Annotated in this window: 49 protein-coding genes and 2 pseudogenes (1 of these 51 only partly in view); 23 read left to right on the forward strand and 28 right to left on the reverse strand. The window is 39.8% G+C overall.

Features of this window, described 5'->3' with window-relative positions; genetic code table 11:
- On the forward strand, positions 1–1,389 hold the 3' portion of the coding sequence (locus I6F10_RS03925) for a TonB-dependent receptor (protein ID WP_165743775.1). 1,002 nt of this gene lie to the left of the window's left edge; the window shows 1,389 of its 2,391 coding nt (coding positions 1,003–2,391); the start codon falls outside the window, past its left edge; its stop codon occupies positions 1,387–1,389.
- Between the two features lie 113 nt (positions 1,390–1,502).
- Entirely contained in the window at positions 1,503–2,450 is a 948-nt protein-coding gene (locus I6F10_RS03930; protein ID WP_010553611.1) for a carbohydrate kinase family protein, read from the forward strand.
- Positions 2,451–2,710: 260 nt separating this feature from the next.
- Here I6F10_RS03930 and I6F10_RS20125 read toward each other — a convergent pair whose 3' ends face one another.
- The 4 genes from I6F10_RS20125 to I6F10_RS03950 all read right to left on the reverse strand — a co-directional run bounded on the left by I6F10_RS20125 (position 2,711) and on the right by I6F10_RS03950 (position 4,945).
- The gene (locus tag I6F10_RS20125) at positions 2,711–2,947 is read right to left on the reverse strand and encodes a hypothetical protein (RefSeq protein WP_231619874.1); all 237 of its coding nucleotides are present in this window, start codon (positions 2,945–2,947) and stop codon (positions 2,711–2,713) included.
- A 156-nt stretch (positions 2,948–3,103) separates the two neighbouring features.
- Positions 3,104–3,484, reverse strand: coding sequence for an STAS/SEC14 domain-containing protein (locus I6F10_RS03940; protein WP_002960091.1), 381 nt, complete (start codon positions 3,482–3,484; stop codon positions 3,104–3,106).
- A gap of 98 nt (positions 3,485–3,582) precedes the next feature.
- Positions 3,583–4,275, reverse strand: a complete 693-nt coding sequence (locus I6F10_RS03945; RefSeq protein WP_165743776.1) for a cupin domain-containing protein — start codon at positions 4,273–4,275, stop codon at positions 3,583–3,585.
- A gap of 49 nt (positions 4,276–4,324) precedes the next feature.
- Positions 4,325–4,945: a glutathione S-transferase family protein gene (locus I6F10_RS03950; protein WP_165743777.1), complete on the reverse strand. Its 621-nt coding sequence runs from the start codon at positions 4,943–4,945 to the stop codon at positions 4,325–4,327.
- Between the two features lie 390 nt (positions 4,946–5,335).
- Here I6F10_RS03950 and I6F10_RS03955 point away from each other — a divergent pair, with 390 nt between their 5' ends.
- Complete coding sequence (locus I6F10_RS03955) at positions 5,336–5,854, forward strand: TetR/AcrR family transcriptional regulator (RefSeq protein WP_165743778.1); 519 nt, start codon at positions 5,336–5,338, stop codon at positions 5,852–5,854.
- A gap of 84 nt (positions 5,855–5,938) precedes the next feature.
- Here I6F10_RS03955 and I6F10_RS03960 read toward each other — a convergent pair whose 3' ends face one another.
- The 5 genes from I6F10_RS03960 to I6F10_RS03980 form a co-directional block, all read right to left on the reverse strand.
- Complete coding sequence (locus tag I6F10_RS03960; protein ID WP_165743779.1) at positions 5,939–7,408, reverse strand: carbon starvation CstA family protein; 1,470 nt, start codon at positions 7,406–7,408, stop codon at positions 5,939–5,941.
- A 258-nt stretch (positions 7,409–7,666) separates the two neighbouring features.
- Positions 7,667–8,584, reverse strand: a complete 918-nt coding sequence (locus I6F10_RS03965; protein ID WP_165743780.1) for a carbohydrate kinase family protein — start codon at positions 8,582–8,584, stop codon at positions 7,667–7,669.
- A gap of 2 nt (positions 8,585–8,586) precedes the next feature.
- Positions 8,587–10,110, reverse strand: a complete 1,524-nt coding sequence (locus I6F10_RS03970) for a mannitol dehydrogenase family protein (RefSeq protein WP_165743781.1) — start codon at positions 10,108–10,110, stop codon at positions 8,587–8,589.
- A gap of 60 nt (positions 10,111–10,170) precedes the next feature.
- Positions 10,171–11,892, reverse strand: coding sequence for a purine-cytosine permease family protein (locus tag I6F10_RS03975; RefSeq protein WP_165743782.1), 1,722 nt, complete (start codon positions 11,890–11,892; stop codon positions 10,171–10,173).
- Between the two features lie 282 nt (positions 11,893–12,174).
- The gene (locus I6F10_RS03980; protein WP_165743783.1) at positions 12,175–12,849 is read right to left on the reverse strand and encodes an HAD family hydrolase; all 675 of its coding nucleotides are present in this window, start codon (positions 12,847–12,849) and stop codon (positions 12,175–12,177) included.
- Positions 12,850–13,303: 454 nt separating this feature from the next.
- On the opposite strand from I6F10_RS03980, the gene I6F10_RS03985 reads away from it, so the two are divergent.
- On the forward strand, positions 13,304–14,830 hold the full coding sequence (locus tag I6F10_RS03985) for a catalase (RefSeq protein ID WP_165743784.1): 1,527 nt from the start codon (positions 13,304–13,306) through the stop codon (positions 14,828–14,830).
- A 99-nt stretch (positions 14,831–14,929) separates the two neighbouring features.
- Positions 14,930–15,445 (forward strand): ankyrin repeat domain-containing protein, encoded by a 516-nt coding sequence (locus I6F10_RS03990; RefSeq protein WP_010553600.1) that lies wholly within the window; start codon positions 14,930–14,932, stop codon positions 15,443–15,445.
- Between the two features lie 100 nt (positions 15,446–15,545).
- Here I6F10_RS03990 and I6F10_RS03995 read toward each other — a convergent pair whose 3' ends face one another.
- Positions 15,546–17,594 (reverse strand): TonB-dependent receptor, encoded by a 2,049-nt coding sequence (locus I6F10_RS03995; RefSeq protein ID WP_165743785.1) that lies wholly within the window; start codon positions 17,592–17,594, stop codon positions 15,546–15,548.
- Positions 17,595–18,268: 674 nt separating this feature from the next.
- Between I6F10_RS03995 and I6F10_RS04000 the strand changes: the two genes are divergently transcribed.
- Complete coding sequence (locus tag I6F10_RS04000) at positions 18,269–19,825, forward strand: PepSY-associated TM helix domain-containing protein (protein ID WP_010553596.1); 1,557 nt, start codon at positions 18,269–18,271, stop codon at positions 19,823–19,825.
- Between the two features lie 83 nt (positions 19,826–19,908).
- Here the strand turns inward: I6F10_RS04000 and yddG are convergent, their stop codons facing one another.
- The gene (yddG, locus tag I6F10_RS04005; RefSeq protein ID WP_197098471.1) at positions 19,909–20,817 is read right to left on the reverse strand and encodes an aromatic amino acid DMT transporter YddG; all 909 of its coding nucleotides are present in this window, start codon (positions 20,815–20,817) and stop codon (positions 19,909–19,911) included.
- Positions 20,818–21,311: 494 nt separating this feature from the next.
- Here yddG and I6F10_RS04010 point away from each other — a divergent pair, with 494 nt between their 5' ends.
- The 7 genes from I6F10_RS04010 to I6F10_RS04040 all read left to right on the forward strand — a co-directional run bounded on the left by I6F10_RS04010 (position 21,312) and on the right by I6F10_RS04040 (position 29,003).
- Positions 21,312–21,965 (forward strand): TetR/AcrR family transcriptional regulator, encoded by a 654-nt coding sequence (locus I6F10_RS04010; RefSeq protein ID WP_165744452.1) that lies wholly within the window; start codon positions 21,312–21,314, stop codon positions 21,963–21,965.
- Positions 21,966–21,968: 3 nt separating this feature from the next.
- Positions 21,969–22,451, forward strand: coding sequence for a putative 4-hydroxy-4-methyl-2-oxoglutarate aldolase (locus tag I6F10_RS04015; RefSeq protein WP_165744453.1), 483 nt, complete (start codon positions 21,969–21,971; stop codon positions 22,449–22,451).
- A gap of 408 nt (positions 22,452–22,859) precedes the next feature.
- Complete coding sequence (locus I6F10_RS04020; protein ID WP_165744454.1) at positions 22,860–24,062, forward strand: amidase family protein; 1,203 nt, start codon at positions 22,860–22,862, stop codon at positions 24,060–24,062.
- Entirely contained in the window at positions 24,059–25,660 is a 1,602-nt protein-coding gene (locus I6F10_RS04025; RefSeq protein ID WP_165744455.1) for a gamma-glutamyltransferase family protein, read from the forward strand. Before I6F10_RS04020 ends, I6F10_RS04025 begins: the two co-directional genes overlap by 4 nt.
- On the forward strand, positions 25,648–26,472 hold the full coding sequence (locus I6F10_RS04030; protein ID WP_165744456.1) for a sulfite exporter TauE/SafE family protein: 825 nt from the start codon (positions 25,648–25,650) through the stop codon (positions 26,470–26,472). Before I6F10_RS04025 ends, I6F10_RS04030 begins: the two co-directional genes overlap by 13 nt.
- 3 nt (positions 26,473–26,475) lie before the next feature.
- A complete protein-coding gene (locus I6F10_RS04035; RefSeq protein ID WP_165744457.1) occupies positions 26,476–27,705 on the forward strand; it encodes a pyridoxal-phosphate-dependent aminotransferase family protein in 1,230 nt (409 codons plus the stop codon).
- Positions 27,706–27,719: 14 nt separating this feature from the next.
- Positions 27,720–29,003, forward strand: coding sequence for an allantoate amidohydrolase (locus I6F10_RS04040; protein ID WP_197098472.1), 1,284 nt, complete (start codon positions 27,720–27,722; stop codon positions 29,001–29,003).
- 128 nt (positions 29,004–29,131) lie between these two features.
- On the opposite strand, the gene I6F10_RS04045 is transcribed toward I6F10_RS04040, so the two are convergent.
- From I6F10_RS04045 to I6F10_RS04075, 7 genes are all read right to left on the reverse strand, one after another.
- Positions 29,132–29,434 carry a hypothetical protein gene (locus tag I6F10_RS04045; RefSeq protein ID WP_024596154.1) on the reverse strand — a complete coding sequence of 101 codons (303 nt, stop codon included), beginning with the start codon at positions 29,432–29,434 and terminating at the stop codon, positions 29,132–29,134.
- A gap of 43 nt (positions 29,435–29,477) precedes the next feature.
- Positions 29,478–29,681, reverse strand: coding sequence for a DUF1272 domain-containing protein (locus I6F10_RS20530; protein ID WP_442960856.1), 204 nt, complete (start codon positions 29,679–29,681; stop codon positions 29,478–29,480).
- The gene (locus I6F10_RS20535) at positions 29,644–29,727 is read right to left on the reverse strand and encodes a DUF1272 domain-containing protein (protein WP_442960857.1); all 84 of its coding nucleotides are present in this window, start codon (positions 29,725–29,727) and stop codon (positions 29,644–29,646) included. The genes I6F10_RS20530 and I6F10_RS20535 overlap by 38 nt, the downstream gene beginning before the upstream one ends.
- Positions 29,721–30,020 (reverse strand): 2OG-Fe(II) oxygenase, encoded by a 300-nt coding sequence (locus I6F10_RS04060; protein WP_231619879.1) that lies wholly within the window; start codon positions 30,018–30,020, stop codon positions 29,721–29,723. The genes I6F10_RS20535 and I6F10_RS04060 overlap by 7 nt, the downstream gene beginning before the upstream one ends.
- Positions 30,021–30,432: 412 nt before the next feature.
- Positions 30,433–31,620 (reverse strand): hypothetical protein, encoded by a 1,188-nt coding sequence (locus I6F10_RS04065; RefSeq protein ID WP_165744459.1) that lies wholly within the window; start codon positions 31,618–31,620, stop codon positions 30,433–30,435.
- A gap of 167 nt (positions 31,621–31,787) precedes the next feature.
- Positions 31,788–33,326, reverse strand: coding sequence for a glucan biosynthesis protein (locus tag I6F10_RS04070; RefSeq protein WP_165744460.1), 1,539 nt, complete (start codon positions 33,324–33,326; stop codon positions 31,788–31,790).
- A 364-nt stretch (positions 33,327–33,690) separates the two neighbouring features.
- Entirely contained in the window at positions 33,691–34,446 is a 756-nt protein-coding gene (locus I6F10_RS04075; RefSeq protein WP_121954196.1) for a hypothetical protein, read from the reverse strand.
- Positions 34,447–34,721: 275 nt separating this feature from the next.
- Between I6F10_RS04075 and I6F10_RS20540 the strand changes: the two are divergent.
- Positions 34,722–34,874, forward strand: a pseudogene (locus I6F10_RS20540) (IS110 family transposase); the annotation flags it as partial.
- A gap of 62 nt (positions 34,875–34,936) precedes the next feature.
- Here the strand turns inward: I6F10_RS20540 and I6F10_RS04080 are convergent.
- From I6F10_RS04080 to I6F10_RS04090, 3 genes are all read right to left on the reverse strand, one after another.
- A complete protein-coding gene (locus tag I6F10_RS04080) occupies positions 34,937–35,512 on the reverse strand; it encodes a DUF922 domain-containing Zn-dependent protease (protein ID WP_149603516.1) in 576 nt (191 codons plus the stop codon).
- Between the two features lie 575 nt (positions 35,513–36,087).
- A complete protein-coding gene (locus tag I6F10_RS04085; protein WP_165744461.1) occupies positions 36,088–36,339 on the reverse strand; it encodes a Rho-binding antiterminator in 252 nt (83 codons plus the stop codon).
- Between the two features lie 10 nt (positions 36,340–36,349).
- Positions 36,350–37,189, reverse strand: coding sequence for a DUF417 family protein (locus I6F10_RS04090; RefSeq protein WP_165744462.1), 840 nt, complete (start codon positions 37,187–37,189; stop codon positions 36,350–36,352).
- 286 nt (positions 37,190–37,475) lie between these two features.
- Here I6F10_RS04090 and I6F10_RS04095 point away from each other — a divergent pair, with 286 nt between their 5' ends.
- On the forward strand, positions 37,476–38,942 hold the full coding sequence (locus tag I6F10_RS04095; protein WP_039486658.1) for a DASS family sodium-coupled anion symporter: 1,467 nt from the start codon (positions 37,476–37,478) through the stop codon (positions 38,940–38,942).
- A 219-nt stretch (positions 38,943–39,161) separates the two neighbouring features.
- Here I6F10_RS04095 and I6F10_RS04100 read toward each other — a convergent pair whose 3' ends face one another.
- From I6F10_RS04100 to I6F10_RS20445, 4 genes are all read right to left on the reverse strand, one after another.
- Positions 39,162–39,797: a trimeric intracellular cation channel family protein gene (locus tag I6F10_RS04100; protein ID WP_004334621.1), complete on the reverse strand. Its 636-nt coding sequence runs from the start codon at positions 39,795–39,797 to the stop codon at positions 39,162–39,164.
- A 258-nt stretch (positions 39,798–40,055) separates the two neighbouring features.
- Positions 40,056–40,295, reverse strand: coding sequence for a hypothetical protein (locus tag I6F10_RS04105; RefSeq protein ID WP_101216345.1), 240 nt, complete (start codon positions 40,293–40,295; stop codon positions 40,056–40,058).
- Between the two features lie 265 nt (positions 40,296–40,560).
- Positions 40,561–41,157, reverse strand: coding sequence for an RDD family protein (locus I6F10_RS04110; RefSeq protein ID WP_165744463.1), 597 nt, complete (start codon positions 41,155–41,157; stop codon positions 40,561–40,563).
- Between the two features lie 105 nt (positions 41,158–41,262).
- A complete protein-coding gene (locus I6F10_RS20445; RefSeq protein WP_165744464.1) occupies positions 41,263–41,433 on the reverse strand; it encodes an ATP-binding cassette domain-containing protein in 171 nt (56 codons plus the stop codon).
- Positions 41,434–41,658: 225 nt separating this feature from the next.
- On the opposite strand from I6F10_RS20445, the gene xdhA reads away from it, so the two are divergent.
- The 8 genes from xdhA to puuE are packed head-to-tail and all read left to right on the forward strand — an operon-like array spanning position 41,659 to position 50,728.
- Entirely contained in the window at positions 41,659–43,158 is a 1,500-nt protein-coding gene (gene xdhA / locus I6F10_RS04120; protein ID WP_165744465.1) for a xanthine dehydrogenase small subunit, read from the forward strand.
- Positions 43,145–45,484, forward strand: a complete 2,340-nt coding sequence (gene xdhB, locus I6F10_RS04125) for a xanthine dehydrogenase molybdopterin binding subunit (protein ID WP_165744466.1) — start codon at positions 43,145–43,147, stop codon at positions 45,482–45,484. Before xdhA ends, xdhB begins: the two co-directional genes overlap by 14 nt.
- Positions 45,477–46,367: a xanthine dehydrogenase accessory protein XdhC gene (gene xdhC / locus I6F10_RS04130; RefSeq protein WP_101216337.1), complete on the forward strand. Its 891-nt coding sequence runs from the start codon at positions 45,477–45,479 to the stop codon at positions 46,365–46,367. The genes xdhB and xdhC overlap by 8 nt, the downstream gene beginning before the upstream one ends.
- Entirely contained in the window at positions 46,364–46,864 is a 501-nt protein-coding gene (gene uraD, locus I6F10_RS04135; protein WP_165744467.1) for a 2-oxo-4-hydroxy-4-carboxy-5-ureidoimidazoline decarboxylase, read from the forward strand. The genes xdhC and uraD overlap by 4 nt, the downstream gene beginning before the upstream one ends.
- Positions 46,861–47,211, forward strand: a complete 351-nt coding sequence (gene uraH / locus I6F10_RS04140; RefSeq protein WP_007378419.1) for a hydroxyisourate hydrolase — start codon at positions 46,861–46,863, stop codon at positions 47,209–47,211. Before uraD ends, uraH begins: the two co-directional genes overlap by 4 nt.
- A 2-nt stretch (positions 47,212–47,213) precedes the next feature.
- The gene (guaD, locus tag I6F10_RS04145) at positions 47,214–48,602 is read left to right on the forward strand and encodes a guanine deaminase (RefSeq protein WP_165744468.1); all 1,389 of its coding nucleotides are present in this window, start codon (positions 47,214–47,216) and stop codon (positions 48,600–48,602) included.
- Positions 48,583–49,794: a urate hydroxylase PuuD gene (locus I6F10_RS04150; protein ID WP_165744469.1), complete on the forward strand. Its 1,212-nt coding sequence runs from the start codon at positions 48,583–48,585 to the stop codon at positions 49,792–49,794. The genes guaD and I6F10_RS04150 overlap by 20 nt, the downstream gene beginning before the upstream one ends.
- Position 49,795: 1 nt before the next feature.
- The gene (gene puuE, locus I6F10_RS04155; protein WP_165744470.1) at positions 49,796–50,728 is read left to right on the forward strand and encodes an allantoinase PuuE; all 933 of its coding nucleotides are present in this window, start codon (positions 49,796–49,798) and stop codon (positions 50,726–50,728) included.
- Between the two features lie 82 nt (positions 50,729–50,810).
- On the opposite strand, the pseudogene I6F10_RS04160 reads toward puuE, so the two are convergent.
- From I6F10_RS04160 to I6F10_RS04170, 3 genes and pseudogenes are all read right to left on the reverse strand, one after another.
- Positions 50,811–50,999: pseudogene (locus I6F10_RS04160) on the reverse strand (response regulator transcription factor); the annotation flags it as partial.
- A gap of 66 nt (positions 51,000–51,065) precedes the next feature.
- The gene (locus tag I6F10_RS04165) at positions 51,066–51,587 is read right to left on the reverse strand and encodes a hypothetical protein (RefSeq protein ID WP_165744471.1); all 522 of its coding nucleotides are present in this window, start codon (positions 51,585–51,587) and stop codon (positions 51,066–51,068) included.
- Between the two features lie 56 nt (positions 51,588–51,643).
- Positions 51,644–53,179, reverse strand: a complete 1,536-nt coding sequence (locus tag I6F10_RS04170) for an EAL domain-containing protein (protein WP_165744472.1) — start codon at positions 53,177–53,179, stop codon at positions 51,644–51,646.
- Between the last annotated feature and the right edge of the window lie 197 nt (positions 53,180–53,376).

The raw sequence follows: 53,376 nt of genomic DNA on the forward strand, positions 1-53,376 counted from the left end.
CGTAAGTCATCAATTAGCGGTAACTTTAATTCACCTTTCACAGAACAAGTCGGTAGTGCAACATCAATAGCTGAAAGCATTGGTGGCGCAGGTGCAACCTTGAGTAATGCGAACACCGGTGAAGCGTTTAACGATGGTTTAGCAATGAAGATGGTGACATTTGATGTCACAATGAATGACTTCGGCTCTATAGTTAATGACTTTAAATTAACTAAATCGTTCGACGATGATACCAGCCTTACATTTGGTTACTATGCATCTACGCAAAACATTGCTATGTCGTGGTTATGGAATTCTTACGTAATGGAGCTCAAGGGTGACAATGCTGCATTATTAAATGTAACAGGTGCCGATGGCACTGAGTTATCTGAAAACGGTTTATACGCCTACAGTGCATTTGGTAACTGTTGTCAACGTGATTACGATACAGAATACGATACTCGCGCCCCTTACGTAGCATTTTCGACTAAGCTAGGTGATGTCAGTATTGATGCAAGTGCTCGCTACGATAGCGGTGAAGCTCGCGGAACATACGCAGGTGCAGTGACTTCAACAGTAGATATGAACCGCGACGGTGTGATCTCTGTGCCGGAACAAAATGTTGCTGGAATTGATACTGCAAACGCAAGCCCAGTAAACTATGACTGGAACTATTCGTCTTATTCAATTGGTGCTAATTACCAAATTGACCCAAGCCTTGCCACGTTTGCACGTATAAGTAAGGGCGGGCGAGCAAACGCCGACCGACTTTTATTTGGTAAAGTACGCGCCGACGGCTCTGTTGCAAAAGAAGACGCTGTTGATGAAGTGAACCAATTTGAGTTTGGTGTTAAAAAGCGCTTTGATTCATTATCAGTGTTTGCTACTGCGTTTTTTGCCGAAACTGAAGAGCAAAACTTTGAAGCAACATCACAAACATTTTTTGACCGTGAATACGAAGCAAAAGGGATCGAAATAGAATCTACTTACTTTATTGATGCATGGGATTTCCGTGGTAATTTAACCTGGACCGACGCAGAAATAGCCAAAGACGCACTTGCTCCTGAGGTAGTAGGTAATACACCGCGTCGTCAAGCTGATTTAATTTATTCATTAATGGCACGTTATAACTATGAGCAAGGCTCTGCTGGCCTTAGCTTTATTGGTACTACCGATGCATATGCACAAGATAATAACGACCTTAAACTTGACGGTTACACACAAGTAAATGGCTTTGTAAGTTATGACTTATCTGAAAACCTTAACATTGCCCTTAATGTAAATAACCTCTTCGATACAGTAGGTATTACAGAAGCCGAAGAAGGCTCAGTACCTGAAAACAACATTATTCGTGCCCGTGCTATTAACGGCCGCACAACGTCGGTAACTTTAAAATACGCTTTTAACTAAATGTGTGTATTGCGCTGCAGTGAGTAATCACTGTAGCGCCTTTTAAAGAATGAATAATTAACACCCTTCACGTTTTTTAGCCTAGCCTTGCTAGGCTTTTTAGGATATTCCAAATGACCAAACTTCTGTGCTTAGGCGAGCTATTAATTGATATGCTGCCACAAGATGCTAATAACTCTGCCTATTTACCTATACCAGGTGGCGCACCTGCCAATGTAGCTGTTGGCTATGCAAAACTCGGAGGTGAAGCTTCATTTTGTGGTGGTAGAGGGGACGATCATTTTGCCAATCAATTAAGTAATGCATTAGCGCAATACAATGTAAATACAGACTATTTATTTACCATTGCAGGCTCACAAACCGCTATGGTTATAGTAAGCCTTGATGAAACCGGCGAGCGTAGTTTTGGCTTTTATCGCCATAACACAGCCGATGTACTATTAACCCCGGCGCATTTAACGCATATAAATTGGCAAGAAATAAGCACACTACACTTTTGTTCAAACACATTAACCGAATCAGCAATTGCCAACACAACAGTTAAAGCGCTAGAACTTGCAAAAGCGAATAATAAGCTCGTCAGTTTTGATGTAAATTTACGCTACAGCTTGTGGGAAAACACAAGCGATATAGCAAGCAATGTAAAAGCTTGTTACACCTATTGTGACATAGTAAAACTCTCGCGTGATGAGCTTAATTTTTTAGCTCAGCATAGTGATACAACGAGCGATGATTACATTCAAACGCTATTAAATACCGGAGTAAAACTGGTGTTTTTAACCGATGGGCCAGAGCCTGCCAAGGTTTACCACAGCGCATTTACACTTAACGAATCTGCACCAAAAATAAACGCCGTAGATACAACAAGCGCAGGGGATGCATTTATAGCGGGGGTTTTATACTACTTAAATAACTTAGGAAGTGATTTACCACTAGCAGATAAACTAAATGATAAAGCGAGCGTAAAAGACGCCCTGCACTTTGCTCTTAAATGTGGTTCTAAAGCGTGTTTAGCAAAAGGGGCATTTCCGGCATTACCTGTACTGGCTGATGTACTTTAAATGATTAAAGCCCCATATTACGGGGCTTTAAATCAGAGTTATATCTGTTGCTTTATAAAGGTGACACCTTTAGGTATTTCATCTTGAGGTAACCGAGTAGAGTGCATTTGCGATAACAACCATTTATCGCCCACTTTTGATACAACAACGCTTTCTAACCAATAAATATCAATACTTCTTTCGGTGTTTTTAATATTGGCTTTATTCCAGTAATTAATAAAAGCAACATCTCCTTCTACACGCGAATTTATAACACTAAATTAATTTGTTCGTATGTAATCAGCGGGCTTAACAACATTTACAAAGTCATCAATAGTCCACACTTCTCCGTGCTCTAAAAGCAGGAATGAATCATCAACAGCCGCGCGCATTTTTGCGTGATCAAAGTTAGATACAGCTAAAAATAAATCGCTTACGGGCGTAAATATGGTGCTGTCTTTTGCATGTATCGATGTAGAAAATATCAGGAATGTAATAAAGGTAAGTACTTGTTTCATTGTTTTTATAATGTGTAGTTTGCTCAATAATAATTAGTGTATTTTAATACAGCAGTGTTAACAATTGAAATAAACCGAATGTAACTACCTAACAATGTTACCCATAGAGCAAAAAAGCACTCTAAAAGAGTGCTTTAATTTAAGTTTTCAATAAAGCTATTCATCTAGCCAATCTATGGCTGCGGTAGCATTTTCAAAGTATTGAACCTCACCCGATATGAACCAGTTACCTATTTTAGCCATTCGAGCTTGCCACTCTTTATTACCGTAAATAGCTACTTTTTTAAATTCTTTAGAGTGCTTAACACCTAACTTGAGGTCGTCCCACGCTGCGCGTAATTCCCAACCTTCAAGTTCGCTACCATCTATTAAGGCGTTTACAACTGGGTGCTTAACTTCGCCAAGAGCTGAATTTATCATTGGGGTAATTATTTTGTAGTCGTCGTGAGTAAGCGTACCAACGGCTTTAAGTTTTAAAAAAAACTCTCTTCCTGCACGTTCAAGACCAATCGATAAACCATGTGTTGTGTGTACCATTACTGCTCTCCTTAAATAGGCTGAGCGGTAAAAGTACACCTTCTAAAATTAATTAGTCCTGAACTAGATCAATAAACAATCTCAAATAAACGACTCAATCACGCATTTTGTACGCGAGATATCTGGTTTTCTACATCAGTTAAATGACCCGTTTTAAGCCATACTTTTGCACCATTACTTCCCGCTTTAACGTTAACGGAGCTATTAACAGGTACTCTTAACCAACTGTTTTTTACAAGGGTATCGGCTTGCTCATCAAATGAGCCTTCAAGTACTAGCAGCTCAGCTCCACCTTTTGCGCTTATAACCATGCAGGCGTTGGGCTTAAAGTGCAACAAGCTTACCTCTTCAAAGTCGTCTTTGTATAAAGGGGTTACGGCAACATTTTTAAAACTAGGATGCACCGTACTTTGCATCAAATTTGTTTGCAAACGCACGTGCGTTCGATCATCTGGTTGAAACTGCCATAACTTTACAAATATAACGCAGCCATTTTCAGACCCCGGCTTATGCTTTGATTGCGGTGGATTACGGATATAAGAACCTGCCGCAAAGTCACCATGCTCATCTTGAAATCCCCCTTCAAGCACAACAAACTCTTCACCGCCTGTATGTACATGCGGCGAAAACTCACTGCCAGGTGCATAACGAACAATGGTCGTTGCGCGAGCAACTTCGTCGCCCACTCTATCGAGCGCTCGCCTATCAACGCCCGCCATTGGCGATGCAACCCACGGGAGCGATTCGCTATGTACCACAACTCGTTTACTAAAATCGGCAGCTATTTTCATGTTTGGCTCCTAAGCGTAACTTCACTTAAATTTTAAATTAATAACCTAATTAAGCTGCAACACTTGGGCGTTTTGCTACTTTTTCTTGCCATGCAACTAAATGGGTAAGCTCATTTGGGATTACTATTTGTGCAAATCCAGCAAATACCAGCCCAGCATACAATGTAATATCAGCAATACTAAACTGCTCGCCGCCAACAAACGCCGATTGCGCTAGTACATCATTAAAATAGCTAAACCCTTGGCGCGCTTTTTCGCCTTGTTTTTCACCCCAAGCCACATTTTGATATATTTCAAGCTCAGGACCTAAGCCATCAGTTGCATGATGAAAGTAAGTTGCCACAGCGTCAAGCACCATAGATTCTGCACGCTTTTGCATCATGTTAATTACTGCACGCTCTTTTGCGGTTTCACCCATTAAAGATGTGCCTTCAAATGCGGTATCAATATACTCAGTAATAGCGGTACTTTCTGATATAAACGTGCCGTCATCTAGCTCTAATACGGGTACACCTGCTAATGGATTTTTAGCTAAAAAGGCTTTTGTTCTGTGTTCACCATTTAATAAATCAACAGGTACAAACTCAACATTTGAAGTGGCATTTTTTTCAGCTAAAGCGATACGAACGCGAAGTGGATTTGGAAAGTTTTCTACATCATAAATTTTCATAGCAATCTCTATCTTTATTGTTTAAAAGTGAGTCAAGGGCAGTGACCTACCTATTGATAGGTAATTTGTAATATTAAACTAAATTTAAGTCAACGTTTAAATTTTTCTGATTTATGGGATTTAACTTAATTCATAATAAAATTAGGGAGTTGCTTAAAAGTAAAAACACTTGTAAATAACTACCTACTGGTCGATAATTTTGCTGTACCAATTGCATTAAATAAGTGATCTATTGTTGCGCTAAGAAAATAGCGCAATAACAAGGCGAAAATCATGACATGCAGTTGTTCTGTATGAATAATTTTTAACGCAGTTAGTGAGTTATTTAATGCGATACAATGATCATGTTTTTAAAAAAACTGGTATTACTGCAGATAGGAAATATTAAAAATGAGTAAAAAAGAAGCTTTATTAAAAGCCGCTGAAAACAAGGTGCGACTTGGCGGGTACAGTAATTTTAGTTTTAGAGAGCTAGCCTGCGAAGTCGGCATTAAAAGCGCCAGTGTGCACTATCACTTTCCGACTAAGGCCGATTTAGGTGCAGAGCTTGCTCATCAATATACTGATTCTTTTTTAGCAGCTTTAGGCGAGCCAAACGAACTTAAAGCAAACGGTAAAAATCCTATTGATGTGTACACACAGCTTTTTAGACGTGCATTAGTAACCGATAAAAAAATGTGTTTATGTGGTTTACTAGGAGCCGAAAGCGATAGCCTTCCAGATAAAGTACGCCTTGAAGTAAAACGCTTTTTTAATCAAAACCTAACATGGCTTAGCGCTGCACACTTAACTAATGGTGAGCCTAACCCCGCTCAAGCAGCTATTCAAACAGTGAGCCTGCTTGAGGGCGCTATGATGATAAGCAAAACGCTCGACGATAATAGTTACTTTGAACTTGCAACTCAGTAATACCTAAATTTAGTACACAAAAAAAGCGAGCTATTGATAATCAATAGCTCGCTTTTTTAATGCTTGAAATAACTTATGTGATTATTAAACCGCTGTTGGTTTAACTTTATGCTTAGAGTGCACAATAGCTAAAACAATTAAGCCAATCACTGTTACTACAGCGCCAATAGGTTTACCTAAATCGCTTGATAAGTTAAGACCAATTGTCGCAGTGCCAATATAAGAAACCGTTACCGCTGTTGCTATAACAGCAGGAACACTGGCAATCCAATGGAATGTACCACGGTCAAACAAGTACTTAGTAGCAAGCCATAATACGCTTGTAGAAAGCAGCATGTTTGAAAATGCAAAGTAGCGCCAAATTAATGAGAAATCGAGCTTAGTCATAAAGTACGCTATAGCAAGTATAGGCACCGCCACTAATAAGCGATTACGTAAACTTTGTGGAATATTAAACGCATCAACAACTGTTAAACGTAGTGAGCGGAACGCTGTATCACCAGAAGTAATTGGGAATACGGCTACTGCAATAATTGCCATTATACCGCCAAATACGCCTAAGTAACTGTTAGCTACATGGTTAACAACTAAGCCTGGACCACCTTGGTCAAGCAATGCTTTTAAGCCCGCGTAACCATCTGGGAACGCTGCAATACCAGCAAGTGCCCATACACAACCTACAATACCTTCACACATCATAGCGCCGTAATAAACTGGACGTACGTATTTTTCGTTAGTTAAACAACGCGCAATAATAGGCGCTTGAGTAGAGTGAAAACCACTAATAGCACCACAGGTAATTGTTATAAATAACAGTGGCCATGTTGGTAGTCCATCTGGGTTTGGCTCTAAAAAGTCATGTGCGTGGTCAGCTTCAAAGTAAGCTAAAAAGTCACTTGGTACCGGTAAGTGCGGCGCATTAATAAGTAATGAAATAGCAATTGCCACTGTCATTACAATCATTAGCGCACCAAAAATTGGGTAAAACTTAGTGATAATTTTATCAATTGGTAGCAAGGTCGCTAAAAAGTAATACGCTAAAATGGCAAGTACCCAAAAGGTGTTGTTTGCCAGTATTGTACCTTCAAAAAAATCAAGGTTACTTAGCAAACCTGCAGGGCTCATAATAAATACTACACCTACAAAAAACAGTAGCATGGCAGTAAATACAAGCATAAAGCCTTTAAATACGACGTTGTAATAATGGCCTGCGATCTCTGGTAGGCTTTTACCGTCTTCTTTTATACTCATTACACCTGAGAAGAAGTCGTGTACAGCGCCACCTAAAACATTACCAAGTACAATCCATACTAGTGCAACGGGTCCGTATAAAGCACCTAAAATTGGGCCAAATATTGGGCCTACGCCAGCAATGTTTAAAAACTGAATTAAAAATGCTCGTACAGGGTGAATAGCTACGTAATCAACACCTTCGCTAAAGCGTTTTTGTGGTGTGTCAGCAGTTGAATCCAAACCGGCTTGTTTTTCAACAAATGGGCTGTAAAACTTATAGCCCAGTATTAAAATAGTGAGGCAGATAAAAAAGATGATCATAAAGCACGTTTCTCTTTTTGTATTTTAGTTATAGAGCGCATTGTGTGTCGCCCCGCCTTTTCAATCCGTGAATAATCGACGAACGATAACAAAGCTTTAACCCTCAAACAATAAGACGTTTAGCTAATACAATAATCAATATAAGCCACTATTTACGCAACCTGCGCACTTAACACTCACTTATCGCCTGCGTCTTATTTTAGGCACAAAAAAAGCGGTTAAACTTTTACGTATAACCGCTTTCACACACAATGTTTTTTAAAGTGGGTTCATAAACTCACTAATTTGTTGATGCGTTAAAGTAGGTGTTGCACCAGAACTTTCGGCGACCATTGCTCCAACGGCACATGCAAAGTCAACGGCATATTGCGCGTCGTCGTTGCTACAAAGCTGATAAATTAACGAACCTAAAAACGAATCCCCTGCGCCAACAGTGTCAATTACGCTAATTAAATAACCTGAATTATAAAAATTTTCGCCTTTGATTGTTAATAAAGCACCGTGGCTGCCTTTGGTTACACATAAGTAATCGGTATTTGTTTGCTGTGCTATAAACGCTAAATTTTGTTCAAGCGAATGAAACTTACAACCCATCGCTTTTGCAATTTCGTATAGCTCTTCATCGTTTAACTTAATAAAGTCTGCTTTATTCATTAAATCTACAAGTGTTTCTAGCTTGTAATGCGGTGCACGTAGATTTACGTCAAATACCTTAAAGTTTGCTACATCAACTAGTTGATTTAACGTTGCTAAAGACGCTTCGCTTCGCCCAATTAGGCTGCCAAATACAAATACATCGCTACTTTTAACTTTACTAAGTAACTCATCGGTAAGCGCTATATTATCCCACGCAGTATCTGCCACTATTTCATAACTTGCAGAGCCACCACTGTCGAGCGTTACCTCAACCGTGCTAGTTTTTTTGTCACTATTAATAGCAATGTATTCGCAGCTTACGCCTTTGCTAGTAATTTCGCCTAGTAACTCAGCGCCTAACTCGTCGTTACCAACAGCGCTGATCATGTCGGCTTTAATGCCAAGTGAGTTAATACGCACACACATATTAAGTGGCGCGCCACCTAAGCGTTTACCTGAATCAAAACAATCCCACAGTACTTCGCCAAAACAGCTAACACTTACGTTTTCGCCTGATTTAAGATTAATTAAAATGCTCATAATTAGTTACTCTTTTGATCAAGTACAGCCTGCATAATGGCTTTAATTTTACTATTAGGTGCATACAACGCAGCAACCGACTTTTTATACTCAGCAGTAAACGTTTCGTTATGCTCAAGCTTACCAAACAAGCTCGTTAACTTTAAAAATGCAATCGGGCTAGTTTGAGTCTCTTGCGCGTAAGAATTAAGCTCTTTGTGCATCGCATCTTGAATTTCAAGTTGCTCGCCGTTTTCACTTAAACCTTTATCGCTGTATAAACACCAAGTAGCAATAACAAGCGTTGCCAGTGAAACATCTCGACCTTGTACTAGGTTTTCGTTAATTGTGGCAATTAAAAACTTAGGCAGTTTAGCTGAGCTTTCACTACAGATACGCGCTAGGCTGTCTTTAATATTAGGATTAGCAAAACGCTCTATTAACGTATCTTTGTAACTTTCAAGGTCAATGCCTTCAAGTGGTTCAAGATTTGGCGTTACTTCTTTATCCATAAAAGCACGTAGGTATGTGGCAAATAATTCATCCGATACCGTTTCGTCAATAGTGCCGTAGCCATGGATTGAACCTAATAAACCAAGTACAGAATGCCCTGCATTAAGTAAACGTATTTTCATGGTTTCATAAGGCGTTACATCAGTAACAAACTGAGCACCAACAACATCCCAATTTGGACGAGAGTCACTAAATGTGTCCTCTATTACCCATTGTGTAAACGACTCACAGGTAATTGGCCACTCGTCGCTAACACCATATGCATCAACCACGTAATCAATATCACTCTTTTTAGATACCGGAGTAATACGGTCAACCATCGCATTTGGAAACGATACGTTTTGCTCAATCCACTCACTTAGGTCTTTGTCTTGCTCTGTAGCAAAGGCTAAAAGCATTTTGCGTGTTACGTTACCGTTGTGCTGAATGTTATCGCACGACTGCACTGTAAACGCGCCTAGGCCTTGCTCTTTACGCAGTTTTAACGCAGCAGTAATGTAACCAAACGCTGTAATTGGGTCGTTCGGGTTATTAATGTCGTTAATAATATCTGGATTACTGGTGTCAAACTCGCCCGTTGCAGGGTTAAAGTTGTAGCCGCCTTCGGTAATAGTAAGCGACACAATTTTAGTATCGCTGTGCGCTAACTTATTAATTACCGCTTGTTTGTCCTCTGGAGCAAACAAAAAGTCGATCATTGAGCCAATTACTTTGTTATCTATTTTACCGTCTGGGTGTCTAACAGTAAGCGTATAAAGGTAATCTTGCTGCTTTAAAATATCACGCAGACCACGGTTACCCTCTAAAAGGCCAACACCACATATACCCCATTGCTCAGAGCCCGGAGTTTTTAAAAGCTCGTTAACATACACTGCTTGGTGAGCACGATGAAAACCGCCCACACCAATATGTACAATACCGGCTTTAACTGCGCTACGGTCGTAGGTTGGTGTATCAACATGGCTTGGTAATTGAGCCAAGCTCTGTTGGTTTAGCCCTGTAACTAGAGCGTCAGTGTGTTGATGTTGCGTCATGGTGCGACCTTACTAAACAAAAATAAAATATAAATTACGATACTGTATTACGATAAGTAATTACGATGCTGTATTGAGTACTTTATGGCGCTTTAATGACCAGTACGCAGTAACAAAATAAATAACAGTACAAATAAAACAGGCTATTTCGAATTGCGATTTATTAGCGCTGTACATACTCATAGTTTCACTGAAAAACATCACTTGGCTGGCAAATATAAAAATAATAACCAGTGAAACCGTAGAAACCGCGTTAAGTACTTTTGTAAATACAGAGCTGTCAATTACAGGCTTTGGAATGTCTTTAGCCTCAGCTGCTTGATATTCTTTAATATCACGTTGCTCTTGCTTTTCTGCTGCAATTTCTTGTGTGTAATCGTCACCAGCGCCGTATTTTTTAGCTAAAAGCGTGTAAACAACAATGGTGAAAATCCATGTAGGAATAAACAAGTAGTAAAACGACATTACATCAATTGCGTTTAAGCCAAAGCCAAACACAAGTGCTAACGCCCAAGATGCTATAGCCGGTACGCTGCGGGTAATATTTTTATATTTAGCCCAGTAACGTGTTAGGCCAATTTTAGGAAATAACACATGCTCAGCAAACACAATGCCGCCTACTGGTACAACTAATAAGCCTGCGTAAGTAAGTAGCGGAAGCATTTGAGAAAATACAAACGGGAAACATGCAATAATTACGGTTACAACACCTACAATAGCGGTTGTGCGTTCACGTGATTGATTAACAAATATAGATTGTGCTGCAAGGCCTGCACGGTAAAGGTTTGCGTTAGCTGTAGTCCAACCGGCAATAATTACAATAACAAAACCAGTCCAACCTAATGCATGGTATGCAACATCGCCCGGATCAAGTGATGAAATAGTTGTTTTAAGTAATACCGCAACACCTGCGCCCATAATACCGGCAGAGATCCACGCTAAGTAATGACCAAAAAACATGCCCACACCAGAAAACAAACCATAGCTTTTGCGTTTAGCAAATCTAAAAATAGCCATGTCGATTAAACCAAAGTGAGTTATTGAGTTAGCAGCCCATGCAAAGCCAATCACTTCTAATAGGCCAATGCCCTTTTCACCATCGGCATTGGTGCCCGTCCATATGGAGGAGTCGCCTATGGTCATAAAGTCGCTAAAGCTAGTTAAAGAGGTAGAACCTAATACGTGATTTGAAAGCTCAGGAAATAACGCGAACGAGCCTGCAATAAATATAACAAATAGCCACGGCGCACACAGCTTTGAAAAGTCAGCAACCGTAGAAAAGCCATACATCGCAACAAATACAACAATAGAGCCAACAGCTAAAACAATGGCTACAAACCAAAAGCTATTTGGATACCAATCAAGTTGCGCAGGTATATCAAACAAAAACCGCACGGCGGTGGAGGATACCGTGATCATAGCGGCCGATATAATACTAAAAATAACCACGTTAGCCCAGTTATAGAGCTTGGTCATTGAGTTACCAGCGATTTTGTTTAAGTAGTTATATAAACTTAAGCGGGTTTCTACTGCAATGGGTGCAGTAATCAGCCACCAAGAACACATTGCTAACAGGTTACCTATTAATAAACCAAGTAGAATATCGATGGTTGAAGCGCCTAATGCAACAAACGTTGCACCAATAACAAATTCAGTAGCCGCAACATGTTCGCCGGCGTATAGCCCTGCAAAATGCTTCCAGCCGTGAAGCTTATTATTAGCAACAGGAAGTTGCTCTTCGTTTACATCTTTAAATGTTTGTGTGTGTGGACTCGTTGCCATGGTATTTCCTATTGTTAACAGCAAAGCATTTGATACCAATCTGCATAACTATTTGAATAATTTAACGAGTTAAATAAACCCCCATATTCAAGCAGATTGGTATAGTACCTAAATACTTTGCCTTTTATAATTTGGCTTATAAACGCATGATGTTTTGCCATGTTTTGTTTTATTTTTAGTAAAGCAAAACCATCTACATTTATATTTTGCGTTTGCTTGCCTGTCAGTGTGTAAGGCGAACAAATCACGTTAAAAACTTTGTTTATTTAAAAAGCTGCGTGTTTACTGCTTTTTAAGTGCAGGGTATGCACTAAAAAAATCTTGCCAATGCGTTAAATGATCAACATTTGGGTAAGCACTGTGTACATGATTAACAGAGCCTTGCATATGTTGCCCACCGCTGTAATGCAGTACTTGCATATTGGCGTCAATTCCTGCATTTACGCCTGCTTTACTGTCTTCAATTACTAAGCAATGCTCTGGCTTTACACCCATTCGCTTAGCTGCATGTAAAAATAAATCAGGCGCTGGTTTACCACGCTTAACTTCGCTGCTGGTAAAAACCGTATCGCTAAAGTACTTACTTAAACTCACTACGCTCAACGCTTTTGCGGTGCGTGCTGGGCTGCTGCTAGTAGCTATACAAATAGGCACAGCTAAATTGTTAAGTACGTCTTCTATATCATCAGTCGTGGTTAGTCCGGTTTCAAATTCGTTTAATAGTGCCTCGCGGTAGTCACCTTCAAAGCTTTCAGGAAGAGTGACATTAAATGCATCCGCTATTTTTTGGCTTACTGTTTTAAAGTTGCAGCCTAAAAAGTGTTGCTGTACATAAGCGCGGTCAATCTCAACGCCTTTTTCAACAAGCATATTAATGAGTACGTGTGCGCTTAAAATTTCGCTATCAATAACAACGCCATCACAATCAAATATCACTAGCTCAATATTAGTATTCATCTTGTCACCTTATTCAAACTGTTTGATTTAGCTAATTTAAGCATAACGAGTTAAGCGCGATTAATATTGTGCAACTTTTTAGCACAACCCAACAATGGGCATAAGCCCATATACTGAGCATATTCCCTTTATTGTGCGAATATGTCAACACACTGTAAGTATAAAACGCACCAGCTTGGTGAAAATACCGCCAGATAAAACTAAAAACCCTTGTATTTAATAAATTTTATAAATTTTATAAATTTTATAAATTTTATAAAAGCATATTGTGACTAAGGTCGTAGTAAAAAAATTACATTAATGTAAAAAGTGTATCTGCAAATTCATTTCATCTGTTTTACAAATCACATCAATCTAATTAATCAGTTTTACCGAAGTTAATAAAGTTAATACTATCGTTAACAGATTAACAGCCTGCACCACTGCCGGCACTTTTAAATAGATGAGGTCGACAATGAATACTCAAATAAACAAAACAAAATTAACACTAACTGCACTGGCACTTGCAATGGCATTACCGGCAAGCGCAGCAACAGCTCTTACTAAAGATAACGGCGCAGCTGTTGGCGACAACCAAAATTCAATTACTGCTGGCGAACGCGGCAGTGTGTTATTAGAAGACGTACAACTAATTCAAAAACTACAACGCTTTGCACGTGAACGTATTCCTGAGCGTGTGGTACATGCGCGTGGTACGGGTGCTCATGGTGTATTTGTGGCATCAAAAAGTTTAGATGATTTAACCATGGCAGCACCTTTTACCGAGGCCGGTAAAGAAACTGGCGTTTTTGTACGTTTTTCATCGGTAATTCATTCAAAAGGTAGCCCAGAAACACTGCGCGACCCACGTGGCTTTGCGATTAAATTTTACACCGATCAAGGTAACTGGGATTTAGTGGGCCTTAACTTACCGGTGTTTTTTATTCGTGATGCAATTAAATTTCCAGATATGATCCATTCATTAAAGCCATCACCTGTAGATAACATTCAAGATCCTAACCGTGTTTTTGACTTTTTTTCATACGAACCAGGCTCTACTCACATGTTAACGTGGGTTTATAGCGACTACGGCACACCAGCAAGCTTACGTAAAATGGATGGTTGGGGTGTACACTCTTATAAAATGATCAATAAATCGGGCGATGTTAAGTACGTTAAATTTCATTGGGTAAGTAAACAAGGCATTGAGAATTTAAATGCAAAAGAAGTCGCTGAAGTTCAAGGCCAAGACTTTCAACATTTAACGCGTGATTTATACAGCGAAGTAAATAAAGGTAACTTCCCAGAATGGGATCTATACATTAAAACGCTTGATCCGTCGCAGCTTGACGACTTTGATTACAACCCATTAGATGCAACAAAAATGTGGTTAGGTGTAAAAGAAGTGAAGGCAGGTACATTAACGCTTAATCGCATGCCAACTAACTTTTTTCAGTCAACAGAACAAGTAGCAATGGCACCGTCTAACATTATTGCGGGTATTGAACCCTCAGAAGATAAGTTATTACAAGGGCGTGTATTTTCATACGCAGATACGCAAATGTATCGCCTTGGTGCTAACCATCAACAGTTGCCAATTAACCGTGCAAAAGTTGAAGTGGTTAACTACAACCAAGACGGCGCAATGAACTATGGTAATACTCAAAGCAACGTAAACTATCAACCAAGCCAAGAAAACGTAGCTGAAAACCCAATTGCCCGTAGAAGTAATACAGAGCTTAAAGGTTTTGTACAACAAGCCGCTATTAAAAAGCAGCAAAACTTTGCGCAAGCAGGTGTTTTATACCGTGGTTTTAGCAAGCAAGAACGTACAAACCTAATTAATAACCTAGCAGGCGATTTACGCAAAGTGCAAAACAGCAGTGTTAAACACAAAATGCTTAGTCACTTTTACAAAGCTGATAGCGAGTACGGTACACGCTTAACTAAAGCTGTAAACGGCGATATTAAAATGGTTAAACAACTAGCCGCTAACTTATAAGCAACTAGTTAAAAGCAATTAGTCCCAACTAAATAGCTATTTAAACCACAACCATGAGGAAGGAATAAACCCCTTCCTCTTTTATAAGAGACAATTGTTATGCGTAATTTATTAATTATAGTCGCTCTACTGCTAAGCTTTACCAGTAGCGTTTACGCTCAAAATACATCAGATACACAAACACCCAGTACGCAATCTGAAACCCAACATTCTGCAAAAACACAATACGAGAGTTTATTTGCTTATTACTTTGCCGCAGCACGTACAAACGACACCGCTGTAATAGAGCAATTTGTAGATGCTGGTATTCCTATCGACAGCTACAACAATAAAGGCTACACCGCGTTAATGATTGCTACTTACCATGGTAATAAAAACACGGTCAACACACTTTTACACTTAGGCGCTAATGCCTGTCTAGAAGATAACCGTGGCAACACAGCGCTAATGGCCGCTATTTTTAGAGGTGAATTTAGTATAGCTAAAACACTCGTATCACTTGATTGCGACAACGCGCATCAAAACAAAGCCGGTCAAACAGCCGAGCAATTTGCACAAACATTTGGTCAACAAAAAGTTATAGAGTTACTAGCGCAGGTAAATAATGCAAAATAATCTGCACGCAACAAAAAGCCCTAAAATAATAGGGCTACTTTGTTTATTAAAATTTACTGCTTAATTTTAATAGTCATCCTCATTATTTAATTAATGCACGTTAAAAACGATACGTTACTGAAGCACCTAACGTTTGAGGATTCACTACCGCAACATAACCTGTTGGGTAGGGACCACTTGCAGGTTCAACTGACGTAAATGCTTCTTCATCTAATGCATTATTAATAAAAGCACTCACCAACCAATGATCGCTGTTATAGCTTATTGTTGCACGCGTAATTGTATAACCTCCGGCAACACGCTCTTCTGTATTAGTTAAATCTCCATAGTAATCGTCTACATAATTAGCGCTCACATTTAACTTTAAGCTATCTGTAAACCAATGCGATAACCCTAAACTTGCAGTTAGCTCTGGTGCTGAGTTTAATTCGTTACCTACTGCATCTGAATAAGTCGCTGATTCATCTATTTTAGTTTTTAACAAACCTAGCCCTGCATGTAACTGCCATTGATCATCTAACATGCTATATGCTTCAAGCTCTAAGCCATAGCTATGTGCATCGTCAATATTAGTGATTTTTCGACTTGAGCTTAAGGCTTGATAACCATTAAAGTTATTGTAAAAAATATTAGCACTAATATTTAAATCACCATTATTTAGTACGCTACGCGAGCCTACTTCATAGGTATTTACTGATTCTTGCTCGTAGTAATAATATTCTTGTGCAGCAAAATCTAAGGCACCACCACCAGCGTTATAACCACGGCGAGCACTTGCCGATAAGGTAGTGTTGTCAGTTACTTTATATTGAACAGCTACCGTAGGTAGTTTTATCGTATTAGAATTATCTAATTGCTCAACTAATCTGCTGCCACCAAAAGCCATATCAAAATTACGAAGTTGTTCTTCACACTCAACTCGCAGCCCCGCTGTTAACGTAAGCTCATTTGTTAACTCAAAGCTTGTTTCGCCATAAATTGCTTTAGAGTCACTACTATCGTCACCAAAATAATTGGTTGCACCAACGCTTTTAAAGTCTTGTTCACGGTCAAAATAAGCAATACCTACAAAGCCCGAATAAAAATCACTATTTAAGCCAAAGTTTAATTTACTATCAATTGTGATATTTTTTTCATCCATAGAAATATCAGACTCCGCACTGGCAAGTGCCTCATATGCTTCAAAGCCCCATTCATAATCCATATATGCGAGTAGTATATCGAACGAAAAGTTATCATTTATTTTATAATCAATATTTACCTGAGTCGTGTCTGACTGGGTATCCATATCGCGCTGAAATAAAGGCACATAATCAAACGGTTCATCACCTTCAAAGTACTTACGACCTGTATTACCCTCTTCACTGTAGGTAGAGTAAGTTAGCTGTACAGCTAAATCTGTTGTTGGGGTATACAGTAATTTTGCACGCGTACTACTGGTATTAAGCTGATTTAAGTTTTTATCTGTTGGATTGGTTTCATGTATCGTTGGGTTGCTAAAGGTTTCACCATATACATATTGAGTAGACAAACGAAATGCTAGTACATCTTCAATCAAAGCCCCCGAAACAACAGCGGCTGTATCAAGGTAACTATCTTGATTTCTATACCCAACGCGTACAGCACCTTCAAAATCTTGTGTTGGTGCTTTGGTTGTCATATAAACTGCACCACCAATGCTATTACGACCATTGCTAGTTGACTGCGGTCCACGGTATACCGCTATTTGATCTATATCCCACAAACCTGTATCACCGGTTAAATCAGCTACAAATGGCTGACTTACACCATCAACAAGCGTTGATACTCTTGCTTTAGAGCCTCCACTAAATGAGTTAAAACCTGTTGCACCACCATTACCCGACACACCGCGCATATCTGGCACGGCTCCAGTAAGTACCACTACATTTGCCATTTCTGCCAAAGCTTCTGAAACCGAACCTAGTTGTCCATTTTCTAATAGTGACTTATCTACCACTGCAACCGATGTAATCGTATCTTTGAGTGACCTTTCGATTTTTTCGCCTGTTACAATAATTGTATCTATTGATTCTCGACTTGTTTCATCAGCAAATGCATTGCTTTGAGCCAATAACAAAGAGCTTGTAATCAGTAGTGAAAGTTTATTAAGCTTAAATGAAGCTACCACAGTTATTTCCTTTTATGGATAGTTGTTTTATTTTTCGGAAAAATAGCACAAACATACACTTGTTGCAATTGAGTTTAATTATCATTTAGAATAGCAATATCATTAACAAGTATTTTAATTTATGTTGCAACTTACCCTTTCTCTTATTTTATTTACTGCTACATCCCTGTTTTATCTTAGTAACCGCCACCAACGGCTACTAAGCAAACCCATTAATAAAAGTTGGCGCAAGCTCGCATTTATCCTTTTTGTTATTGCAATACCATTAGCCTTATATGCTTTTTCTAATGCGGCAGCCGTATTTTTTATCATTTTAATGATAATGCTCGCTTTAATAATAATTCCGCTCGTAAGCCTGATTAAACACAAGGAAGTAAAATAATGTCATCTGCACAAAGGCAAAAAATAAAACCAACTTGGCTTGGTAAAAGTTTGGCTGGTTGTTTTTTAGGGCTAGCGCTAGCGTTTATTCTCGTTGCTTTTTTTGCATGGTACGGAGCGGGAGGCATAGATGCGCCCGACAAAGTGCAATTTAATATGTGGATGATACCCATTTTATGGTTAACTATTTTTAGCTTCACCTACCTGTTTAGTTCAGCAAAAAATGCTTGGCTGACACTTGGGGGCTTAAATATAACGCTATATAGTTTATTTATAATTTTAAGGAATTGGCTATGAGAGTAAGAGCCGATATTTTGCGTACCTACCAAGGCGTGCATACATGGACAGGAATAATTGCAGGTTTAGTACTTTTTATAGGTTTTTATGCTGGTAGTTTAACCATGTTTAAACACGAATTAGCACAGTGGGCAAACCCCGCCAGTGCACCAGTGACTAAACCACAAACTAACAATCACCAAACATTAGTTGATCAAGCAATAGCTAAGTACCCTGAGCAAATGGGTAATGGTTTTTCTCTCGATTTATTAACAAATCAAGCGCCACTATCTTGGTATAGCCAAGGTAAAGAACGCGGAATGAAACTTGATAATCAATTACAGGTACTCTATCTAAACCAACAAAATAATCTTGTAATACAGCAACAAAGTGAGAATAAACTTGCAGATTTAATAGATTACTTACATCGAACCGCAGGGTTTGCAGGCGAAATTGGGCACGACCAATCAGGCGTATATATACTCGGTATAGCATCTGCGCTGTACTTTTTAGCATTGGTATCTGGCGTAATTATTTTACTACCCACGCTTGTAAAAACCTTTTTTGCGATTCGAAAAGAAAAAGGTGCCAGTCGCTTTTGGCTCGATAGTCATAATTTAGTTGGAATCGCCAGTTTGCCTTTTCATTTAATTATAGCGTTTACTGTGGTGGTATTTGCATTTCATGATCTAATTTATGATGGTCTATCAGCATTTTATGGCGATAAATCCTTTTTTCAACGACCTGCCCCAGCAGCACATAATTATCATATTGCAAACTTACCAAGCATAAATAAACAGCTCCTAGCGGCAAAAAACTACGCTCCAGGTTATGAGCCAATTCATATTTCATTTAGTCGTTTAAATACAAACAGTCCGACAGCAACATTAAAAATGAGTAATAACAGCGCTGTCGTTCGCGGACCTGATACCGACTACTTATTCTTACACCCCTATACATTAGAAGTACTTAACTCAAGCTATCCGCAAGGAGATGATGGTGTTTGGGGTAATATAGTAGGAAGTTTCTTTTCACTTCACTTTGGTACTTATGGAGGTGAATGGGGACGTTGGGGGTATTTTGTTATGGGACTACTTGGCGCATTCTTATTTTACTCTGGTAACTTATTATGGCTAGACAAGCGCTTTAAACAAGATGCCAACAAACGAAGTACACGATTTATGGCAAATTTAACAATTGGTGTTTGCTTAGGGTCAATGATTGCAGTGGTTGCCACTTTATTACAAGCTAAATGGACTAACCAATATATGGGTAACGCAAATTACAGCTATCTCTATAGTTACTATTTGGTATTTTTTGCCTTTGTTGCTTATACCTTTTTTAAAGGAACTCACCACGCTAGCTATTGGGGCTTAATGGGTATTACACTTTTATCTGCTGGAATGGGGGTTTCAACACTTATACAGGCTTTATTAGCTGATGATTTTTTAAAATATTATCAAAGCGGTTTTGTTGATATTAGCGCTGCAGTATTTGCATTAATATTTTATTATTGTGCAAAAAAAGTTAGAAATAAATCAGTAAGCTATGCCGTTATACCTGCAAAATTATAAAGAAAAACTTAATGAGGCGTATTGCACGCCTCATTAAAGTTATAAATTTAGATTTAAAATATAAAAACATTAACTAACGTAGATTAGTTTACTGTGCGTTTAGGCTTTTCTCGCGTTACAAAGTAGCAAATTAGCGAGCCCACTGTTACCAGTACAACCCCTTGCCAAAACGAAGCACTCAGCGTAATAGATAAATACAACGCCGAAATAATAGTAGAAAACACCGGTGTAAAGTACGAAAGCGTTCCCAAAAGCATTAAGTTACCGCCAATAATAGCTTGATTCCACAGTGCATAACCGCTCCCCACGACTACACCAGCTAATAGCAACGTTATGCTTGAGCTGAGCGAAAACGTTAATGGCGCTTCATTACTAAAACCATATTGCGCCCACAAACTCATTGCCGTAACAGTAAAAAATAGCGTAATAGCATTTTTACCATTACTCAGTTTTTGCGTTACTACGCAATAAATAGCCCATATAAACGCAGCAGCTAATGCCATTAGATAAGTAGCAGGATTATCTGCAAAGTTAGTAACAAGCGTATCGAGAGACATTTCTTGATCGCCCGTAATACACCAAGCAACGCCTAAAAAAGCAATAATCATACTTGGGTAAACCCAGTAACTTACTTTTTTACGACCAATAATAATAGAGAGTAATATTGTTAGCGTGGGCCATAAATAATTAATAACCGCCATTTCCATCGCCTGATGACGACTATTTGCCATACCAATAGAAAGTGCCAAACAAATTTCGTAAGCTACAAATAATAAAGTACCTACTACCAAGTAACGTTTTGAAAAACCACTAAACTTGGGTGCTCCCATAACCAAAATTAAAAATATTGCACTGACAGAATACATAGCCGCAGCACCACCAATGGGGCTAAACAACTCAGAAATATCCCGTAGTAGTGCCACTAAGCAGCTCCACAGTAATATTGCAGCGACTCCATACAGTGTATATTTATTTTTGCTTATAAAATCCATTTGCCAATCTAAAAGTACTACTCGTAAATTTGAAACTAAACTAACAGTAATTATTTAATTAAACAATAAGGGTCTGTTGATCTTTCAAGGTTAAATTTGCAGCAGTCTGTTTGGTATTTAGGCAAGGCAGAGCCTATATAGTGTGGTTATTCCCCATTAATGGGCGATAACGTAGCATTAATGCCAAACAGGCGCTGCCCAAAGGGTTCTTCCTAGGGGCTATTTACTCTTTGTTGCCTACATGGATGTAGGTAAGGGGCGTGAGCAGGACGCGGAAGCTTTGCTCGGTTCTTACTTAGCCCACTAGGTTACAAACCTCGCGCCGCGATTAAATAGCCCCTAGTTTGAACAAATTTTAATCCGCAAAGATCAACAGACCCTAAAGTTAATAGCTTAAACCTCTCGCCTGTTTTTAACATTCATCCTTTTTAGTAATTGACCTTTTGGTCAGTAAAGCTACAATCAATCAATACGTTAAACACGCAAACTCTATAATGACCACACAAATAAAACCAAATAAAAAAGAAGTTACGCGCGAGAAAAATCAAAAACTAATTTTAGATGCCGCCGAGCAATTGTTTTCGCAATTAGGTTACGACGGAGCAAGTATGAGCATGGTTGCTAAAGAAGCGCAGGTGCCAAAAGCTAATATTTTGTATTACTTTAAAAGTAAGGATGGTCTGTACGAGTCTGTGATCGACCGCATAATAGCTAATTGGAACTTGGGGCTTGATAACGTCACAATTAACGACGATCCAGCCATCGTGCTTTATAACTATATTAAAAGCAAAGTAATACTGGCCGTAAATCAGCCAATGCAATCTCGCTTATTTGCCAGTGAAATACTGCGCGGTGCCCCTTATTTACAAAACTACTTTAGAACCAATACCCGCCCTTGGGTTAAACAAAAGGTTGATGTACTTCAAGCATGGATGGACGCAGATAAAATGGATAAGGTTGACCCCTACCATTTGCTCTTTACTATTTGGTCTACCACGCAATATTACGCCGACTTTCAGGCTGAGGTTTTACTTGTAATGAACAAATTAGAGTACGACGAAACCGATGTGGCACAAATTACGCAGTCAATTGCCCACATAATTTTAAAAGGTATTGGTCTTAAAATACCTGAGCAAAGTGAGACTTAACCGATGACATCCTTTACTACACCCGATTTGTTTGACGATCATCGCGATAAAGTACAAGTAGCAGACAGCGGCCTTTATCACTTTGGTAAAAAAACCACGTTTTATGGCAAAGTAGTTACCGTTACCTGCCCAGAAGACAACTCTTTTGCCGCCGATATATTGCATGAAAATGGTGAAGGTAAAGTATTAGTTATAAACGGGTTTGCGAGCAAACGCTTTGCGTTTATAGGCGATATTATGGCTGAGCGTGCCTTAAGTAATGGCTGGGAAGGCGTAATAATAAATGGCTGTTGCCGAGATATAGAAATACTTGCCACGATGAACTTACCTGTTATGGCGCTAGGCTCTACACCGCGTAGTACCTTAAAGCGCGGCTTTGGTGATAAAAACCAAGCTATTACCATGCTTAGCACCACCATAGAACCTAACGATTGGGTTTACGCCGATATTAATGGTTTAGTCATCAGTAAAACGCCCCTTATTTAGCACTCAAAATCATATAAATAAAGACCAACTTGGTGCGCCTGCGCACCAAATTGGTTTGTTTTAACTCATTTTAGTGTCACTATTTTTATAGCCCACATTTATAAATCTCATACAACCCATTAAAACCTGACCAATTGGACAGGATTTTAATTTATGGCATTCCTCTTGCTTAGTCTAAGCACTATAAAATCAAAACTACCGATTGAAAAGCACAGCTGTAACAATTGCATTAAATTAGTGATCTATTATAACGCGAAGAAAATAGCGCTATGAGTGCGCTATTTAATTCGATAGAATGATCATGCTTTTAATAAAACTGGTATTAAAATAATAATAACCAGCCCGCTTTTTAATCACTCTTAACTTAATAAGTAAGTACTTGGTCAGTTTTATAATAATGAGCTGCAAATGAGTGATAAAAAAAACAACAAAGGTATATTTTGCAATCACGGTCCTACCCTGTGGCAAACAAACTACTCTGGAGTGCTTGCAAACAATCGCTTAGCTGTAAAAGATGTATTTGCAGTAAAGGGCGAGCGTAACAGCGCAGGCAACCCAAACTGGTTTAAAACAGCTAAACCGGCTCAAAATACGGCAAGCTTGGTTAATAAGCTCATGACCGCTGGTTGTAACTTTATAGGCTTTACCCATACTGACGAACTGGCTTATAGCTTAGAGGGTAATAATATACATTATGGCGCTGCGCAAAATCCTAAATTAAAAGGGCATGCTTGCGGTGGTTCGAGTATGGGGTCTGCTGCTGCAGTTGCTGCTAACTTAGCTGATATTGGCTTAGGCACCGACACCGGCGGCTCAATTAGAATACCCGCCAGCTATTGTGGTTTATATGGCATAAGGCCAAGCCATAACGTGATTGAAAAAGACGGCCTAATACCGTTGGCTCCCCCTTTTGATACCATAGGTTGGCTTACCCAAAGCGCCGAGCTATTAAGCAGCGTTGGCGATATATTATTACCACAACAAGCTATTAATAAAGTAAATACGCTGGTTATTTGCGAAGCACTATTTGAACTCGTTGACCCTGTTTTACAAGCCCCACTTAAACAATTGCTTGAAAAAACCAAGCCTAATTTTAAGCACCATAAAGAATTTGAACTACCTAACAGCAACTTATTAAATGAACTTGCTGATAGTTTTAGAGTACTGCAAGGGCGAGCAATCGCAAAAACGCATAAAGATTGGCTTCAATTGCCGGGGCAACTTCCCCAGTTTGCTCCAGCAATTGCGGCACGTTTTAATATGGCGCTTGCCCTAACTGATCAAGAAGAACAAGAAGCACTAAAAGTACAAACCCAATGGCAAACACTAATAGCTAAAAACCTAAATACAAACAGCTGTTTATTTTTGCCAACCACCCCCACAACCGCACCTAAATTAGGCGCCGACACAAGCGCCTTACGCATGCAAATTATTACGCTTTCGGCAATTGCAGGGCTTAGTGGCTCAGCGCAAGTGCATTTACCGCTGGCTGATTTAGCAAATGATCATCCGTATGGTTTTTCATTAATGATGAGCCACGGTAACGATAAAAGCCTACTTGCTTGCGTTAAGCACCTAGCTGCACACTTTAAACAGGACACACCGGCATGACCACACACAACATTGCATTTACCGCGTCTCATTTTTCGGCCACTGAGGCGGGTATAAATATACTAAAACAAGGCGGTACAGCTACCGAGGCTATGGTAGCGGCTGCCGCTGCGATTAGCGTTGTATATCCACATATGAACTCAATTGGTGGCGACAGCTTTTGGCTTATCGATAACCCAAGCCAAAAAACGCCTACCGCTATTGACGCCTGCGGCCGCGCAGCAACTAATACAACGGCGTATAACTCGCTCACGCAAATACCAGAGCGCGGCGGATTAAGCGCACTAACTCAAGCGGGTACAATTCGCGGTTGGCAAAAGGCGCTTGAACTAGATGAGCATGCGGCACTACCACTGTCAAAAATTTTAGCACCTGCTATTGAACTTGCTCGCGAGGGTTTTACCGTTACAAAAAGCTTGCAAGCAGGCTGCGAAAAGCTAGCCACTGCTAACAATACCAATGACGCGTTTAAAAACCTCTACATACCCAATGGCAAGCCCTTACAAGCAGGCCAGCATTTTAAAAACCCTAAACTTGCAGCAACGTTTGAATACCTAGCAAAGCATGGTTTAAACGCATTTTATGAAGGCGCACTTGCCAACTCATTTGCCGCCGACTTAGCAAAAGCAGGCAGCTCAATTACCGCAGGTGACATTGCAAATACTAAAGCCGAGGTAGTTACTGCGCTAAATGCAAACCTCAGTGGTATTGATTGCTACAACTTACCCGCGCCAACACAGGGCGTGCATTCACTACAAATAATTGGTGCCGTAAATAAGTTAAAGCATTTAGCTAAAACCGATGCCGACTGGACGCACTTAATTGTTGAGGCAACTAAACAAAGCTTTACCCATCGCCCTACCCTTTGGGCTGACCCTGATGTGTTAGGGGATGATTATAAAAACGCACTAACCGATAATCGCTTAAGCGAACTTGCTAACAATATTGATATGAGTAAAGCCAAAAAATGGCCATTTAACGCAGAGCCTGGCGATACTGTGTGGATGGCAGCCAGAGATAAAAACGGGCAATTAGTCAGCTTTATTCAAAGTATTTACTGGGAATTTGGCAGCGGAATATTAATGAATGAAGGCGGCTTTGTGTGGAATAACCGTGGTTTAAGCTTTAGTTTAAACAATGAAGATATTGATGCGAGTAACAATATTAACGCCCTTGCTCCTAATAAAAAGCCCGCTCATACACTTAACCCAGCACTGGCAAAGTTTAGCGATGGTCGTCGACTTGCTTACGGTACAATGGGCGGTGAAGGGCAGCCACAAACTCAAGCCGCTGTTTTTGCAGGCTACGCGTGGCGAAATAAATCAATAAAACAAGCAATTAGCGACCCTCGTTGGTTACTTGGACGCACATGGGGCGATACGAGTACAAATTTAAAAATTGAAAAAGAGTTAGTTTTTCATATAGAACATGAATTAAATCAACGTGACCACGATTGGGTAAGCGTTGATAATAATAACGAAATGATGGGGCACGCTGGGGCTATTTTAGATACACCTACAAGCCTTGAAGCTGCAACAGATCCTCGTTCAGATGGACGTGCAACAGTAACTACAGCAGGAACACAATGTCAGAAATAATAAATCAATGGCCAATTATAGTAGCCTTAATAGCAACCGGTATTTTTGCCGGTATTTTAGCAGGACTTTTTGGTGTAGGCGGCGGTATTGTTATCGTCCCTGTGCTGTATTTTTTACTGCAAGGTTTTGGCGTAAGCCCAGAGTCGGCAATGATGATAGCCACCGCTACATCACTTGCAACCATAGTACCTACTTCGCTCTCATCTATTCGCTCGCATCATAGCAAAGGGAATATTGACCTTGCGCTAATAAAATACTGGGCACCATTTATTTTAGTTATAGCCGTTGTAGGCAGCTACTTAGCGCACTCAATACGCGGTAATGCACTGGTACTTATGTTTGCCTGTATTGCTATTTTAGTCAGTTTAAACATGTTATTTAGAGCCGGCGCACCCGCGCTTGTAAAACAACTGCCAGGTAAATTTGGTCAAGGCGTTATGGCTAGTATTGTAGGTGGTTTGTCGGTAATGATTGGCATAGGTGGCGGTACTATTGGCGTACCTATGCTAAACGCATTTAATGTACGCGCCCATGTTGCAGTAGGTACTGCGGCCGTTTTTGGTTTGTTGATTGCGCTACCTGGCGTTATTACCTTATTAAGTATTAGCACAACGCCAACCGATGCTCCCCTAGGTACGTGGGGGTTGGTTAACCTCCCTGCCTTTTTTCTTATTATTCCGCTAACTATTTTATTTGCGCCTATTGGCGTAAAAATTGGTAGCAAGCTGGATCAAAAACAACTAAAACGCGCCTTTGCCGTTGTATTAATGATAACCGGCATTCGCATGCTCATTCAGACTCTGGGAGCCTAAAATATGTTTAATAACACGCAAGTTCAAACCTTAAACCCACCACAGCGTTTATTAATGGGACCAGGCCCAATTAATGCCGACCCTCGTGTTTTACGTGCTATGTCGGCGCAGCTTATAGGCCAATACGACCCAGTAATGACCGGTTTTATGAACGAAACCATGGCACGTTACCGCGAAATTTTTAAAACTAAAAACGAATGGACCATGCTAATAGATGGCACATCGCGCGCAGGGATTGAAGCCGTATTATGCTCAATTTTACGCTCAGGCGATAAAGTACTTGTGCTAATTATGGGGCGCTTTGGCCACCTACTTGCTGAAATAGCAGAACGCGTTGGCGCAAAGGTGCACACAATAGAAGTACCGTGGGGCGAAGTGTTTACGCCAGAGCAAATCGAAAAAGCCATTGTTGATGTAAAACCCCATGTACTTGCTATGGTACAAGGCGATACATCCACCACCATGAACCAACCTCTTGAGCATATTGGCGATATTTGCCAAAAGCACGATGTACTATTTTATTGCGATGCCACCGCCTCTATTGTGGGTAACGAACTTCCTGCCGATGAATGGAAACTCGATGCACTTTCGGTTGGTCTGCAAAAGTGTTTAGGCGGTCCTTCTGGGTCTGCGCCATTAACGCTTAGCGACAAATGCGCCGAGTGGATCCAAAAACGTAAAAAGGTAGAAGCAGGTATTCGCACAGCGGAGCATACCGACGGCACAGAGCCCTTTGTACGCTCAAACTATTTTGATTTAGGCATGATCATGAATTACTGGGGCGAAGAGCGCCTCAACCATCATACCGAAGCCACCAGCATGCTGTACTGCGCCTCAGAATGCGCCCGCATAGTCATTGAAGAAGGCGTGGATAACTGCGTAGCGCGCCACAAATTACATGGCGATGCCATGCTAACAGGCATTCAAGCGCTCGGCTTAAATGTATTTGGTGATTTAACACATAAAATGAACAACGTACTGGGTGTGTATATACCCGAGGGCATTAATGCCGATCACGTACGCGGACAAATGCTAACCGATTTCGGAATAGAAATTGGCACCTCGTTTGGACCATTGCATGGAAAAATTTGGCGTATTGGCACTATGGGCTACAACGCCCGAAAAGATGCTGTATTACAAACACTTGCAAGCTTAGACGCTTGCCTACATGCCAACGGTTACAAAGGCCCTAAAGGCGAAGCCGCCATTGCCGCCCTTGCTCACTATAAATAAAAAAAGGATTTAGCATGACGATTGTAAGCCCACAACACAGCCCTTTATTAGATAAAGAGCTTGCTGATGAATACACAACACGCGCTTTATCTCGCTGTAAAACCCTCAGCGCACTATCGCAAATGCAAGGCGGTATTCACCGCGTGTACTTATCAAAAGAGCACAAAGAGTGTAACGCCGTTACTGTATCGTGGATGGTTGAGGCAGGCATGCAATCGTGGCAAGACGAAGTGGGCAACCTTTGGGGGCGGCTTAAATCATCAAAACCACATGCTAAACGTTTAATTATAGGATCGCACCTCGACACAGTACCAAACGCAGGTGCGTTTGATGGTATTTTAGGTGTACTGCTGGGGATAGAAATTGCAGCGCTTGCACATAAGTTAAAGCTCGACCTGCCCTTTCATTTAGATGTAGTGGGCTTTTGCGATGAAGAAGGCACCCGCTTTGCCACAACTTTAATTGGCTCAAAAGCCCTCGCTAACGAATTTGATCCACAGTGGCTAAACATTAAAGACACAAACGGCATAACTATGCGCCAAGCCATGCTCGACTTTGGCCTAAACCCTAACGACTACGCAAAGGCCGCACTAAACAAAAACGAATTACTAGGTTTCTGGGAAACTCATATTGAACAAGGTCCTGTACTCGAATCGGTTAATCAGGCGTTAGGGGTTGTAACTGCAATCGCAGGAGCAAAACGCGCCATGCTTACCCTAACAGGGCAAAGCGGTCATGCGGGTACAACCCCTATGAATTTACGTCAGGATTCGTTAGCAGGCTGCGCTGAATTAGTAACCGAAATTGAAAAACTAGCAAGTAATGCTAAAAATGGCGAAGTTGCCACCGTAGGGCAAATACAGTCTCGCCCTGGGGCTACAAACGTGATTGCAGGTAAAACGACCATTAGCCTAGACGCACGTGCACAAAGCGACACCGATCTCGCTAACTTACTAAGCGCCATACAAAGCAGCGCACAATCTATAGCAAGCAAACGCAATTTAACGCTTGATTGGCAATGGACGCATGCCGCCGATGCCGTAGCGTGCGACACTAAAATTCAGCATTTGTTTTCAAGCGCATGTAAACTCAATAACCAAGCATCGCCTTCACTTGCCTCAGGCGCAGGGCACGATGCAATGGCAATCGCTCCAATTTGCCCCGTGGGCATGTTGTTTATACGCAGCCCTGGCGGTATAAGCCATCACCCAGCAGAAGCGGTTATCGACAGCGATGTAACAAAGGCACTCAGTGTAATGTACAGCGCGCTTTTACTTTATGTGAAAGAGTGTGAGTGATTTTAAGGTAATCGAGTAAACCAAGTATATTAACTTGGTATGCTTAGGGGCTTAAACCTCCTCAAAGTCATTTGGAGGTTATTACTGAAGGCAGGTAAATGCAGGAATATACGTTATTTAAAGTAGCTTTATCGGGCTGCCCTTTGCTCTTTTAGGCTAAGGCGTTTATGTGAGCTATATACATGTTGAATGTTTGTACCATTAACCAAATATGCATCCATTTCGACGGTAATTAAACCCGATAATGGCTTGATTTCTAGAACACCCAACTCACCTAAATTTGCAGATAGTAAAGTATTATTCCTAATAGCTAACAAAGTTTTGTCAGTATCTCGTAAGTCACCATTTACATATAATTTAGCACCACTAAACCAAGTGTTAATTATTTTAACTTTGATTGACTTAACAGTAAATTCAAAGGATTTTCTCATCAGATCTCCATACCCAGAAATGTAATTATTATACTTTATGTTCTTATATGTTTGGCGCACAACCATTTTCGTTTAATACCCGCTTAGTCGATGCTGGGTAATTTTTTAGTGCAGCCAAAGGGCGAATTGGCCGCTGAACCAAATTACCTGAGCAGTTTGGGCACACGTTATTTAATACCGTTTGAGCACAGCCAAAACAAAATGTGCATTCAAATGAACAAATAAAAAGCCTCTGTGGACTGTGCAGGTAGATTCTTATCACAACATTCACAATTAGGTCTTAAATCTAGCATTTAGCGCTCCCTTTTATCCACCCAATGCTGAGTAAATATCTATTACCTTTTATAACTTTTGATACCTGATGCTCACTTACATCAGGGCGGAATAGCTTAACCCGCTTTGTTTCAGATATCGGATTACTGCAAATAAACTCACCACCCAAATCTGCTTCTTTAAGCACTATATTCAATCGATAGTGTTTACCAGATTCAACTTTGTCTGTGTGTGGTGATATTTCACTTCCTTGTGGGAATTTAAGCAAGTAAGTATCAAATTTAATTGGCCACGTAGCACCACAAATCAACATTTTATCGTAGCCTGACTTTTGCCTACCTCGCTCCCAACAAAATAATTTACTCAAAAAAAAACATGCAATCCCTCGAAACAGCTAACAAGCAGCAGGTTAACTCGTTTTTTATTTATTTTTATTGGTAAATAAACCATAGCCGAGTTCATATTTTGGTTCAATCGTTTACTGTATTTTACGTAAAATACAAAAAGTGTTCGGTGTTGTTTAAATTAGTATTTTAGAAGGGAACACTGGTGTTTGAGTGACTTTATTGAGGTACTAAGGGCTTATCTTTCTTAATACATCGCGTTTTGCAGCTTTTCTACATTATGAACAAGGCAATACAGTTGCCGCAGCGTAAAGAAACAGCTAAACAGGACAGCCATTCTAACTTAATGAAAAAACTTAGGCTGGCGTCACTGTTAATTCATCAAAAATTGAACATGTTTTCCAGAGCCGCCTCTAAAGACATGGGCATATGACGTTTATTCATAATTCGGTTGTTAAGCTCTTCTTTAAGTGATTTAACCGTAGTGCAATACTCTAAACGTTTAGCAATTTCATCACATTCATTATTTAGCGCCGCTAAATGGTTTACAAAATTATCTTTAATTTGCGCTTTACTACGACCATTAAACTTACGCCACACAATTGTATATTGGTCATTACTTTCTTTTTGTTGCCGATGCTGTTCATTTAGCTCGATTATTTTATTTTGCAGTAACGGAATTAAGTTTGCTTTGGTTTCTTCGTCAAAATCGACATCGTCGTCAAAATGGCTTATGTAAAGTTGTAATAAAGTAAAACCGTCTTTCTCTTTTCGAGCTTGTACTAACTGTTGCATTAGTTCGTGTTTTTCTGCTTTTTTTGCAAGATCAGATTCTTTATCTGGATGCAACTTAGATGCTAAACGTTTATACATTTTGTTTAGCTGCGAGCCTTTAAATAACGTTTCTAATTTTGAGTTGTTTTTTTGTTGTTTAATTTCATCGCGATCAAATCGCTCGTGTTGGTCAAAAAAGTCATCCCAATCTTCATCTTGTTCATAGTGCATATTATCTGCACTAAACGCTTCATCATCTTTCTCCTCACCAAAACCTTGCTCGTCAAGGTGCTTATAAAGCAATGAAGGATCAGCTGTTATTTCTCTCAGTTCGTCATCTGTTAATTCTAAACCGGGGAAATCTTGCTGTAACATATTACGTAATATGTTTAACTCTGAAGAAGGGATTGTACTAACCGTATCTTGGTTATACTTATTTAGGTAAGATTGAAAAACTTGAGACACTTCCTCAACATTCAACTCGCCAATGAATGGATGTTCTGACAAATAATCTAAATCTTCATTTATCCAATCCACAAGTTCATTACGCTGTTCAATAGTTAAGCTTTTACGTTGGATAAACTTACTAAAATGAATAATTTGTTCTGCAATCATTTGAGCTTGAATTTGCTCATGGTGCTCTACTTGTTCTTGAAATTGAGAAAACAGGATCTGCTTTTTAATATCAAAGTTTGCGTTACGCTTAGTATGTTTTTCAATTCGCTGCCATAAACGCTCTAATTCAGAAGGCGTTTTAGTCGCCGCTTGTTGCTTTACATTTTTTAAAAATGTCATATTAAGTTCCACTAAAATTTATATCCATTACTTTTTATGCACGTAATTTGTATGCTTGAATTATAAATTTAATTAAAGCATACATAAAGCCAAGCATTAAAAAGAACAAGGATAAAAAGCGCCTGAGTTCATTTAAGAACAATATGCTAAACAGTTACTTTAAGGTCTTATTTAATCGTTACCTTTGCATCACTTACCCATGTCTCAGTTATAGCTTCATCATTTTTATCAACTAAATACGCGCGTATGTTCACCGGATTGTTGTTAGCTTGTTTGTAGTCAAACGCTAATCGCCATTGGTTTGTACCAACTACCGGATAAACTCCAATAGGTTCTAGTATTTCACCGTTGCTGGCTTCAACAATCGGCTTTATACCACTTTTGTTATCTAAGCCTTTAAATACTGGACCTTCAAAATCAATCACCATCTTGTTAACGCCTTCAGGAATAGGCTGGCCGGGAATTCCGCCTAAGCCTTGGCGAGTATTTACAACGCTTGCAAGGTTTTTTGATTTTGGATCGAGTGGACGCCATTCAATATCATAAGAAAAGGTAAACTCATCACCTTTGCGCGCCTCTTTTTCGGGCACCCAGTAGGCAACAATATTGTCGAACGTTTCATCTTTTGTAGGAATTTCGATTAACTGTACTGCGCCTTTGCCCCAATCGTCAGTAGGTTTAATCCACGCTGATGAACGCTTATTGTAAAATACGCCGTCGTCCTGGTAGTTATTAAAGTCACGATCTCTTTGGATTAAGCCAAACCCTTTTGGGTTCTCATCAATAAAACTATTGGTCGACACCGACTGAGGATTATTTAATGGGCGCCAAACGTATTGACCCGATCCTGTGTGAATAGCCAGTCCATCACTGTCGTGAATTTCTGGGCGCCAGTCTTTAGCTTCTGTTTTATCTTTTTGTGAGTACCAATACATACTAGTTAGCGGTGCTACACCTAAGCGTTCAACATCGGCGCGCATATACAAATTAGCGCTCACTGAGGTGATATGGCCTTTAGCTTCTTTGTTATCTTTACTTAAACCAAACCGATAAGCACCAGTGATAGAAGGCCCTTCAAGCAATGCCCAAACAGACACACTTTCACCTTTTTTCTCTGCGGGGCCAATCCAAAATGCAGAAAAGCGCGGAAATTCTTCTGGCTGATTCATGCCCGTATTAATTGCAATACCTCGAGCCGACAGTCCATATTGCCCCTCTGGCCCGTCGGTACGAAAATAAGACGCACCTAAAAAAGATATCCAATCTGGTTTCATATCTGGGCGCATTATTCTAAAGCCTGCAAATCCAAACCCTTCTGGGAGATCGTGAGCAGGGCTGTCATCAGGCATATCAAAAACATCATTACTAAAAGGCACATTTTGAACCTGATTTTTATCGTCTCTGATGTAAATACTTACTGGCTCAGGAAAATATCGCCCAGGGTAAAATAATTGTACTGGCGCCTTTTTTCCACTTGGGTATAAGGTTTCATCTTCTTTAAAGCGTATTTTCCAATGTTCGTCATACGTAATTTTATCGATAAGCTCAGGGGCTGGTACTGCAGTTGGCGTATAGGGCTTTTCGGCTGAAGCTTTTGCTAGGGCTTTTAAGTCTTCGAATGAAAACTGCGTTTTATCTACTGCTTCTGTCGCGTAAGACGACATCGAAGTGCTAAAAATAATTGCGATAAATAACTTTAATTTCATAAAAAGAATATCCAATAAATTGAGTCAAATAAAAATGGGAACGCTGCACGAACGTATGTTTAACTTAAAGTTCTGTATGGATATTACGTGACGTAATATGAACTAGCGTTTACTAAAATATTGTTATTTGACTACAGGACCTCCCATAGTTATTTTTTTTAGGTATTGGTTTTAAGGGAAATTGCGAGCGTTTGATGATATCGCTGAAGTGAAAATAAGTGGGATAGCGCAATTTATTATTAGATCGCTGGTATTCAAATTGATAAAGGTTGTATTTAGGTGGTGGAAAACGAAGAGGCTCACCCCTTTTAAAACTTGCAATTAATGGCTGAATTTTACTAGTCGTCCACATCAGGATGTGTTGTTATACGGTTTTTACACTAGGCTCTGTGTGCTCTTTTATTAAATAAGCATACGCTAGTAAATAACTTACTAAATGCCGATATATATCATGATAACGAGGTAACAAATCCCCATCAACTATTGGTAGCTCAATGATATAAACTTTCCCATCAAATATAAATTGTTGAATAAATTTTTCGTGCTCAAGTCGATCATTATTGATACCAGATTGTTTAATAACTTTATTAATAAATGCTTTAGAATCTAATATACAACCTTGCTCATGTACAATTGCATGCCTTAGTTTTTCTACTAATAGAACTGCAATTTTTAGGTGAATATTACACTTATTACTTTTCTCGTTTTCATTTAACAAAGGGTAATTATTACTGAAATATGTTAACGTTGTTTTTAAGTCCCTTGGCGCTGTTTTAGTAGTTAACATTTCATATGAACGCTTAACATAACTTTCGAATTTTTCAAATGCATTCGACAACAGCCAACAGTACTGATTATTTTTTTGTTTAAGAGTTAAACTTTTTAAGTCAGAAAGACTCGTTTTACGAAACGCATATTTTTCTACTTCACCTGAAAAGGGATTATCAAATCCAAAAGCATAACTGCCTACGACAGAATTAGGTGATTTACTCTTTTCAAATTCATCGAGAATATCGAACTCTCGTTTAAATGCAGCATTCGCTACTTGCTGAATTAAATTGATATCTGCTAAGTCTTTTAAAAGATTATTGTAAGATCGTTCTATAGACGCATGATTCATAAGTTTCAGACCGTATAACGAGCCTGTAAATTAACTCGTTTTTTTATTTGTTTTTATTGATAAACAAACCATAGCTGAGTTCCTATTTTGGTTCAATCTTTTACTGTATTTTACGTGGAATATAAAAAGAGTTAGCTGTTGTTTTAATTGGCATTTTGGGAGGTATTACTGGAAATTTAGTATGGTTGTCTTTTTTACTCTTTCTAGAATGGGCTGGATTACCTGTGCGTTATTTATTTTAGGCTAAAGCACCGTTAATTGACCACGATAGTTGGCAACAAGAAACCATAGGAAAGCCTCATAATACCATCATCAGTTCATTGGCATTTAAGTGGATACGAATACTATTTAGGTGCTGGAAAACACACACGCCTTACGACGAATCAACTTACTTAACAGCATTAAAAAGTAAGGGATCACCACTATTAAAATTTGCGGTGAAAAGTGAGCTTTGGTGCTTGCTGTCCACCTCTGGGCGTGCTGTTATGTTTTATGGGAATACAGCCCCATTTTTCATTCCATGATTAGTATTTTTATCATACTTTTTTTCAAGCACTACGTATTTATCAATAATCTTTTTACCAAGACTATTGGCTTTACTTTTTAAACTAGAGCAATTTTTTGCTGCTAAAACTGACAGACGATTTTCAATCTCTTTAGCTGCATTAATACCAAAGTCTTTATGGCCATTTTCGTGAGCAATTAGTGCATTGTAATAATGTGCCCAACGCTTTTTTAGGTTTACCTCTGCACTATTACTATTCTCCCACTTGGGAAGAGTGAAATTAACTTTGACAGTACTTTTAACACTCGTCATAGAGCACAGACCATTACTTTCATTCCAGTTAAAGCGCCAATTAACAAACCAAGAAGTATAAGCATCGTAGGTGTTTCCCGATTGCTTAATAGAGCTTTTAGTATTCATTTCATTTCTTAGCTCATTAGCCGTTGAACCATGTATTGAGTAATACTCAGTATTTATATTTACCTTAGGCGTAGCAAAGGCACTACTTGATACTAAGCAAAACAATATTGAGGTTTTGCTTAGTAATATGAGCTTTTTCATGAAACCTACTCCTTGGTCAGATTTAAAACTAATCTGCTTATTAGACACCACTTTGGGGGGTTATAACACCCCAGAACGGCGTATATTACATTGTTTAATAATTCCACTAAATAACTTTAATGTAAACAAGTGATTAGGCATGTAATAAAAAGGTCTTTGTTATTTTTCACCAAAACGATTTTTAATGATGTTATCGGACAAAATTAAAACAGCTGTTTATTTAAACAGCTGTTTATTTAAACAGCTGGCTCTGTAAGTTAGCTTTATTTATGTAGCTACCTTTTACGACCATAATTAACAAACGTACGGATACTAAGCGCTAGTTAAGGCTTATTGAGGCTTACTTATACTGGTTTAGCATTTTTATACGCTTAATAGTTGGCGTTTAGACTTGTTCGGTGGAAAAACTCGAGTAAAGAACAAAAGAAAGTAATAGGTAAATTTTGGCTTTATGTATTTAGCGTGTATTTAGCGTGTAATTAGCTAAAGCATTGGTTAGATAAGCGAGCCATAAACATATTGATTGATACAGACTCGCTAGAGATATTTATGATAAAAACGAATGAGTGAGGTATTTACTTTACTTCGAAATTCACATGGTCAAAGTATGGGTTTTTCTCATGCGCTTTAAGTACGCTGATTGTAGTTAGCACAATGAGTTTCAACTCGCTATTTACATTAACAACTATGCATTCGTCTCTATTAGCATTGCGTTTTGTGTCAGTTGCTACGCCACATACACCATCACCATTTTTTAATATAAGCTCAATGCTTAAATGGTGCATACAGGCAATTTCGATGTAATCGTATTGGTTGCAACTGATCATGACGTCCTCTTTATTTAGCCGGTTTAAAAACCATTACAAAAGCAATAACAACAAGGTTGGCTATATACCAAAGATCTTTAATTACAAACTGCCCTAAGCGCTCCAATAAAGTGGAAGAACTAAATGCACCGGTTGCAGTAATTAAGAATGTTTGGGTCATCATAAATACGCTTAAACACGCTAAGCCACTTACAATAATTAGCTTTTTATTATTTAAAAATAGCCCTAAGCCCAATAACACAGCAAATAACACATCAAACCCGCCAATCACGTTAGACGCGCCTTGTACGCTAAATACCGTGTATAACCACGACATAAACGGTGAGGTTTCTACTAAACTTACAATGCCTTTTGCTTCAAACTCATAAAACTTCATGCCGCCAATCCACAATAAAACCATGGCAACCGGTATAAAGTTTAAAAGTACGTGTTGTTTGTCGGTAAGTTTGTCTTTATAAAATAAAAACAAATACAAAGGCACTACAGCAAAGTATTTAATTATGCCCTGCCCACTACCAATGATTGGAAAGCCGCCAAGTTGAGCCATCCAACGGTTACTGGCAAACAAGGTAAGTAATGCTACTAAACTTATAATTGCTGCAAGTAAAAGTGCTGGTGTAGGTTTCATTAATTTAAGGCGAGCGAGCACGGTGGCAAACGCTAAAGCAACCATAAATGAGCCACTAATCAAACCTAATGCAGATACAGACATTAGCGAATCAACGCCATAAAAACTAAACGTAGCCGTTAACGTATTAGGGTTTGCTCCTAACGCAAACGATAAGCCAAGTAACAAAAAGCTACTCGCTAATAAAAAAGTAATCACGTTGTTGGTTAATTTTAAGTTCATTGTATTTCCAGGTATTCGTTAAGACTTACAAAGACCTTGCTAGTCGATAAAACAATTCAAGCTAACTCTTAAAAATATAAGAGTTGATTAAGCACAACGTAAGCTCTCATAGGGTAATGTAATCAATCACTTTAGTTTATGATTTATTACCTCTTTATTAATAAAATCAAATAAGTCTAATATTCATATGATGTGCGTCATCTTTTTTATTATTAAATGAAGTAGAATAACGTCGCCTTTTCAATAAACAGAATGCATGTATTTCTAAAACTTAGGGACATTTTTAATGAAGGGTACTGATATTCGAGTTACCTCTGGACTGATTTCTATAGCCATTGTTTTACTACTTTGGTTTGCTGTACCGCCTCCGCAAGGTGTTACCGAAAACGCATGGCATTTGCTCGCTTTATTTATTGGTACTGTAGTTGCCATTATTGGTAAAGCAATGCCAATCGGCGCCATTGCTATTTTAGCTATTACCTCTGTTGCGTTAACTGGCGTAACTAATGACAGCCCATCTGGCGCTATTAAAGATGCATTAAGTGGCTTTTCTAATTCATTAATTTGGTTGATTGGTATTGCTATTATTATTTCTCGGGGTTTAGCTAAAACTGGTTTGGGAAATCGTATTGGCTATAATTTTATTTCTCTTTTTGGTAAAAAAACAGTTGGTATTGGTTACGCACTCGCACTTTCTGAACTTGTTATAGCGCCTGTAACGCCAAGTAATACCGCGCGAGGCGGCGCTATTATTCACCCAATTATGAAGTCGATAGCAACAAGCTTTGGCTCGTCCCCTGAGGAAGGCACCTCTCGTAAAATTGGGCACTACCTTGCTTTAGTGAGCTACCATATAAACCCTATTACATCAGCTATGTTTATTACGGCAACTGCGCCAAACCCGCTAATTGTAAAGCTGATTGCTGATGCTACCGGTGCAAATATTAGTATTACTTGGAGTACGTGGGCACTCGCTGCGCTTGTCCCTGGTTTGCTATGTATTGCCCTTGTGCCTTTGGTTGTTTATGCCATTTACCCACCTGAAGTTAAAAGCACTCCCGACGCTAAAACCTACGCAGAATCTAAATTAACTGAAATGGGCCCAATGAGTTATGGCGAAAAAATAATGGTGGGTGTTTTTGCTATGCTGCTTGTTTTATGGGCCGGCGTACCTGCAATGATTTTAGGGGCTGACTACGCAGTTAACACAACCGCAGTGGCTTTTTTAGGTTTGTCGGTTTTATTAGTGACTGGTGTATTAAGTTGGGACGATGTACTTAAAGAAAAGTCTGCGTGGGATACCGTTGTTTGGTTTTCAGCATTAGTAATGATGGCCACTTTTTTAAATAAACTAGGTTTGGTAACGTGGTTTTCAACACTTGTTGAGAGCAACATTGCGCAACTGGGCTTTGACTGGATTGTATCGGCCATTATATTGGTAGCTGTATATTTTTACGCTCATTACTTTTTTGCCAGTACCACAGCACATATCACTGCTATGTTTGCCGCATTTTACGCCGCAGGTTTAGCGCTTGGCGCTCCGCCTTTATTTTTAGGTTTACTGTTAGCTGGCGCTTCATCACTCATGATGTCGTTAACGCATTACGCAACAGGCACATCACCCATAGTGTTTGGCTCAGGCTATGTATCGTTAAAAGACTGGTGGGTAATGGGCCTTATAATGAGCGTTATTAATTTAAGTGTATGGGGAATTATTGGCGGGCTTTGGTGGAAAGCACTTGGGTATTGGTAGTACTGTAAAGATAGTAATGTCTTTGTTAATTTAACCAGCATGTTTAACTCTATGCGATTGTTTTAGTTGTATCTAATTAAAAGCGCTATAGCCCTAAAAATATAAACATTAGGGCTATTATTAGGAAGCATTAAAACTTTATAAACGACTGGGTTTTACCATTCTTGATGAAGATAATTACGCGTCTCGCATGCAAACGCGGGCTACTCGTATCTAAAATTAGTCGCTTTGATCTCTGAAGTCTTTTTTTCTGAAAATAGTTAAATGCCAACCCCAATGCAAAGAGCCTAATCTTAAAAAAATAGTCGTGAAAAATGAGCCTAAAATACACCAAATGTAATCTACATTAAGGCTAAATAAAGCAGCATAAACTGCACCACCCGCTAAACACGCAGAGGCGTAAGGTTCGCTGCGCATAACAGTTGGTACCTCACGGCAAATTACGTCACGTATTAAACCACCAAATATACCTGTAGTGATACCCATGGTAATTGCGACCACCATACCGGAGCCATTAATGAGTGCTTTTTCTATCCCCATAATATTAAATAGCGCCATACCCACAGCGTCTACCAATAAAAAGTAGTAGTTATTAACGCGCGGTAAATATCGAATAAAGGCAATTGTTGCTATAACGGCCCCATAGGTTGAATATAAATACTCTGGGGTTGCAATCCAAAATACCGGTTTGTTTAAAAGTATATCTCTGAGGGTACCGCCCCCTAGTGCAGTAACGGTTGCAACCACTACGACGCCAAAGCCACTAATGTTTTTTTCATACCCAAGCAATGCCCCTGCAACAGCAAAAAATGCAACACCGAGTAACCCTAGTACCATAAAGTATTCAGCAGTCATGGTAATTCCTTTTTAAAGTTTATTAGGAGTTGTATCAACTTACGTGCCAAAAAACTGAGTAAATATAAATAAACCCACAATTTAAGTAACTGAAATTTATAAGCTTATTTCATTTATTAAAAAACGTTAGCTATGTGATATTTAGTGAAGGATTAACAAGAGTAATTATTTTAATTATGGATAGTTTTTACACGTTAAAGTACAGAGAGGTTTTGTTACAGAGTTGCAGTCGAGCACTTTTTAAAATTTAAGCAAAAATTAAATGAGCAATAAAGCTATTACCAATATCACAAAAATAATAGGCAATATTGTATGTTGCCAGTTTTGCTCTTTATTTTGATTATAGAGTGTTTGCATTGAGCTTTTATCATTGTTAGTAAAACTATGCTGGCACTGCTTACAGCTTTGGGCTTTTATGCTCACCCAAGTACCACATTTAATACATGCGTAACGCCTTGCCAGTTTATCAAACTCGTTTGTTTTTATAAACATTCTCATTTATCACCTCATTGATTTTCGCTGCGGTAAGAAAACCAATGAATAATATATGTTGAGTAACAAATTAAAGAAGCCGCTAGTGCTAAAATTAGCTGTGTGTTGTTTTTCATAATCATCCTTGGTTACTAGTCAAAAAAAATCGGTAAGGTTTTTTAAATTATATTAACAATTTAGTGAAATACGCCATTTTGTAACTTTTGCTAATCAAACTTAAATCCGGGTAATTTTTTTTGCCTAGGCAAAGCTGCCATAATTAATATCCTGATTAATCTACATAACTCACTTTTGTTCCCGCTAAATGATCATGTAAACATCGTTTATCTTTTCCAAATATAAATAATGGATTAACAAAACCAGCTATAAACTGACCTACCGAAGGGACAAGTGATAATAGTTGCATACAAAGCATGCGTTTAAAGTAAATTGTAGTAAAGCTTGCTTGTGTACCATCTAAATTTTCAATACAGATAGACATTAAAGATTTACCAATTGTTTGTCCGCGTTGGTACATAAGGTAACCATGAAGCACTAACGTGCTTAATATGCCATAACCTAGCAAACTTGCAGATAAAGTAAGCGTTGGTTGGCTTAAATTATCAAACCCTACGAGTATGAATACAGGTATAAAACAAACAACACCTAAAACGCCATCAACAATAGCAGCCACTAGCCTATCTGAGCGCGTTGCTTTTTCTCCTGCTACTTTTGATACAATATTTTCAGATGGGTTCTGTGCTTCTCGCGTTTCAATTAAGTCGTCTATTTCTTTTGCTCGTTCTGGGTAGGCTTCGCGATCTATAGCTCTCGCTGATGAGTAAAGCTCATCTAAAGTGTAGGTAGAAAAATCAATTTTAGAGTCCATAAAAGCTAAGTCCGTATCTTCTTTTTATCGTAATTTAACATAATTAATTTAGATTATTCAAATGTTTATGTGTTTTTAATAACATACCATAACGTGTTGGCGTTTTTACAATTCGATCCGCAAGCATGCTCCTAAATCGCGCGTATCAGCAAGTTCTTTTATATTCATTATAAAAAACATGTCCCCTTGGTCAGGTTTAACCACACCATAAAGCATTTTCATTAATGTGTTTTTACCAGCACCATTTTCACCTTTGGATCCACATATTAAAAGCATTCACTTTACCGAGCTTTATTTTTAAGGCTACGCCGTTATTACCTACACCTCCACAATTTTGCCGCTCTGAACCACTAACTGACCAAGCGGTCAACAATGGCATAGTAACTGCAATAAGCTAATTAAAGATTAAAAAGTATTTTTGTTACCCGTGCGCAAACAACAAGAAAAAACATACGCCAAGCCTTTATGTATCAGGGCTTTATAAAAATTAAGGGGGTCTGTGTGATTCAATTTTTATTAAATAACACACCAATTGAAGTACAAGAATGCTCGCCAAGTCTCACCATTTTGGACTGGCTTCGCACCAAAAAAGGGAAAGTGGGCACCAAAGAAGGCTGTGCAACTGGCGACTGTGGCGCGTGCACAATTTTAGTGGGTGAAGAGCGTATAAATGCAAACGGGGAAGCTAGTTGGCAATACAAAACAATGAACAGCTGTTTATTGTTATTAGGTAATGCGCATGCAAAACATATAGTAACGGTAGAAGCTGTGACTACTGGTTTATACCCAAACTTAACCGATTTACACCCCGTACAACGTGCACTGGTGGAGTGTCATGGTTCGCAATGTGGTTTTTGTACGCCCGGTATAATAATGAGTTTGTTGGCTCTTTATATTAATGAGCCAACGTACCCTGGTAAAAAAGCGGTTATTCATGCACTTGGCGGTAACTTATGCCGTTGTACAGGTTATAGCCCTATATTACTTGCAGCCGAAAAAGCCTATAGCTATGAACGTAAAGCTGAACCGTACTCAGCAATGGCCGCTCAATTTAAAGCATCACTTAATACGCAATATGATGACGATATTCCATTTTTAAAAAATGGTCCTCGCAAATTTTACTTACCACAAACGGCCCAGCAACTTGTTGAGCTAAAAGCGCTTTATCCTTATGCATATTTAGTTGCTGGTGGCACCGACTTTGCCATTGAGCTTAGCCAAAACATGCTCTTACCAGATGTAATTATCTCCCTTAGCCAAGTAAAGGATCTTTGCACCTTGGCAGATAATAACGGTGAGTTACACATAGGTGCAGCGCTACCTTATAGCCAATTTGTTGAGGCATTTTATAACCATTACCCAGAGTCAAAAGAGCTATTTGAACGCTTAGGATCAAGCCAAGTACGTAACAGCGGCACACTAGGTGGCAGCATAGGGAATGCCTCTCCGATTGGCGATCCCGCTCCCCTTTTAATCGCTCTTAATGCATCAATGGATTTATTAAGCAGCGCTGGTACGCGCACTATTAAAGTTGCCGACTACTTTATTGATTATAAAAAAACAGTTCTTAAAAGCGATGAAGTAATTAGTAAGTTCACCATCCCAAAGCGCCCAGAGTCACTAAAACTGGCGTGTCATAAAATATCAAAACGCTTTGAAGACGATATATCTACCGTGTGTTTGGTGCTTGCTATAGAGCATTCACAAAACATGATTACTCAAGCCCACTGCGCTATGGGCGGTATGGCTGCTATTCCTAAACGCGCACATCATATTGAGCAAAAGCTGATATCTCAATCATTACAAGTAAGTAGTTTTATAGACGCAGCAACGGCTATTAACGATGACTTTACGCCCATGAGCGATGTAAGAAGCAGTGCGCATTACCGCACCACGGTAAGCAAAAACTTATTACAACGCATTGGTATTGAGTTTTGTGAGCCGCAAGCACGCAACAATAACAACATTGCCATTACGAGGATCTCACATGCGTCACTTTGAAATGGATAAACTAAAAGCCCAAGGTGGTAGCGTTGGGCAATCTAAATATCACGAAAGCGCTATTAAACAAGTTTGTGGCAGTGCAAATTTTGCCGACGATAACCCGGAGCCATACGGCTGCCTACATGCTTACCCAGTGCTCGCCCCTGTTACAAGCGGCTTTATTAAATCAATAGATACAAGTCACGCACTGGCAGTTGAAGGCGTTAAACGTATTTTATCGGCTGATGATGTTCCGGGTAAATTAGATATTGGCCCGGTATTTCCAGGTGACGTATTACTCACTAGTCATGAAATTCAATACCACGGACAACCTGTATTAATTGTCGTTGCCGACACCTATGAAATAGCGCGCCGCGCTGCACGTTTAGTGGTTATAGAGTGCGAGCAAACTACACCCATACTTGATATTAAAGAAGCCATTAGCAAAGAGCATTGGGTGAGGCCGCCCCATTCACTTAACCGTGGTAACAGCGAACACGCCATTAATAACGCAGCCCACCAGCTTAAAGGCGAAATAAACATAGGCGGGCAAGAACACTTTTACCTTGAGGGGCAAATAGCGCTGGCGCAACCTGATAACGACGGGGGCATTCATGTTCAGTGCTCTACGCAACACCCTACTGAGGTTCAACACTTAGTTGCTAAAATTTTAAAAAAGCCATTTAGCTTTGTAAACGTAGAAACCCGCCGTATGGGCGGTGCTTTTGGCGGCAAAGAAACCCAAGGCGCACCATGGGCATGCCTTGCAGCTCTTGCGGTTTACCACCTTGGCTGCGCAGTAAAAATGCGCCTAGCCCGCAGCGACGATTTTAAATTAACCGGTAAGCGCCACCCTTTTTATAATCACTATCATGTCGGTTTTGACGAAAATGGCTTAATAGAAGGTGCCGACATTACCGTAAATGGGTTTTGTGGCTACTCGCCAGATTTATCAGATGCAATTGTAGACCGTGCCATGTTTCATGCCGATAACGCCTACTACTACCCAGCCGCCACAATTAAAGGTAATCGCTGTAAAGTAAATACCGTAAGCCATACCGCATTTAGAGGATTTGGTGGCCCGCAAGGAATGATTATGGGCGAGCTAATAATGGACGATATAGCCGCCAAATTAGGTAAAGATCCGCTTGAGATCCGAAAACTTAATTTATATAAAAAAGGCCGCGATACCACGCCGTATCATCAAACCGTAGAGCAACATATTTTAATAGATATGATTGCTCAGCTTGAGGAGTCGGGTGACTACTGGGCACGTAAAGAGGCTATTAAAGCATTTAACGTATCGTCACCTATTATAAAAAAAGGCCTTGCGATGACGCCGGTTAAATACGGTATTTCGTTTACGGTACAACATTTAAACCAAGCCGGTGCATTAGTGCATGTATATAGCGATGGCTCTATACATTTAAACCATGGCGGCACCGAAATGGGCCAGGGGTTAAACACCAAAATTGCGCAAATTGTAGCCCATGGCTTTGGGGTCGATTTTGACGCGGTAAGTATTAGCGCTACCCGTACCGACAAAGTGCCAAATACCTCGCCAACAGCGGCCTCAAGCGGTACCGACTTAAACGGTATGGCGGCGCTAAATGCAGTAAACACAATAAAAGAGCGCTTAATTGATTTTATTACCGAGCACTTTGAAGTAGACAGCAACACTGTTGTATTTAAAGATAACCTCATTACTTTTAGTAAAGGGGAAATTAGCTTTAGCGAACTTGCAAATCTTGCTTACATGAATCGTATATCGCTTTCATCTACCGGTTATTACGCCACACCAAAAATTCATTACGATAGAGCCAAAGGCGAAGGCCGTCCGTTTTTTTACTACGCTCACGGCGTAGCACTCAGCGAAGTAGAAGTAGATACCCTAACTGGCGAAAACACGGTAACTCGCGTTGATATACTGCACGATGTAGGCAGTTCAATTAATCCAGCTCTTGATATAGGCCAAATTGAAGGCGCCTTTGTGCAGGGTATGGGCTGGCTAACAACCGAAGACTTACAATGGAATGATAAAGGCCAGCTTGCAAGCTTTGGCCCAGCCAACTACAAAATACCAGCCATTGGCGATACCCCTGCCGAATTTAACGTCAATCTTTATAACTCAGCAAATCCAGAAACCACCGTGTTTAGATCAAAAGCCGTAGGCGAGCCGCCATTTATGTTGGCCTTTAGTGTATGGAGCGCTATTCGTAATGCAATAAGCAGTGTGGCTGATTACAAATACACCGCCCCACTGGATACACCCGCAACCCCTGAGCGTGTATTAAATGCAATTGAGCAAACCGCTAGCTGGTTTAAGGAGCATCAACATGACTAATTTAAATGAGTCGTTTCAGGGTTTTCATACGCAAAACTGGGCGCAGGCTATAAACGAGCACGAACAAAGCGGCACTAATTATGTAATTGCCACGGTACTTGGCACAAATGGCTCAACCCCTCGCGGCACAGGCTCTAAAATGGTAATAAGCGGCGAGCATATTTACGACACTCTTGGCGGTGGCCACCTTGAATACGTAGTAATAGAAAAAGCCCGCGAACTACTTGCCAAAGGCGAAGCCGCCCAAGTAATTGAGCAATTTAACCTAGGTGCAAATTTAGGCCAGTGCTGCGGCGGGGCTGCCACCGTTATGCTTGAATGCATGCAATGCGAGCGCTTTACTTTAGATATTTACGGCGCAGGCCACGTAGCACAAGCGCTTATTGGTATATTGGCACAACTGCCTATTCGCATACGCTGGATAGATAGCCGCGCAGATGTATTCCCACAGGCTATGCCAACTAATGTAGTAAAAGTGGTTGATGAAGAGCCAACAGAACAAGTAAAGCGTGCGCCTAAAGCTAATAACTACTTAATATTGACCCATAACCACCAGCTCGACTTTGCACTCACCCAAGCCATTATTAAACGCGCTGATGCCAATTGGCTGGGCGTTATTGGCTCTGACACTAAAGCAAAACGTTTTAAACAACGCCTAGCCCATCGCGATTTTACAGCCGATCAAATACAACAAATGACCTGCCCTGTTGGGCTTAAAAATATTACGGGCAAATTACCAATGGAAGTGGCTATTTCGATTAGTGGACAGCTAATTGCCCTTTATCAGGCTATGCAAACCCAAGCGCCAAAACGCCAAGGCTTGCAGTGGCGCACACTAAAAAATGCCTTAATTAGCACCACGCAGGAGGAAGTAGGCGCATGAGTAGCTTACAAATAAATACGCTAAATGATGCACAAGCAAAACAAGCACTTGAGCATTGCTGCGCGGCCCCTAACTGGGTGGCAGCCATGGTAAAAGCAATGCCATTTAAAAGTGCTCAACAGCTGTTTGAATGCGCAAAAAGCATATGGGATAGCCTTGACGAGAGCGACTATTTAGCTGCCTTTGAAGGCCACCCGCAAATAGGTGACTTATCAACCCTTAGCAAAAAATACGCTGCTACCGCACAAAAAGCGGGGCATGAGCAATCGGGTATGAGCAAAGCAAACGAAGCCGTACTTACCAAAATGATCGTTCTTAATAAAGAGTACCTGAGCAAGTTTGGCTTTATTTTTATTGTGTGCGCCACCGGTAAAACGGCCGAACAAATGCTTGAACTCATAGAGCAGCGCATACACAACACCCGCAGTACAGAGCTAAATATAGCCGCGGGCGAACAAGCCAAAATAACAAAAATAAGATTGGAGTCATTGCTATGAATAAAAGTATGAGCAAAAGCCCTATAACCACCCATATACTTGATACCAGCACCGGAAAACCAGCAGCAAACGTTGCTGTTAAGCTATTTAAACTTACAAATAACGAATGGGTACAACTAACCCAAGGCAAAACCGATTCCGATGGGCGAATTACCGACTGGCTAAATACAGAAGTAGAATTTGCAACCTATAAGCTAGTCTTTGATTTAGATAGTTATTACCAAAACCAACCTACCCCTGCGTTTTACCCAGAGGCACAAATAACGTTTAGATTACAAGATACTAAACATCATCATATCCCATTGTTGCTTAGCCCGTTTGGCTACTCTACATACAGAGGTAGCTAATAATGAGCACGCAAAACAATAATAACTTAACAGTAGTTTGTGCCGATATACTCGACTTTATTGACGACCCTGCCATTGCTGGCGAAAGCGCCCATCGTTTTTTTGAAAAAGGCGCATTAGTTATCAAGCACGGCAAAGTAGTTAAACTTGGTTACGAGCAAGACATATTACCTACGCTTGATAAATCAGCGCGTGTTATCCGCCACGATGGCAAACTGGTTATGCCTGGTATGATTGACACCCACATACACTTACCACAAACCGAAATGGTGGGGGCGTACGGCGAGCAACTGCTAAGTTGGCTAACCGAGTATGCGTTTCCGACAGAGAAAAAGTTTACATGTAAGCATTATTCAAAAGAGATCTCTAATCGCTTTTTAGACGAGCTACTGCGCAATGGCACAACCACTGCCCTTGTATTTGGCACTGTGCACCCGCAATCGGTTGATGCGTTTTTTAAAGAATCACAAAAGCGCAATTTACGGATGATTGCCGGTAAAGTAATGATGGACCGTAACTGTCCTGACGACTTATCTGATTGCGCGCAAACAAGCTATGACGAATCCAAAGCCCTAATAGAGAAATGGCACAATGTTGACAGACTAAGCTACGCAGTTACACCGCGTTTTGCCCCTACATCAACCCCTGAGCAATTACAAAAATGCACTCAGTTACTTGAAGAATACCCAGACACCTACCTGCATACACACTTATCTGAAAACAAAGACGAGTGCGAATGGGTAAAAGGGTTATTTCCAGAAGCCGAAGACTACTTAGCCGTGTACGAGCAAGCAAAGATGGTACGCAAACGCTCGGTATTTGCCCATAGTATTCATTTATCTGAGCGCGAGCTTTGCTGCCTTGCAGATAACAATGCGGCTATATCGCACTGCCCTACCTCAAATCTGTTTTTAGGCTCAGGACTTTTAAATTTAAAAGCCTGTGAAGAGCACGGCATAAACGTAGGCATGGGTACCGATGTAGGCGCAGGAACAAGCTTTTCTATGCTACAAACAGGTAACGAAGCTTACAAAATCCAACAGTTACAAGGTCAAAAGTTTTCAGCATTTAAGGGGCTGTATTTAGCAACACTCGGCGGTGCTAGAGCGCTCGATTTAGAAGGGACAATTGGTAATTTTGAAGCCGGCTGTGAAGCCGATTTTATTGTAATGGATTGTTCGGCAACTTCGTTTTTAAAATTTAGAATACAACATGCCAAAACCCTACATGAAAAACTATTTGCAATGATGATGTTAGGCGACGACCGCTGCGTTGAGCAAACCTACATTATGGGTAAAAGTGTGTATAAGCGCGATGATAACAATCAATTTTCAGACACCCGCTCACCGGTATTAGAAAGGCTTAACTGTTATGGAAAACTATTTATTTGAGCTTGCTCATTTAGTACTGCGTTATTTTCATGTTATTGCTGGTATAGCCTGGATTGGCGCTTCATTTTATTTTGCATGGCTTGATAACAACCTACAAACACCACCGCAATGGAAAATAGATAAAGGCATAAAAGGCGATTTATGGGCCGTGCATGGCGGTGGCTTTTACGAAGTGGCTAAGTATCAAAATGGCCCTGAACAAATGCCTCATACCCTGCATTGGTTTAAGTGGGAAGCGTACACAACCTGGATCACCGGTATATTACTATTTAGCTTACTTTATTATGTTGGCGCCGATGTGTACTTAATTGATAACAGTAAAAGTGAGCTAAGTAAATTTGCAGCTATTGGCGCATCCCTTGGTTTTATTGGCTTAGGTTATGGTGTTTATCGTTTATTGTGTAAAACCCCGCTGGTTGAAAACGGCAAAGTGTTTATTGCTGTAGTTATTGGTTTATTAGCTCTGTGGACTTTTGGGGTTGATCAATTATTTAGCGACCGCGCTGTGTATATTCATGTAGGTGCACTTATTGGCACGTGCATGGTGGGTAATGTGTATCACATTATTATGCCAGGGCAGCGCTACATGGTGAGTGAAGTAGAAGCTGGTAGAATCCCTGATTCAGCGCCAGGTTTAAAGGCAAAGCTGTGTTCTATTCATAATAACTACGCCACATTACCTGTAGTATTTATTATGCTTAGCAATCACTTTCCTTACACGTATAGCCACAACTTTGGCTGGCTTATTTTAATTGCGCTGTTTGGTATTGGTATGTGGATACGCCATTACTTTAACTTAAAACATCAAGGCGTTAATAAACCTTCAGTACTTATAAGTGGTATTGCAGCATTTTTTGCTCTTATGTTGGCAATAGCTCCGTGGCCCAGTACACCAACAAATGCAGGCGAAAGCGCGCCTTTACAAGCAAGTATTACCGACGCACAAGCGTGGGATATAATTAGCAAACACTGTACTGGGTGTCACAGCGAAACACCCACCTCTAAGCTTTTTCAAACAGCGCCGCTAGGCTTTAAGCTCGACTCTATTAGTGATGTAAAAAAATCCAGCACGCTTATTCATACTCGCGCGGTTATAACCAAAGATATGCCACTGGCCAATATGACAAAAATGACAGACACAGAGCGCGAAACGCTAGGCGCTTGGCTCACAGCACTTAAAAAGGAGCAATAAAATGAGCGAGCAATTTAAAAACTACCCGCGCGATTTAATTGGTTATGGTCCAGATGTACCCCATGCAAATTGGCCCAATAAAGCACGTATTGCCGTGCAAGTAGTATTAAATTACGAAGAAGGCGGCGAAAACTGCGTGCTGCATGGTGATGCAGCCGCTGAAACGTTTTTATCAGAAATAGTCAGTGCCCCGCATGTTGAAGACCGCCATATAAGCATGGAGTCTATTTACGAATATGGCTCGCGCGCGGGCGTGTGGAGGCTACTGCGTTTATTTAAAAAATACAATATACCGGTCACCATTTTTGCAGTGGCGATGGCCCTTGAGCGCCACCCCGATGTAGCTAAAGCCTTTGTTGAAGCAGGGCACGAGATTGCAAGCCATGGCCTGCGCTGGATTAATTATCAAAATATAGATAAGCAAACCGAGCGCGAGCACATGCAACAAGCCATTGAGATGATTCAAACGCTTACCGGTAAAAAGCCCAAAGGCTGGTATACAGGGCGCACAAGCCCTAACACAGCAGCCCTTGTGGTAGAAAATGGCTCGTTTTTATATGATGCCGACGATTACAGCGACGACCTACCTTTTTACAGTATTAAAGAAGGTAAACCACAGTTAATAGTGCCCTACACGCTTGATGTAAACGACATGCGCTTTGCTGCCGTGCAGGGTTTTAATGCTGGCGATCAGTTTTATAATTATTTAAAAGATGCATTTGATACGCTATACGAGGAAGGCGATCCAGAAGGTGAAAACACCCCAAAAATGATGTCAATAGGTTTGCATTGCCGCTTAATTGGCAGACCCGGAAGAATAAAAGCATTAGCACGGTTTTTAGAATATGCCCGCTCGCATGATCAGGTTTGGTTTGCCACGCGCGAGCAAATAGCCGAGCACTGGCTTAAAACTCATCCGTATAAAAAAGCATAGTTTATATTTTTTAAAAACATAAAAAAGCCCAGCAATGCTGGGCTTAAAGTCACTTTAGGAGTAGTGAAATTTATTCAAAAAACTATTTCCCCATTGGCAGCAAAACAGATATATAGCGCTGCGCCCAATTAGCAAGCTCCACCCTGTTGCGTGAGTTAGTTTTTTTAAACGCACTGTATAAATGTGTTTTTACAGTGTGGTCGCTAATGTTAAGTTTATCAGCGATTGTATTGTTACTTGCACCCTGTGCAATTAAATGAATAACAGATCGGATTAGTAGTTTAGTAATTCTTAAAACCTTAAATATACATTGTCGTAAACTAAGCTTTAGGGGTAATTATTCTATTGTCTCTTTTAATTTATTTAACGCATCAACCGAAAAACCTCGATCATAAAAGTATAAAATTTCGCCGCTGCTATTTATAAGTACCACACGAGAGTTATTTGGGCTTTGATTACCTGTAAACTTTTGAACTGTCTCGCCATCTTTATAAATAGTGATTACCCCACCCCATAATTCTTTAGGGATGCCTTTGCGCATACCGCTGTCTATAAATGTGCTAAACATACGTGGTGCCATGCCGGCAATGGTTGGTAGTTCGTAGGTAGGAAGCGTAACACCTGCCATATCTAAACCAATTAACCAACGGTCTATATCAAACTGGCTGTCTTGCTTGTACCCAATGAGCAGTAGTGTTTTATCTGCTTGAAAATCACTAGGTATAGTTACCAAACTTTGCTCTAAGCTTTCGCCACTAATGCTTGGGAACTGCTTACCTGTTAATTGCTGGTTTGGGTACTGTGTTGTACATGCGCTAAGTAGTAAAAGTGCAAAAGCACTTAATGTTAATTTGATCATAATAAACCTAATATTTATAAATTTCATACCGATACGTTTAGTATGGCAGCTGAGATCTAAAAATGCTGACTAGTTATATAATTTTTAAATTTAGACGCAGTCATGGGCTTACCGTACTTCCAGCCTTGTCCGTAATGCACACCCGCTGTTTTTAAAATGGCTTCTTGCTCAGTGGTTTCAATTCCTTCTGCTACACAGGTATAATTAAACTTATGCACAAGTTCCATAATATTCGGGATCATAGAGGCTTTTAAGCCCTCAGTTGTTATATCTTGAACAAACGTACGATCAATTTTAAGTTGATGAAAGCTCAAATTTTGTAAATTTCTTAAATTCGAATAACCCGTACCAAAGTCATCTAATGATAAGTTAAATCCCGATTCAACCAAGGTTCTAAAATGAGCATGCGCGATGCTTGTATCAAGGTATTCGTCTTCAGTTATCTCTAAACAAATAATAAAGCGTGAATTGGTAAGCTCTGTAATTTGTGGCAGCAACGACACGTTACCCAGCTCTACATCACACGGAAATATATTAAGCGACACTTTGAAGCCTTCAGGCAATACCTCTATAGAGGTTAGCTCTTTGATTGTAGTGGCAATCATGGCCTCAGTAAAAGTCCAGGTTAAATTGTTTTTTCTAATAACCGGAATAAACTCATCTGGAAATAAAACACCGTACTTATCTTCAAAACGTGCAAGTACCTCGCAACCAATCAGCTTGCCACTTTGCAAACAAATAATAGGCTGGTAAGTCCAATAAAATGATCCCTTTTTGAGTCCTTTACGAATACGCTGATTAATAGAGCGACGTGCAGCAATTCTTGCATCAACTATTAACGCACTCGATATTCCCGCTAAACAGGTTAAAATTAACGAAATTATTAATAAGTGGTTATTAGAAAAAAACAGACTCCAAGGTAAGTGCACTACCACACAATATTGACTACTTGTAGAACTGCAAACTAAATTAGTTTCGTAAGGAAAGAAAACATTGTTTTTTACTTGAAGGTAGAGATCCTCTTTACCTGCTAAATGATGCAAAGTATTTGGTGTTTTATAAACAACTTCCCAATCTGGCACAGTAATGCCAATGTTGGTAAAGGGAGTACTCTGCATAATTAAATTATAGTCCCCTTGTCTGACTATAATTACCTCCATAGGGCGCTCACTAAATAATAATAGATAAAGCTCTGGCTCAAAACGAACCCTCACCTGTTCATCATCTCGAATAAAGTCAGGCTGTTTGTCGTTAATTGGTTTACTTAATAAGCCTGCACCCGTAGTACAAACTAGCTGATTATCTTTAAAAAAACCTATATCAATTACATATTTTGCGTCAAATAAAGCGCGGCGCATCTCAAGAAGAGTTGTGTTGTCACACTGTTTAAACGCAAGCTTATTTAATGGGGTAAGTATTCGACGCCGCTCTGCAATTGCACCTTCTACATGAGTGAGAATATACTCAGCATCTGACTTTGTTTGTGCTGTTAATTGCTGCGCTGCAAAATTAAGTAAAATAATACAGCCAGTTATAAAAACTAACACTCCGGTTAGAACGGCTATAATAGATTTTTGTTGGTACTTTTTCATAGCATCTCGAAGTTGTTAATTTATATCACTACTTTATTAGATGATTGCATAAGTCGCATTAAATTCACACAGATAGATTGTAACTATTCAGCCTCATCTGAAATGAATATATCAGGCAGCTGATTTTTGAATAATAACTCAAGGGCTAGGCTTGCAGATACATATTGTTTTCTGCAAGTCGATAAATAGCTTCTCAG

The organism is Pseudoalteromonas sp. SWYJZ98, from assembly GCF_015864495.1.
GTDB lineage: Bacteria > Pseudomonadota > Gammaproteobacteria > Enterobacterales > Alteromonadaceae > Pseudoalteromonas > Pseudoalteromonas distincta.

Bases quoted from the DNA above. Each gene is read 5' to 3' on its own strand.
- I6F10_RS03930 (WP_010553611.1), top strand. From the start codon at position 1,503: ATGACCAAACTTCTGTGCTTAGGCGAGCTATTAATTGATATGCTGCCA.
- I6F10_RS20125 (WP_231619874.1), bottom strand. From the start codon at position 2,947: ATGAAACAAGTACTTACCTTTATTACATTCCTGATATTTTCTACATCG.
- I6F10_RS03940 (WP_002960091.1), bottom strand. From the start codon at position 3,484: ATGGTACACACAACACATGGTTTATCGATTGGTCTTGAACGTGCAGGA.
- I6F10_RS03945 (WP_165743776.1), bottom strand. From the start codon at position 4,275: ATGAAAATAGCTGCCGATTTTAGTAAACGAGTTGTGGTACATAGCGAA.
- I6F10_RS03950 (WP_165743777.1), bottom strand. From the start codon at position 4,945: ATGAAAATTTATGATGTAGAAAACTTTCCAAATCCACTTCGCGTTCGT.
- I6F10_RS03955 (WP_165743778.1), top strand. From the start codon at position 5,336: ATGAGTAAAAAAGAAGCTTTATTAAAAGCCGCTGAAAACAAGGTGCGA.
- I6F10_RS03960 (WP_165743779.1), bottom strand. From the start codon at position 7,408: ATGATCATCTTTTTTATCTGCCTCACTATTTTAATACTGGGCTATAAG.
- I6F10_RS03965 (WP_165743780.1), bottom strand. From the start codon at position 8,584: ATGAGCATTTTAATTAATCTTAAATCAGGCGAAAACGTAAGTGTTAGC.
- I6F10_RS03970 (WP_165743781.1), bottom strand. From the start codon at position 10,110: ATGACGCAACATCAACACACTGACGCTCTAGTTACAGGGCTAAACCAA.
- I6F10_RS03975 (WP_165743782.1), bottom strand. From the start codon at position 11,892: ATGGCAACGAGTCCACACACACAAACATTTAAAGATGTAAACGAAGAG.
- I6F10_RS03980 (WP_165743783.1), bottom strand. From the start codon at position 12,849: ATGAATACTAATATTGAGCTAGTGATATTTGATTGTGATGGCGTTGTT.
- I6F10_RS03985 (WP_165743784.1), top strand. From the start codon at position 13,304: ATGAATACTCAAATAAACAAAACAAAATTAACACTAACTGCACTGGCA.
- I6F10_RS03990 (WP_010553600.1), top strand. From the start codon at position 14,930: ATGCGTAATTTATTAATTATAGTCGCTCTACTGCTAAGCTTTACCAGT.
- I6F10_RS04000 (WP_010553596.1), top strand. From the start codon at position 18,269: ATGAGAGTAAGAGCCGATATTTTGCGTACCTACCAAGGCGTGCATACA.
- yddG (WP_197098471.1), bottom strand. From the start codon at position 20,817: ATGGATTTTATAAGCAAAAATAAATATACACTGTATGGAGTCGCTGCA.
- I6F10_RS04010 (WP_165744452.1), top strand. From the start codon at position 21,312: ATGACCACACAAATAAAACCAAATAAAAAAGAAGTTACGCGCGAGAAA.
- I6F10_RS04015 (WP_165744453.1), top strand. From the start codon at position 21,969: ATGACATCCTTTACTACACCCGATTTGTTTGACGATCATCGCGATAAA.
- I6F10_RS04020 (WP_165744454.1), top strand. From the start codon at position 22,860: ATGAGTGATAAAAAAAACAACAAAGGTATATTTTGCAATCACGGTCCT.
- I6F10_RS04025 (WP_165744455.1), top strand. From the start codon at position 24,059: ATGACCACACACAACATTGCATTTACCGCGTCTCATTTTTCGGCCACT.
- I6F10_RS04030 (WP_165744456.1), top strand. From the start codon at position 25,648: ATGTCAGAAATAATAAATCAATGGCCAATTATAGTAGCCTTAATAGCA.
- I6F10_RS04035 (WP_165744457.1), top strand. From the start codon at position 26,476: ATGTTTAATAACACGCAAGTTCAAACCTTAAACCCACCACAGCGTTTA.
- I6F10_RS04040 (WP_197098472.1), top strand. From the start codon at position 27,720: ATGACGATTGTAAGCCCACAACACAGCCCTTTATTAGATAAAGAGCTT.
- I6F10_RS04045 (WP_024596154.1), bottom strand. From the start codon at position 29,434: ATGAGAAAATCCTTTGAATTTACTGTTAAGTCAATCAAAGTTAAAATA.
- I6F10_RS20535 (WP_442960857.1), bottom strand. From the start codon at position 29,727: ATGCTAGATTTAAGACCTAATTGTGAATGTTGTGATAAGAATCTACCT.
- I6F10_RS04060 (WP_231619879.1), bottom strand. From the start codon at position 30,020: ATGTTGATTTGTGGTGCTACGTGGCCAATTAAATTTGATACTTACTTG.
- I6F10_RS04065 (WP_165744459.1), bottom strand. From the start codon at position 31,620: ATGACATTTTTAAAAAATGTAAAGCAACAAGCGGCGACTAAAACGCCT.
- I6F10_RS04070 (WP_165744460.1), bottom strand. From the start codon at position 33,326: ATGAAATTAAAGTTATTTATCGCAATTATTTTTAGCACTTCGATGTCG.
- I6F10_RS04075 (WP_121954196.1), bottom strand. From the start codon at position 34,446: ATGAATCATGCGTCTATAGAACGATCTTACAATAATCTTTTAAAAGAC.
- I6F10_RS04080 (WP_149603516.1), bottom strand. From the start codon at position 35,512: ATGAAAAAGCTCATATTACTAAGCAAAACCTCAATATTGTTTTGCTTA.
- I6F10_RS04085 (WP_165744461.1), bottom strand. From the start codon at position 36,339: ATGATCAGTTGCAACCAATACGATTACATCGAAATTGCCTGTATGCAC.
- I6F10_RS04090 (WP_165744462.1), bottom strand. From the start codon at position 37,189: ATGAACTTAAAATTAACCAACAACGTGATTACTTTTTTATTAGCGAGT.
- I6F10_RS04095 (WP_039486658.1), top strand. From the start codon at position 37,476: ATGAAGGGTACTGATATTCGAGTTACCTCTGGACTGATTTCTATAGCC.
- I6F10_RS04100 (WP_004334621.1), bottom strand. From the start codon at position 39,797: ATGACTGCTGAATACTTTATGGTACTAGGGTTACTCGGTGTTGCATTT.
- I6F10_RS04105 (WP_101216345.1), bottom strand. From the start codon at position 40,295: ATGAGAATGTTTATAAAAACAAACGAGTTTGATAAACTGGCAAGGCGT.
- I6F10_RS04110 (WP_165744463.1), bottom strand. From the start codon at position 41,157: ATGGACTCTAAAATTGATTTTTCTACCTACACTTTAGATGAGCTTTAC.
- I6F10_RS20445 (WP_165744464.1), bottom strand. From the start codon at position 41,433: ATGCTTTTAATATGTGGATCCAAAGGTGAAAATGGTGCTGGTAAAAAC.
- xdhB (WP_165744466.1), top strand. From the start codon at position 43,145: ATGCGTCACTTTGAAATGGATAAACTAAAAGCCCAAGGTGGTAGCGTT.
- xdhC (WP_101216337.1), top strand. From the start codon at position 45,477: ATGACTAATTTAAATGAGTCGTTTCAGGGTTTTCATACGCAAAACTGG.
- uraD (WP_165744467.1), top strand. From the start codon at position 46,364: ATGAGTAGCTTACAAATAAATACGCTAAATGATGCACAAGCAAAACAA.
- uraH (WP_007378419.1), top strand. From the start codon at position 46,861: ATGAATAAAAGTATGAGCAAAAGCCCTATAACCACCCATATACTTGAT.
- guaD (WP_165744468.1), top strand. From the start codon at position 47,214: ATGAGCACGCAAAACAATAATAACTTAACAGTAGTTTGTGCCGATATA.
- I6F10_RS04150 (WP_165744469.1), top strand. From the start codon at position 48,583: ATGGAAAACTATTTATTTGAGCTTGCTCATTTAGTACTGCGTTATTTT.
- puuE (WP_165744470.1), top strand. From the start codon at position 49,796: ATGAGCGAGCAATTTAAAAACTACCCGCGCGATTTAATTGGTTATGGT.
- I6F10_RS04165 (WP_165744471.1), bottom strand. From the start codon at position 51,587: ATGATCAAATTAACATTAAGTGCTTTTGCACTTTTACTACTTAGCGCA.
- I6F10_RS04170 (WP_165744472.1), bottom strand. From the start codon at position 53,179: ATGAAAAAGTACCAACAAAAATCTATTATAGCCGTTCTAACCGGAGTG.